We start from the raw sequence: 52,642 nt of genomic DNA on the forward strand, positions 1-52,642 counted from the left end.
CGTTGACCCCGGGAATCCGATTGAGCACGTCCCGCGCCTGGGTGGCGCCCTGGCGTTCGAACTCCTCGCGACGGATCACGTCCCGGGCCCCTGGGTGCTCGAACACATCGCTTTGCTGGGCATCGCCGAGCCAGTCGCCGACCACGCTGGAGGCGCCCAGGTGCAGCGGCTGCGCAGCGGCCTCGGGGCTGGCCGGTTGCAGGCTGAAGGCATTGCTGCCCTCGGCCCGGGCTTGCAGGCCGGTGCCTTGCAGCAGAACGTTCAGGCCTTCCTGCGGGCTGTACTGGCCTTGCAGGCCACGGCTTTGCACGCCACTGGTGACGTGTGAGCCGAAAGAGATCAGCACCCCGGCTTGCCGGCCGAACTGGTTCAGGGCGTTTTCCAGCGAGGTCGGGGCGATTTGATAACTCTGGGCCTGGGCCTCGGCGGCCTGGACCAGGGGCAGGCTGGCCAGGCTCAGGCTGGCCCCCAGCAGCAAGTGGCGCAGGGTACGGGCCAGAGGCGTGAGGCAGGTGGGTTGCTCGGTCATGAAGGTGGGTCCTGAGAAGGGGGAATCAAGGGGGCTTTCCTCCTCTGTCACTTGAACCTGGGGAAACGGCTCATGGGCGGTGGTTTTTTTTCGGTGCCGGGGCGGGCGGCGATTGGTTTGCGGGGGCTTGGGTGCGGCCCGGGTCAAGGGCGCGTCCCCTGCGGAGCCGGTTGCAGCCCGCGGCAGCGGCGACAGAGTGCCGTCAGGCGCGGGCCTGGACGGTGACCCAATAGCGGGTGAAGCGACGTACCTTGACCGGCAGGCTGATCTCCAGCAGGTCGAGAATCCGCTCGCTGTCATCCAGGGGGTAGCTGCCGGAAATCAGCAGGTCCGCCACCTGCGCATCACAGTTGAGCTGGCCGCGGCGGTAGCGCCCCAGTTCGTCGAGAAAGTCCGCCAGGCGCATGTGCGCTGCCACCAGCATGCCTTCGCTCCAGGCGCCGCTGCCGGCATCCAGGGCCCGGGGAGCTTGCCAGCTGTTGCCGGTGAAATTCAGTTGCTGCCCGGCCGCCACCTGGGGCGGGGTTGTGGCGTAGTCCAGGGGCGTCACGCCGACGGTTCCGGAGAACACCGCCAGTTGGGTGTAGTCCTTGAATTGGCGCAGGTTCAGCCGCGCGCCTTGCGGGCTTACCTGCCCTTGTGCGGTCTGCACCCGCAGCGGCCGGGCATCCTGGGCACTGGTGAGCATGATCTCGCCCTCCAGCAGGCGGATCAGCCGTTGCTGGCCATCAAAGCGCACATCCACCGCGCTGCTGGTATTGAGCTGCAACTGGCTGCCGTCGCTCAGTTGCAGTTTGCGCCGCTGCCCCAGGGGGCTGCGGTAATCCGCCAGCAGTGGCGGCAGCGGGTTGTGCTCGCGCAGGCCCCAGGCGGCGGCCGAGCCGGCGCCGAGAATCAGCAGCAGCTTCAGTACCTGGCGCCGGCTGGCAGATTTCGGCGCGTTCAGGGCGGCGTGGGCCAGGGGCGAAGACAGGCCACGCAGGCGCTGGTTGACGCGCTGGATATGCTCCCAGGCCCGCTGATGTTCGCTGTGGGCATCGTGCCATTGCTGCCAGGCCTGTTGCTGGCGCGCGCTCAAGGGCCCGCCCTGCATTTCGATCAGCCAGTGCACAGCCTGTTCGGCCACCTGGTTGCTGAAATCGGGCTGGCCATTGAGGTGTGGGTTCATCGAGGCACTCACAGGGCGAAGTAGCAGCGCATCGCCGCTTTGTTCAGGTGGCGTTTGACCGTGGCGATGGAGATATTCAGCTCCCGGGCGATTTCGCCGTAGGTCAGGCCGTCCAGCTGGCACAGCAGAAAGGCTCGCTTGACCGGCCGCGGCAGGCCGTCGAGCAGGCTGTCCAGATCCATCAGGGTTTGCAGGATGATGGCCCGCTCTTCCTCGGAGGGCGCCACCTGTTCAGGCATCTGCGCCAGGGTTTCCTGATAGGCCCGCTCCAGGTCCTGGCGCCGGTAGTGGTTGAACAGCACGCGCTTGGCGATGGTGGTGAGAAACGCCCGGGGCTCGATCAGGGCCGGTGTTTCCCGGGCGCTGAGTACCCGGATGAAGGTGTCCTGGGCCAGGTCTGCGGCGCTGTGGGGGCAGCCGAGCCGGCGCCGCAACCAGGTGTTCAACCAGCTGTGATGGGCCTGGTAGAGGCCTTCGACGGTAGCGGTGTGGGACAAGCCGGACGCTCCTGCACCGAGATGGCGCATAAGAGAACAAGAATTGTTCGCATTGTAGTGGGGCGACATGGCATTCGGCAATCAGGCCGGACCGACGGGTTTGCATCGGGTTCGTCGCTGCTTTTTGCATATGAGAATATTTATCATTAAACTTGCCCGCCTACTTCCCCCGGCCGCCTGTGTGCTGTGCCGGACCTCCCCTCGCGTCAAGGTCGAAACATGAAAAGCAAGGCTGGCGGTCTTTCCGCTTCCTATCGTCTGGCGGTGGCTTCGCGGGTATTCGCCGCGGTGCTGGGGGGCTATCTGCTGGCGGCGCTGGGCAGTGTCTGCCTGACCTTGCTGCTGCCCCTGCCCAGGGCCGATGCGGTGGTCAGCGGAATGGTGACGTCCTTCCTGTTCTATCTGGTGGCAGTGCTCTGGTGCTTTGCCTGTCGCAGTGCCTGGCAGGCCTGGCTGGGCCTGTTGCTGCCGAGCCTGGTGCTGGCGCTGGTCGCCGGCAGCGCCTACTGGGTGGCCCTGCTATGAAGGAAGGATTTCGCCAGTCCATGGCCTGGCTGCACACCTGGAGCGGGCTGCTGTTCGGCTGGTTGCTGTTTGCGATCTTCCTCACCGGGACCCTGTCCTACTTCAAGGATGAGATCACCCACTGGATGCAGCCGGAGGCGCCGGCCCGGGTCCTGAACGCCGATGCCAGCCTGGGGCTGGCCCAACGCTACCTGGAACGCCATGCCCAGGGCGCGCAACGCTGGTTCATCGGCCTGCCCGATGCTCGCCAGCCGAGCCTGTCGGTGGGCTGGCAGGCGCCCGGCAAACCCGGCGAGCGCGGTGCCTTCACCGAGAAACTGCTGGACCCGGCCACCGGCAGCGAAGTGCATGTGCGCGACACCCGCGGCGGCGAGTTCTTCTACCGCTTCCACTTCCAGCTGCAGATGCCCTATCCCTGGGGCCGATGGCTGTCGACGATGGCAGCCATGGTGATGTTCGTGGCGCTGATCAGCGGCATCATCACCCACAAGAAAATCTTCAAGGACTTCTTCACCTTCCGCCCGCGCAAGGGCCAGCGCACCTGGCTCGACGGGCACAACGCGGTGGGCGTGCTGGTGCTGCCGTTTCACCTGATGATCACCTACAGCAGCCTGGTGATCTTCATGTACATGGTCATGCCGGCGAGCATCCTGGTGGCCTACAAAGGGGATTCCGATGCCTTCTTCGAGGACTTGCGGCCCGCTGCTGCCGCTGCCTCGGCCGCCGGGCAGAGTGCCCCGCTGGCCCCCCTCGAACCCATGCTGAAGCAGGCCCGGGAACGTTGGTCGGGCGGCCATGCGCAGCGCCTGGTAGTCAGTTACCCGGGGGACCTGAATGCCTCGGTGCAGGTGTTTCGCCATGAAGCCGACCGGGTGGCCCGGGATTTCGGCAGCCAAGTGGCGTTCAACGGCGTGACCGGCCAGCCGTTGCAGGCCTCTGCCGAGCAATCCCTGCCGCTGGCCATCGGCGGCAGCTTCTATGGCTTGCACATGGGGCGCTTCGCCGGGCCGGTGTTGCGCTGGCTGTACTTCCTCTGTGGGCTGGCCAGCACCGCGATGATCGGCACCGGGCTGGTGATCTGGCTGGGCAAGCGCCAGCTCAAGCATGCCAAGAGTGCCGCCCAGCCTTTCGAACTGCGCCTGGTGGAAGTGTTGAACATCGCCAGCATGGCCGGGCTGCTGCTGGCGGTGGCGGCGTTCTTCTGGGCCAACCGCCTGTTGCCCGTAGGCTTCGCCGAACGCGCCGACTGGGAGGTCAACAGCTTCTTCTGGGCCTGGGGCCTGAGCCTGTTGCACGCCTGCGTCCGCCCCGGCCGTCGCGCCTGGGTTGAACAACTGGGCCTTGGCGCCTTGCTGTTCGCCGGGGTGCCGGCGCTCAGCGTGCTCACCAGCCCGAGCCTGATGGATGGCTTCATGGTCCGGGGCGACTGGGCCATGGCGAGTTTCGACCTGGCGTGCCTGGGCAGTGGCCTGTTCCTGGCCTGGGCGGCGCGCAAGCTGCATCGCGCGGGGGCCGCCGCCACAGCCACGCCCCGGGTGCCCCGGCAACGCCCGCCGGCTCCTGAAACCGAGGTGAATTGAATGCTCCTGGTGCTGTTGCTCTGTTATGCCGGTTTTACCGGCCTGTGCCTGTCCCTGGACCGGCATCACGGCGAGCTGCTCGGGCACAAGCCTTCGGCCCTGCGCCGCCACGGCCTGCGTCTGGGCGGCTGGATGCTGCTGGGCCTGTCGCTGGCAGCAGCAGTGCAGGGCACCGGCTGGAGCCTGGGGCTGGTGCAGTGGTGCGCGGTGCTGATGTTCAGCGCCTTGCTGCTGGTGCTGCTGTTGCCCTATCGGCCGCGCCTGGTGCTGACGATGGCGGGGGCCAGCCTGCTGGCCAGCCCGGTCGCGGCCCTGGCCCACTTCTGAGCGGACCGACGATGATGAGCACCCTGCCACCGGAGCCTGCCGAGGGGGATCACCCTGATCCGCAGGGCAGCCGTGCGCATTTTCTCCAGGTGTTCCTGTCCCAGCGTTCGCAGATGGAGGCCCTGGTCAGCCGCCGGGTCGGTTGCCGGGCTACCGCCGCCGACCTGGTGCAGGACCTGTTCCTGCGCTTCTGGCGCCGGCCCCTGGTGCAGGTCGAGGAACTCAGCACCTACCTGCTGCGTTGCGCCGGCAATATCGCCATCGACCACCTGCGCAGCGAGGGCGCGCGAGTGCGGGTCAATGAAGGCTGGCTGCCAGAGCAGCAGGACAACCAGGGCAGCGAGCCCCAGGCGGCGCTGGAAGCCGGCAACGACCTGCGGCATGTCGAAGCGGCCCTGCGCAGCCTGCCGCAGCGCACCCGGCAGATCTTCCTGCTCAACCGCATCCACGGGCGCAAGTACGCCGAGATCGCCAAGGCCATGGGCTTGTCCCAAAGCGCCGTGGAAAAACATATGATGCGCGCCCTCGAAGCCTGCAAGGCCAGCCTGCGGGAAGCCCCGGGCACGCGCACGCCAAGGAATGCACCGTGAACCACCGCACGAGTATCTGCCCGACGCCCGCTCAGGAGCAGGCCGCGCTGGCCTGGCTGAGCCTGCTCCACGATCAGCCCAGCAGTGGCGACCAGGCCACCTTCAGCCAGTGGTTGCAGGCCGACCCCGCGCATATCGAGGCCTATGCCCAGGCCCAGGTGGTGTGGGAGCTGAGCGAGCAGCCGGCGCGCACCCTGGCCGATGAAGACGCCTTTGCCCTGCACGGCCTGCTGCGTTCCATGGATGCTGCCAGGGGCCGGGCCCGGCGGCGCTGGTCGGCGGGGCTGGCGCTGGCCGCCAGTGTATTGCTGGCGGTGGCCCTGGGCGCCGGCTGGCAGCCCGGGCGCTGGGTCGATGACCTGGGGGCCGACTACGTTTCCGCGCCGGGCCAGGTGCGCACCCTGATCCTGGCCGACCAGAGCCAGGTGACCCTGGATGCCGACAGCGCCATTGCCGTGGATTTCAGCCGCGGCGAGCGGCATGTGCAGCTGCGTCGCGGCGCCGGTTTCTTCAGCGTCAGCCACACCGGCGAGCCCTTTGTGGTGGACGCGCAAGAGGGGGAGGCGCGGGTGCTGGGCACCCAGTTCGAAGTGCGCCTGCAGCCGGGCGGGGCCCAGGTCACGGTGCTGTCCGGCCGGGTGGGGGTCACGCCGGCCAAGGGCGCGGCGCAGCAGGTGCTCGGCGCCGGGCAGCAAGTGGCCTACGGACATGGCGTTGCGGCCCCGCTGCACGCTGTCGACAGTGAGGCGCAACTGGCCTGGCGCCAGGGCTGGCTGAACTATTACCACGCGCCTCTGGCCGAGGTGGTGGACGACCTGCGGCGCTATTTCCCCGGGCGTATCCTGCTGCTCAACGATGAACTGGCGGCGCGGCGCATCAGTGGCAGTTTCTCCAGCAAGGACCCGCAGGCGGTCCTCGATTCACTGCAGGCGGTGCTCGGCTTCCAGCAGCATCGGGTGCTCGGGAGGTTCATCGTCCTGCGCTGAGAACCGCGTCCCAGAGCTCCCGAACATTCATCGTTATCACTCCGTTCTGTCACCAAACCGTTACATCAGACGGGGATGATCTGCGCATTCCTGAGCACATGGTCAGGATCGGCGAGGGTTGTGATTCAGCTCTCACAAGGGAGGGATAGCTGAAGCGGGAGCAAGACGATGCGCAGCTGGGATGTAGCTAAAAAGAAAAAAGCTCATATCGAGATCATTCCGATGATCGATGTGATGATGTTTCTGCTGGTGTTCTTCGTACTCATCAGCCTCAACGTGATCCCGGCCGTAGGGATCAAGACGCAGTTGCCGGTCGCCAGTACCGCGCAACAGTTGAAGCCGCAAAACAAGGCAGTGATTACCCTGGGCCTGCAAGAGCGCCTGCAACTCGATGGCCAGGACCTGGATGAAAGTGCATTGCTGGCGCAACTCAAAGTGTTGAACGACAGCAGTGAAAAGTTGGTGATCATTATCAACAGCGATCAGGGCGTGGAAGTTAAACGCCTGGTTTCGGTGATGGACTTGCTCAAGGGCAATGGCTTCTCTTCCGTCTCCATCGCTACACGCAAGTCCTGACGCCATGTTCAGTCTCTATAGAACTCGCAAGTTGCTTGCGTGCCTGCTGCCGGCTGGCCTGTTGTTGCTGGTGATCTATACCAGCCAGTTGCAGCAGTTGCAGATCAAGCCGGTGTATGACGAAAGCACCGTGGAAATCGCCCTGGTCGATGCCGCCGAACTGCTGGCGGCGGCCGAGCCACCACCGCCACCGCCTGAGCCGTTGCCCATCGAGCCCGAGCCGCCGCAGGTGGTGCCGGAGGAAGAACCGCTGGTGATCGAGCCGCCGAAACCCAAGCCGGTGGTCAAGCCCAAGCCGCCGGTGCCCAAGCCCATGGTGGCCAAGCCTGCGCCACCCAAGCCGGCCCCGGCCGTGGCCCAGAACGCCCCCACCGCGCCGCAGCCCGCAGTGGCCGCTGCGCCGAAACCGGTGGCCGCACCGGCTCCCGTACCTGCTCCGGCCACCGCGCCCGCGGCGCCCAGCAGTGCAATCAAGGAAAGTCTGTACACCGCCGCTTTGCGCAAGGAACTGGAAAAGCACAAGCAATACCCCAGCGGCCGCGAGGCCTCGCTGCAACGTCCCCAGGGCGATGTGGTGATCTGGCTGGAAGTCGATCGGGCCGGCAACGTGCTCGACAGTGGCATCGAAAACAAGGCGCCGAACATGTTGCTCAATCGCGCGGCGCAAACCAGTTTGCGCCGCGTGGAGAAAGTTTCGCCGTTTCCCTCGGACGCGTTCTCCGGCAAGAACAAGCAACGTTTTACCGCGACCTTTAGTTACAACGTGGAATAAACCCATCACCTATTAACGAAAGTTGTAAGCAAGGGATTGACCCGTGAAGATCAATAAACTTTATGCCCTGCTTCTGGCATCGGGCCTGGGCAGTTTTGCGCCACTGGTTTTGGCCGACGATACCGTGGACGTAGGTTCGGTGAACGTTGCCGGTAAACAGACCCTGGGCAACGGCCACATGATCAAGGAAGAAAGCGCCAAGGGCCGCTCCACCGTGACCAAGGAGGCCATGGATCAGATGGCCCCCACCGCCAACGCCGTGGACAAGCTCAAGTACACCCCGGGGATCAACGTTTCCAGCACCGACGCCTCGGGCCTGAGCGGCACCAACTTCACCATGCGCGGGATGAACTCCGACCAGGTCGGGCTCTCCGCCGACGGTTTCCCGATCAACGACTCGGGGGACTACAGCATCTACCCGAACCTGATGGGCGACCCGGAGAACTTCAGTGAAGTCTTCGTCACCCAGGGTTCGTCCGAAGCCGACGGCCCGCACATCGGTTCCAGCGGTGGCAACATCGGCCTGGTGACCGTGCGCCCGACCAAGGATTTCGGGGTGTTCGTCAAGCAGTCTGTGGGTTCCAACAACCTGCGCAAATCCTTTGCCCGCCTCAACACCGGCGAGCTGGGGGGCTTCAAGACCTGGGTCTCGGCGTCCCATACCGAAGGTGACAAGTGGAAGGGCAAGGGCACCTTGCGGGCCGACAAGATCGAGTGGAACACCCTGTTCGAAGACGGCAACGGCAACTCCACCAACGCCATCGTCAAATACAACCTGCAGGAAAACTACAACTACAACAGCGTCAGCAAGTCCCAGTTCCAGACCCAGGGCCGGCGCCTGGACTACTCGGAAAGCACCGTGTTCAAGAACGGCAGCGTGTCCCAGTCCTACAAGCTCAACCGCAACCCCTTCGAAAGCGTGACCGCCTCGGTGACCCAGCGCTTCCAGCTGCGCGACGACCTGAGCCTGACCTTCAACCCGTACTACGTCTGGTCCAACGGCGGCAGCTTCAGCGGCCAGACCGCCACCACCTTGTCCAGCACCTCCAGCCGGGCCGGCAACTATGACCTGAGCGGGCTGCCCAGCGGCACCTACTACCGGCCTTCGTGGACCGAGACCTGGCGCCCCGGCATGACCACCAAGCTCAAGTGGGACCTCAACGAAGAGCACAGCCTGGACGTCGGCTACTGGTACGAGCGCGCCCGCCAGCGCCAGACCCAGCCCTTCATCGGCATCAAGGGCAACGGCGCTCCGGAAAACGTCTGGGGCGACTACAACGGCTCCGACCAACTGGTGGACCGCAATGGCGCGACGGTCCAGGGCCGCCACCAGTACACCGTGACCCCGGCGCAGAAACTCTGGGTGCAGGACACCTGGCAGGCGACCCCGGACCTGACCCTTACCGGGGCCCTGGCCTACCAGTACGTGGAGCGTGATGGCAACAACCTGGGCAGCCTCACCGACAAGCCGGAAAAACGCGACGCCAAGTACCACGAGTTCCTGCCCAGCTTCAACGCCAAGTACCAGGTGGACCCGAACAACCAGGCGTTCTACAACGTCACCCGCAACATGCGCACGCCGCCCAACTACGTGCTCTACAACAAGGGTGATTCCATCAGCCTGAAACCCGAGCTGAGCTGGAACCAGGAACTGGGCTGGCGCTACAGCGAGGAGAACATGGCCCTGAGCGCGACCCTGTTCTACATCACCTTCAAGGACCGGCAGATCTCCACCACCGACCTCAATGGCGACTACGTCGTGGCCAACGTCGGCGAAGTGAAGAACCGTGGCCTGGAGCTGGAGTGGAGCGGCCTCTTGCCACACAACTTCAACTACTACGCCTCGTACACCTACACCAAGTCCGAGCAGATGGATGACCTGACCAACAAGAACGTGCTGCTGCCGACGTCCGGCAAACAGCTGACCAACGTTCCGGAAAACATGTTCAACCTGAGCCTGGGCTACGACGATTCGCTCTACTACGGCAACGTGGTGGGCAAGTACGTCGGCGCCTTCTACGGCGACCTGACCAACGACGAGAAGATCTCCGGACGCACCGTGTTCGACCTCAATGCCGGTATCCACCTGCCGGTGGACAAGAAGGTGCTGAAGTCCGCGACCCTGCGCTTCTCGATGCTCAACGTGTTCGACAAGGAATACCTGGCGTCGGTACGCACCGTGTCTTTCAACTCGGTAAGGACCAATGGCCTGGCGCCAAGCACCGCCTATTACAACGTGGGTGAAGAACGCACCGCGATGGTCTCCCTGGAAGCTGCGTTCTGATTCGATTCAGGCACAAGAGGAAATGACGATGGACATGAATCTGCTGCACGACATCACCTTCTACACCATGTACGGCGCTGCCGCGATTGCCGCCTTCATCGCGGTGGAGCGGGGCATCTACTTCAGCTTCAGCCTGCGCCAGGCGAAGAAACTGGAGACCGTGCTCAACCCGAAGATGCACAGCGTCGACGATCTGCCCGCCCCGCTGCGCGAGCGCAACAGCCTGCCCCTGGAAATGGTCGCCGAGCTGTTTGCCCACAAGCAGGGGCTGGCCAGCCACAAGGACCTGGAAGACCTCAGCGAGTCGATCTACATCGCCACCCGCAGCAAGCTGATGCATGGCCTGTGGCTGCTGGAAACCGTTGTTACCGCTGCGCCCTTGCTGGGCCTCTTGGGCACCATCCTGGGGATCATCGACACCTTCAAGGCCCTGGCCGAGACCGGCGTCAGCGACCCGGGCGAAGTGTCCAAGGGTATCGGCACCGCGCTGTATGCCACGGCCCTGGGGATCGCCATTGCCCTGGGCAGCATGATCTTCCACAACCACTTCCAGGACCGGGTCGAGCGCATCACCGACCACCTGAAGATCCTGCTGCTGCGCGCCGGCATGGGCACCGCGCTGAAGGCCCCGCCAGCACCCCAGGTGGTCCACGGCAGCCTGCAACCTGCCTGATGACCTGACCTGTAGCCGCTGCCGCGGGCACGGGCTGCGATCGACGGCGAAGCCGGCGCTGTTCCCAGCGCTGTTCTCTGTCTGATCGGCCTGCGCCAGCGGCTTTTTTTCGCTGATCTACCAAGGATTTCTTTCATGTCCCGTCTTCGTCCCATGCCCCGGATGCTGGGGGCACTGACCCTGGCCCTGGTCACCCTGGCCGGTTGCAGCTCGCTGTCTGAACCGCCGCAACCGGTGGCGGTGAACATCGTCGCCATCAACGATCTGCACGGCTACCTGCAAGCCAACCCCTTCAGCTACAAGGACCCCCAGGCCCCGGGCGGCGTGCGCAAGCTTGCGGCCGGCGGCATCGCTACCCTGGGCGGCATGCTTGCCCAACTGCGCCAGCAGGACCCGCAACTGCTGTTCATCGGCGCCGGCGACCTGGTGGGCGGCAGCCCGCCGCTGTCGGCCATGTGGGCCGACGAGCCGACCCTGGACGCCCTGCGCCAGATGGGCATGAAACTCAGCGCCATCGGCAATCACGAACTGGACAACGGCAAGGCCGAGTTCCTGCGCCAGCTCAATGGCGGCTGCCAGTCGTCGCGGCCGGACAAGGCCTGCCAGTTCCGCCCGAACTACCCCGGCAGCGGCTTCCCCTACCTGGCGGCCAACCTGCTGGACAGCGACACCGGCAAGCCGTTGCTGCCGGCCTACCGCATCGAAGAGGTGCGCGGGGTCAAGGTGGCCTTTGTCGGCGCGGTGCTGCGGGACGTGGCCTCGGTGGTCAGCGCCAAGGGCATGCGCGGTTTGCAGGTGGCCGACGAAGCCGAATCCATCAACAAGCTGATCCCCGAACTCAATGCCCAGGGTGTCAACGCCATCGTCGCCGTGGTGCACCAGGGCGGCTCGACCCCGGAGCCGTTCGACAAGCAGGACTGCTCGCAGCTCGGCGGCGATATCGTCGACGTGGCCAAGCGCCTGGACCCGGCGGTGGACGTGCTGATCAGCGCCCACTCGCACCAGGGCTACCTGTGCAAGGTCGGGCCGCTGCTGGTGACCCAGGGCAATTCCTACGGCCACCTGCTGACTCACCTGACCCTGCAAGTGACCCCGGGCCAGCACCGGGTGGCGAGCATCCAGGCCCTCAACCTGCTGGCCGATCCGGCCCGTTATCCACAGGACCCGGCCCTGGCGCAGTTGCAACAGGAGGTCGAGGCCCGTAGCAACCAGGTGCTGCTCAAGCCGGTGGGGGCGATTGCCGCCTCGCCGATTGCCCGGCGTGCCGACGCGGCCGGGGAAATGCCCATCGGTGACCTGATTGCCGACGCGCATCTGGCCGGCGGCCGGGCCAATGGCGCACAGATCGCCTTCATGAACACTGGCGGCATTCGCAGCGACCTGGCCCTGGAGCCCGGGCAGACCCGGGTCAACTACGGGCAACTGGCGACGTTGCAGCCGTTCAACAACAACCTGATCGCTTTCGACCTCACGGGCCGGCAGATCGAACAGGTGCTCAACCAGCAATGGAAGGGCGCGGACGATGCCAACATCCTGCAAGTGTCCCAGGGCTTCACCTATCGCTGGGACCCCAAGCGCCCGCCGGACAGCCGTGTCGTCCCCGGCAGCGTGCGCCTCAACGGCAAGCCGCTGCAGGCCGGCGCGAACTACCGGCTGGTGATGAACGGCTTCCTGGCCGATGGCGGCGACCGCTTCAGCCTGTTCAAGAGCGGCCTGAACCGCAGCGACCTGGGGGTCAGCGACCTGGAGGCGATGCTGCACTACCTCAAGGACATGGACCAGCAGGGCAAGCCCGTGGGTTCCAGCACCAGTGCCGGGCGCATCCAGCGATCCCTGTAACGAGCGCTGTAGCCGCTGCCGAGCCTGCGAGGCTGCGAAAAGGTCCGCAGGACCTTGCTTGACGGTCTCCCGTCAAGCCTCCTGCGGCCTCACGAGCGCCTCGATCGCTTCGTCAGAGTGCGGCCCAGCTCGATTGCAGCCTGCGGCGGCGGCTACAGGGGATGCATCGGGCGGGGGGCGTTTTCGCCGCCCTGAAAATATTTTCAAAAAAATGCTGAGGTCTTTGCCTGCGACATACGTGTAGTGCTTGAAAGTGCGACTAATTCGCATTCACGGTGCTTTTACACACGAGTCTCCAGCATGAAGTCCAGGGCAAATTCGGCGGTAAACGGTTCGGTCAAACGGTGGTTCGGCGCTTCGGCGCTGGTGGTTTCGGGGTTGGCCCTGCTGCCCCTGAGCGTGGCATTGGCGGCCCAGGCCGGCAGCGAGCAGCACAGTGCGCTGTTCAACTTCGCCATCGCGGCCAAGCCGCTACCCCAGGCCCTGAGCGATTTCACCCGGGTCACCGGGATCAGCGTGGTCTACACCGACGAGGCGCCCTACAACCTCAAGGCCCCGGCCGTCACCGGCCAGCTCAGTGCCGAGCAGGCCTTGCAGCGTCTCTTGGGCAATTCCGGTTTCACCTATCGCCGCAGCGACGCCCATACCCTGGTTCTCGAACCCCTGCCCCAAGGTGCCGGGCTGAACCTGGGGACTTCCAGCATCACCACCCAGGGCGTCGACGAAAGCACCAGCTACCAGCCGCCGGCCACCACCTCGGTGGCCCGCTCCCAGGCGCTGAACCAGGAAATCCCGCAGATCATCAACGTGATCCCGGCCCAGGTGCTGCGCGACCAGACCCCGCGCAACCTGGATGACGCCCTGAAGAACGTCAGTGGCATCACCCAGACCAACACCCTGGGCGGCACTCAGGACGCGGTGCTGCTGCGCGGCTTCGGCGACAACCGCAACGGCTCGATCATGCGCGACAGCATGCCGGTGGTGCAGGGCCGTGCCCTGAACGCCACGGCCGAGCGCGTGGAAGTGATCAAGGGCCCGTCGTCCCTGCTCTATGGCATCCAGGACCCGGGCGGGGTGATCAATATCGTCAGCAAGAAACCCGAGTTGCAGCAGTCCACGGCCCTGACCGTGCGCGGTTCGACCTACGGCTCGGGCAAGAACGGCAGCGGCGGCAGCCTGGACACCACCGGGCCGCTGGGGGATTCCGGGCTGGCCTACCGGCTGGTCGTGGACCACGAAGACGAAGACTACTGGCGCAACTTCGGCACCCACCGCGAATCCCTGGTGGCGCCGTCCCTGGCCTGGTACGGCGAGCGCACCAAGGTGCTGCTGGCCTATGAGCATCGCGAATTCCTGACCCCGTTCGACCGCGGCACGGCCATCGACCCCAAGACCAACCACCCGCTGGACATCCCGGCCACCCGGCGCCTGGACGAGCCGTTCAACAACATGGAAGGGCGTTCGGACCTGTATCGTTTCGAGGTCGATCACGAGCTCAGCGACGACTGGAAGGCCCACTTCGGCTACAGCTGGAACCGTGAAACCTACGACGCCAGCCAGGTGCGCCTGACCGCGGTGAACGCCAACGGCACCCTGACCCGGACCATGGACGGCACCAAGAATGCCCTGACCACCGACCGCTATGCCACCGTCAGCCTGGAAGGCAAGGTGCAACTGGGCGGCATGCAGCACGACCTGGTGTTCGGCCTGGACGACGAGTACCGCAAGATCTACCGCGCCGACCTGATCCGCGGCAAGAACACCAGTTTCAACTACCTCAACCCGGTGTACGGCCAGCAAGTGGCGGGGACCAACGTCAGCGCCCCGGACAGCGACCAGACCGACCTGCTGCGCAGTGACTCGCTGTTCTTCCAGGATGCCATCCACCTCACCGACCAGTGGATCCTGGTGGGCGGCGGGCGTTTCCAGGAATACGACCAGTACGCGGGCAAGGGCCGGCCGTTCCACGCCAATACCGACAGCAACGGGCAGAAGTTCGTGCCCCGCGCCGGCCTGGTGTACCGCTACACCGACCAGCTGTCGTTCTACGGCAGCTACACCGAGTCGTTCAAACCCAACTCCAGCATTGCCCAGCTGGCCGGCGGCAGCGTGGTGCTGGACGGCTCCATCGCACCGGAAGAAGCCAAGTCCTGGGAACTGGGGGCCAAGCTCGACATTCCAGGGCGCATCACCGCCAGTGCGGCGTTGTTCGACATCACCAAGCGCAACGTGCTGGTGACCACCGCCACGGCCTCCGAGACTGTCACCAGCGTGGCCGGTGAAGTGCATTCCCAGGGCCTGGAGCTGGACCTGACCGGGCAGCTTACCGACCAGTGGAGTCTGATCGGCAGCTACGCCTACACCGACGCCGAAGTGACCAAGGACACCCAGTACAAGGGCAAGCAACTGCAGAACGTGGCCAAGAACACCGGCTCGCTGTCGGCGGTCTACGACTTCGGCAGCCTGATCGGCGGTGACCGCCTGCGGGTCGGCGCCGGTGCCCGTTATGTCGGTGAGCGCGCTGGGGATGCGCCCAACAGCTTCGACCTGCCGGGCTACACCGTGGCCGATGCCTTCGCCACCTACGACACCAAGGTCGAAGGGCAGAAGGTCAAGTTTCAGCTCAACGTGAAGAACCTGTTCGACAAGACCTACTACACCTCCTCGGTGAGCAAGTACTTCGTGTCCCTGGGGGACGCTCGCCAAGTGTCGCTCTCCAGCACCCTGGAGTTCTGATGAAAGCCCTGGCCCTGAGTGTGCTCCTGGCGTTCTGTGGCATGGCCCAGGCGGCCGCGCCGGCGGATGAGCGCCTGTACCACCGCGAACAGCAAGTGCAGCTGCCGGGTTCCGGCAGCAGTTGGGGCTTCATCGCCCTGGACCCGACGCGGCCCTACCTGTTCCTGGCCCGCCGGGAAAACGGCCTGAGCGTGTTCGATGTGGACAAGCAGCGCCCGGTGCGCACCCTCGAACAGTCCCGGGGCGCCAATGGTGTGGTGTTGGTACCGGAGCTGGACCGCCTGCTGGTGCTCAACACCGACGGCAGCCTGGGGGTGGTGGAGTTATCCACATTCAAGCCGCTCAAGCGCATCACCGTGACCCAGAGCAACCTCAACAGCGCGGTGTACGAACCGCGCACCGGGCAGGTGATCATTGTCAGCGGGCGCCGGGCCGATCGTTCCACCCTGTTCGTCTTCGATCCCAAAGAAGAGCGCATCACCGCCGCCCATGAGCTGGCGGTGAAGAAGATCGACCCGTTGCTGCTCAAGGGCGATGGCAGTTTCTTCCTGCCGATGCGCGATGAGGGCATCGTCGCGCGGTTGTCCTCCAGCAGTTTCAAGGTCCTGGACCGCTGGCAGTATCCCGACTGCCCGCGGCCCAGTGCCCTGGCCCAGGATGAACAACGGGGGCGGTTGTTCGTCGCTTGCCGTGGTGAGCGGCCAGTGCTGCTGGTGCTCGACCGCGACAACGGTGCGCTGAAGGCCAGCCTGCCGATCACCCGGGACGTCAACGCCCTGGCCTACGACCCGCAGGCCCAGCGCTTGCTGATCGCCAGCGGGGTGGACGCCAACCTCAGCGTTGTCGCCCAGCTCGATGCCGACCGCTACCAGCTCCTGGGTAGCGTCAGCACCCAGCCCATGGCCTACAACATGGCGTTCGACCCGCGTACCCGGCGGGTCTACCTGGCGGCAATGGACTTCACCCAACCGGCGGCGAGCCCGGCCGAACCCAAGCCGGACCCGCTGTTTCATGCCAATACCTTCAAGGTCCTCACCCTGGCACCCTAGTCGGCGTCAAGTGCCAGGGCCTGCGCTTGCGCTGCACAGTCAGCGCCGGCGGTCAGGCCCTGGGCCCGAACGGCCAGCAACTCTTGCCGGGCGACGGCGAAATCGGCCTGGAAGGTCGGGTCGGCGTGCAAGCGTGCCACGGTGGTCGCGCCTATTTCACGGCCTTCACGGATATCGCTGTACCAGTGCACGTTGCACACCATGCGGCTTTGCGAGTAGGCCCGGCCGCGGGCCCAGAGCGCATTGCCGTGCTCGGGGGACAGTTCGCTCAGCAACAGCGCCCAGGCCCAGCCGATTGCGCTGTGGCCCGATGGGTAGGAACCATCTGCGGCCAGTTTCGCCTCGTCTTCCGGGGTGCAGCTGGGTTGCTGGCTGTAGACGAAGGGCCGGGTGCGCTGGTAGCGCTTCTTTGCGCTGTAGGTGGCCAGCCCGGCGTCGGCCAGGGTCCGCCGCAGGACTCTGTACAGCGTAGGTGTCAGCTGTTCGCTGATCGGGGCATTCAGGGCACAGGAGAATGTCTGCGCGGCGGCAGGGAACTTCAGGTTGGCATCGCTGACGGCCAACTCCCAGCGTTTGCTGCCCCGCAAGGCCTGGTTTTTCTCGGCCATGCTCTGGTCCAGAGCGAAGGCTGGGGTCCCCACCGCAGGAGGGGGCGGCAACAGCGACAGACTGTCGGGCAGATCCTGCTGTTTCAGATAACCGATCAAGTAACCCGGTCGGAACTCCGGGACGCTTTGCGCTTGCAGGGGCTGTTTCGCCGCGACCGGGTTGAACAGGCTTAAAAACAACAGGCTGGCCAAACTTTTCGATAATAGACGTTGCATGGAGATAGTCCTCTAGGCATTTGATCCGTTACATCGGTTCTGGTGGTCTGCTTACTTGATATTCCAGGTGTAGTTGAACATCAGTCGCGTATCATCAGTGTCGCGAATGAAGTTCTTGGCGTAGTTGGAGCGATAGAGCGCACTGCGCAGGCGTACACTTAAGTTCTTCAGCGGGCCTTGTTGCACGACATAACGCAATTCATTATCCAGCTCCCATGACTTGCCAATTCTTTGGCTGCCGGTTATCTCGGCATGGCTGCCGGATATATAGCGGCTATTGATGGTCAGGCCCGGCAAGCCCAGGTTGGCAAAGTCATAGCCATAACGAAGTGCCCAGGAGCGCTCCTTGGCATTGGCGAAGTCACCCAGTACGGACAAGTTGATCAAGTTGGCATCGGTACCCAGGATGTTGGCATAACCGGTGTCCCCCAACATTCGCTGATAAGTCAGGCCAAGGCTGTGGCCTTTATAGGCATAGCCGAGCAACCCCTGCAGGGCGCGGTTGTCGATCTTGCCGCCTTTGGCATTGCCATAGTCGTTCATCAGGCTCAAGCGCAGATCGCTGCTGAACGTCCCCGCTCCCCAGGGGCTCTTGTTGACCAGGGTGAAGACCTGCTGGCGGTAGATATCCTGCAGCTGGGCGACATGCACGCGAGCCAGCCATTGCTTGTGGAACCGATAGTCGAGGCCCGCCATGTCGAAGTGTTCCGCGGTGGCCCCCAGCTTCTCGAAGCGCCGGTTCAAGGGGCTCAGGGTCAGCGGTGTGTACTGCGTGGCGTTGCGCTGCAGGACCCGGCTCAGACGCCCGGCGGTAAACTCCAGGTCTTCGATTTCATTGGAGGTCAGCAGCCCGCCTTCGAACATCTGCGCAAACAGGCGGCCGTCATTGGGTCTGAGTGTCGGCAGTACCGGCGGTACCAGGGTTCCGAACTTGAACAGGGTCTTGCTGGTCTTGAGCTTGCCGGCCAGGGCCAGTTTCGAATAGTCATCCTCTGCCCGGCCATTGCGTGCCACCTTCAACAGCCCGGTGCCGGTCCGGCCAGGAGCGGAATCCAGCTTGATCCCGAGCATGCCGATGGCGTCGGCACCGACGCCGAGGCGGCCTTCGGTGAACCCCGAATCCAGGCGCAAGAGGAAACCTTGCGCCCATTCTTCACGGGTAGGGGCAGTGCCTTCGCGGTAGTCCCGAGTGAAGTAGTAGTTGCGCAGTTCCAGGCGTGCGCTGCTGTCCTCGAGCAGTTCGGCTTTTACCGGAATGGCCAGTATCGAGGCACACAGCAGGGGCGAGTGTCTGACCCATTGCCGTGGCAAACTTTGTGAAAGCATTTCATCGTCCTCTGTTTTTGTTGTTTTGGAGTAAGGCGATTAACGGCTTAGTTGTTGCTGGTTTGTTCAAGGACCCAATGGTTGAAGGTTGGATTGCCTCAGGGGGGGTGGTGAATGTTGTGTGTCAATTGTTGTGGGCAAGAGTCTGTCGGGTATTTCAGGTAATTGGCTCCTGTAAGGGGGTGGGTATTTATGGAATGCCTGGCACTCAAGGTTCGAAGACTAAGTTGAAACTGGGCTTAAACAATAATCATCAGCTCCATGAATGAAGTGATAAATAAAATATTAAAATAATTACCTGGTTATGTTCTTGAGTGTCATATAAGAACTTGCCGGGCGTGATCTTTCTGAGAGAGATATGTAGGGGGTTTTTAATTGGCTTGTAAGAATTGTCTTATTTAAGTAAGGAACTTTAACCGTTCACTGACTCAGGCGTGTCAGCCTGGGCTTTGGCATAAGATGGAGCATGCAGAGGCGGGTTTTGGGTAACCCTGGCCTCAGCGCAGGAACGCCAGGCGGTAGTCTCCCGGTGTGCCCCCCAGGGCGTGCCGGAAGCGATTGCTGAAGTGGCTGGCACTGGCAAAACCACAGGCCAGTGCAATCTCGCCCAGGGGCTGGGCGGTGGTGCGCAGCAGGTGCCGGGCCCGGCTCAGGCGTCGGGCTAGCAGGTATTGGTGGGGCGGCAGGCCGAAGCTTGCACGGAACATGCGGGCGAAGTGGTATTCGGAGAGGGCGCACAACCCCGCCAGCTGGCCCAGGCTCAGGGGCGCGTCCAACTGGCTGTCGATGTAGTCCACCAGCAGCCGTCGCTGGTGTGCGGCCAGCCCGCCCTTGAGCCGGGCCCCCTGGCGCTGGCCCACTTGATTGAGCAGGGCATGGCTGAGCATCTCGTGGGCCAGGCTGCTGGTCAGCAGGCGCTCGCCGGGTTCGTCCCAGTTCAGGCGGACCAACTGCGCAAAGCGCTGGGTCTGCTCGGGGTCGTCGAGAAAGGTGCTTTCGCGCAGTTGCAGTTCCCGGGGCTCGCGATCCAGCAGGGTGACGCAGCCCAGGGCGAACTGCTCCGGGCTGAAGTACAGATGGGCCAGGCGAATATCACCGTTGATCACCCAGGCCGACTGGTGCTCGGCGGGCAGGATGCACAACTTGCCCGGGCCGCCCTTGCTGCCCGGCTGGTCGCGGCGGAAGGTCCCGGTGCCGCCGGCCAGGTAGCAGGACAGGGTGTGATGGCTGGGGGCCTCGTACTCCTGGGCGTCGTGATGGTTGCTCCACAAGGCTGCGGACAAGCCGTCACCGAGCTCGGCGCTGTGCTCCAGGCGAGCATTGGGCGAGCGGTTCAGGGCTTGGAAGACTTGCAGGGTATCCAGTGCGTGCATGGTGGGGCTTCAACATGGGTGCGGCTGCCGGTGTTCTGCATGCTACTCCGTAGCCCGTGTGCTGCCAGCCCCGGGCGGATAAAAAGCGCAAGTTTGTGCAAGCGCGCAAGGCCGGCGGGGCGTGACACTGCACTCCTGACAAAGGAGTCGCGCCATGAACCTATCGCTGTACCTGTTGACCGTGCTGATCTGGGGCACCACCTGGATCGCCCTGAAACTGCAACTGGGGGTGGTGGCGATTCCGGTGTCCATCGTCTATCGCTTCGCCCTGGCGGCCCTGGTGCTGTTCGTCCTGTTGCTGCTCAGCCGCAAGCTGCAGCCGATGAACCGTCGTGGTCACCTGATCTGCGTGGCCCAGGGCCTGTGCCTGTTCTGCATCAACTTCATGTGCTTTTTGCACGCCAGCCAGTGGATTCCCAGTGGCCTGGTAGCGGTGGTGTTTTCCACCGCGACCCTGTGGAACGCCCTGAATGCGCGGGTGTTCTTCGGCCAGAAGATCGCTCGCAACGTGCTGCTGGGCGGCGGCCTGGGGCTGCTGGGGCTGGGGCTGCTGTTCTGGCCGGAGCTGGTGGGCCACAGTGCCAGCCCGCAAACCCTGCTGGGCCTGGGCTTGGCCCTGCTGGGCACCTTGTGCTTCTCGGCGGGCAACATGCTGTCCAGCCTGCAGCAAAAAGCCGGGCTCAAGCCGTTGACCACCAATGCCTGGGGCATGGCCTACGGCGCGACGATGCTGGCGGTGTATTGCCTGTTCCAGGGCATCGCCTTCGATGTGGAATGGAGCACCCGCTACATCGGCTCACTGCTGTACCTGGTGATTCCGGGCTCGGTCATCGGCTTTACCGCCTACCTGACCCTGGTGGGGCGCATGGGCCCGGAGCGCGCGGCTTACTGCACCGTGCTGTTCCCGGTAGTGGCGTTGAACGTGTCGGCCTTTGTCGAAGGCTACCAATGGACCGCCCCGGCCCTGGCCGGGCTGGTGCTGGTGATGCTGGGCAACGTCCTGGTGTTCCGCAAACCCAAGGCTGTGCCTGCCTCTGTAGCCGCTGCCGAGCTTGCGAGGCTGCGAACGGCGGCGCAGCCGTCGCAAAACCGGGCGACCTGATTCTGCCGGGCTATCGCTGAAGGTCCTGCGGACCTTTTCGCAGCCTCGCAGGCTTGGCAGCGGCTACAGGGGGGATAGGCCGTGGGTGGTCAGCCCTTCCACACCTGCGGGTTGACCAGGTCCTGCGGCCGCTCACCCAGCAGGGCACTGCGCAGGTTGCTCATGGCGCGCGCGGCCATGGCGTCGCGGGTTTCATGGGTGGCCGAGCCAATGTGCGGCAAGGTCACTGCGTTCTTCAGCTGGAACAGCGGCGACTCCGCCAGCGGTTCCTTCTCGTACACATCCAGGCCGGCGCCACGGATCTGGCCCTTCTGCAAGGCTTCGATCAGCGCCGGTTCATCCACCACCGGCCCGCGGGAAATGTTCACCAGGATTGCACTGGGCTTCATCAGCGCCAGTTCGCGGTGGCTGATCAGGTGCTTGGTCTTTTCGCTCAACGGCACCACCAGGCAGACGAAATCCGCCTCCGCCAGCAGTTGCTCCAGGCTGCGAAACTGCGCCCCCAGCTCCTGCTCCAGGGCCGCCTTGCGGCTGTTGCCGCTGTAGAGGATCGGCATGCCGAAGCCCAGGCGCCCACGGCGGGCGATGGCCGCGCCAATGTTGCCCATGCCGACGATGCCCAGGGTCTTGCCGTGCACGTCGCAGCCGAACAGCGCCGGGCCGACGCTGGCCTGCCATTGCCCGGCCTTGGTCCAGGCATCCAGCTCGGCCACTCGGCGGGCGCTGCTCATGAGCAGGGCGAAGGCCAGGTCGGCGGTGCTTTCGGTGAGCACGTCCGGGGTGTTGGTGAGCATCAGCCCGCGTTCGTTGAAGTAGGCCAGGTCGTAGTTGTCGTAGCCCACCGAGATGCTCGACACCACTTCCAGGCGCGCGGCGTTTTCCAACTGCGCACGGCCCAGCTTGCGGCCGACACCGATCAGGCCGTGGGCCTGGGGCAGGGCTTCATTGAATTGCGCGGCGACGTCCCCGTGCTTGGGGTTGGGCACTATGACCTCGAAATCCTGTTGCAGGCGTTCGGTCATCTCGGGGGTGATGCGGCTGAAGGCAAGTACAGTCTTTTTCATCGCGCGAAGGCTCGTCAGGCGGGGAGAATGCCAAGCAAGCTAACATTTTTGCCGCCGCCACCAAAGCACCCCGCCACGAGCCTGCATGTGTAGGAGCTGGCTTGCCAGCGAAGGCGGCATCCAGGTTTGCACAGGACGTGCGGGCTTCTTCGCCGGCAAGCCGGCTCCTACAGGTGGGACGGTGGTCTGGGCGGGGAGCCCCGTGGTCAGGTGGCCAGGCGTGCGCCGGTCAGGCTGCCGCTCAGTTCATAGGCCGCCAGTTCCGTCTGGTGCGCGGTGAGGATCTCCGGCAGAGAGCCGCGCAGGTATTCGACCCAGGTCTTGATCTTGGCGTCCAGGTACTGGCGCGACGGGTAGATGGCGTACAGGTTCAGCTCCTGGGAGCGGTACTTGGGCATCACCCGTACCAGGGTGCCGGTGCGCAAACCCTCTATAGCCGCGTATACCGGCAACACCCCGACCCCCATGCCGCTGATGATCGCAGTCTTCATGGCATCGGCGGAGTTCACCAGGAACGGCGAGCTGTTGATGGTGACCATTTCCTGGCCTTCCGGGCCGTCGAAGGTCCACTTCTCCAGGGGAATCACCGGGCTCACCAGGCGCAGGCAGGCATGGTTCAGCAGATCGCTGGGCTTTTGCGGGCAGCCGTTGGCTTTCACATAGGCCGGCGAGGCGCAGACGATGCTGTAGGTCATCCCCAGGCGCTGGGAGACGAACCCCGAATCCGGCAGCTCTCGGGCCAGGACGATGGACACGTCGTAGCCCTCGTCCAGGAGGTCCGGCACACGGTTGGCCATGGTCAGGTCGAAGGTCACGTCCGGGTGGGTCTTGCGGTAGCGGGCGATGGCGTCGATCACGAAGTGCTGGCCGATGCCGGTCATGGTGTGCACTTTCAACTGCCCGGCGGGGCGGGCGTGGGCGTCGCTGGCCTCGGCCTCGGCTTCTTCGACATAGGCCAGGATCTGCTCGCAGCGCAGCAGGTAGCGCTTGCCGGCCTCGGTCAGGGCGATGCGGCGAGTCGTGCGGTTGAGCAGGCGGGTTTGCAGGTGCGCCTCTAGATTGGAGACGGCGCGCGAGACGTTGGCGGTGGTGGTGTCCAGCTGCACCGCGGCGGCCGTGAAACTACCGGCTTCGGCAACACAACTGAAGGCGCGCATGTTTTGCAAGGTGTCCATGGGGTGCTCTCAAGGGAGATTGCAAATTGTGACACGAAGTTTCTGTTTTTACAGGCGTACAGGGATACGACCAAGGGATTATCGCGTTTACGGTAACAAAGATTCACAGGAATCCCAGCTTATCGCCACAACGACCGCCCCCTAGAATTGCGCCGATCCCTAGGAGCCGGCAGGCCGGCGATCCGCGCAACGCGGTGTAGCAGGCGTATCGCTGCGCCGGCAAGCCAGCTCCTACGAGAGAAATACTCCCCCCCCCGATCTCAGGAATTCGCAGCAGTGCCGCGTCGCATCAGCAGAGGGTTCAAGACCCTCAGTGTTTGGGCTTTATCGTTAGCAATCAGCGGCTGCATCGGAACCGGAGGCATTGCCCCACAGGGCAAGACACTTCCCGCTAATACATTGGCCACGGATGAGGCGATAAAGAGCGCCGCGCAGGACGCCCACTGGCCCAGCGCCCAGTGGTGGCAGGCCTATGGCGACCCGCAACTGGACCGCTGGATCAGCCTTGCGCTGCAAGGCAGCCCGAGCCTGGCCATGGCCGCCGCCCGGGTGCGCCAGGCCAAGGCCCTGGCCGGCATCGCCGAGTCGGCCGAGTCGCTGCAGATCAAGGGTGACGCCACCCTCAAGCGCCACAACTGGCCCACCGATCAGTTCTACGGCCCCGGCGCCCTGTCCAACAGCACCACCTGGGACAACAACGCCGCCCTGGGCTTGAGTTATGCCCTGGACCTCTGGGGCCGGGAAAGCAACAGCACCGAGCGTGCCGTGGACCTGGCCCACATGAGCGTGGCCGAAGCCCGTCAGGCCCAGCTGGAACTGGTGAACAATGTGGTGCGCAGCTATATCCAGCTGTCCCTGCACTTCGCCCAGCGCGATATCGTCGCGGCCACCCTCAAGCAGCAGCAACAGATCCTCGAACTGGCGCAACGGCGCCTGGACGGCGGCATCGGCACCCATTTCGAAGTCAGCCAGGCCGAGGCGCCGTTGCCGGAAACCCATCGCCAACTGGACGCCCTGGACGAAGAAATCGCCCTGACCCGCAACCAATTGGCGGCCCTGGCCGGCAAGGGCCCGGGGGAGGGCGCGCAGTTGCAGCGGCCAAGCCTGTCCCTGGGCGCCGCGCTGAAACTGCCCTCGGTCCTGCCCGCCGAACTGCTGGGGCAGCGCCCGGACGTGGTCGCCAGCCGCTGGCAAGTGGCGGCCCAGGCTCGCGGTATCGATGTGGCTCACGCCGGCTTCTACCCCAACGTCGACCTGGTGGGCAGCATCGGCTTCATGGCCACCGGCGGTGGGGCCCTGGAGTTCCTCACCGGCAAGAAGCTCAACTACAACGTCGGCCCGGCCATCAGCCTGCCGATCTTCGACGGCGGGCGCCTGCGCTCGGAACTGGGTGAAGCCTCGGCCGGCTACGACATGGCCGTGGCCAGGTACAACCAGACCCTGGTGGATGCACTGAAAAGCATCTCCGACCAGTTGATCCGCCGCGAGTCCATGGACAAGCAGCAAGCCTTCGCCGCCGAGTCGGTGGCCGCTGCGCAGAAGACCTACGACATCGCCACCGTGGCCTTCCAGCGCGGCCTGACCGACTACCTGAATGTGCTCAACGCCCAGAGCCTGCTGTTCCATCAGCAGCAGGTGCAGCAGCAGGTGCAGGCCGCACGCCTGACGGTCCAGGCGGACCTGGTCACGGCCCTGGGCGGCGGGCTTGAAGCCGGCCGCGACGTCCCCGCGCAAGACCGCCTTGAGGCACCCAAGACCCCCGCGGCCCTGGCCGTGTTCGACCATTGAAGCAGGCACCCATGACTTCCTTGCCCGCACCTTTGCGCTGGCTGTACTCCCTTGAATGGCGCCGGGGTTTCTTCGACTGGGCGCGCAGCGACGGCGTGACCTGGGTCTATATCTTCAAGGTCCTGGCCGCCGCGTTCCTCACCCTGTGGCTGGCCATGCGCCTGGAGTTGCCGCAACCGCGCACGGCGATGATCACCGTGTTCATCGTCATGCAGCCGCAGAGCGGCCAGGTGTTCGCCAAGAGCTTCTACCGCTTTCTCGGTACCCTGGCGGGCTCGGCGGTGATGGTGGCGCTGATCGCCCTGTTCGCCCAGAACACCGAGCTGTTCCTCGGCTCGCTGGCGATCTGGGTCGGCATCTGCTCGGCCGGCGCGGCGCGCTACCGCAACTTTCGCGCCTACGGTTTCGTCCTCGCCGGCTACACCGCGGCCATGGTCGGCCTGCCGGCCCTGGCCCATCCGGAAGGGGCCTTCATGGCCGCGGTGTGGCGGGTACTGGAGATCTCCCTGGGGATTCTCTGCTCGACCCTGGTCAGCGCCGCGATCCTGCCCCAGACCGCCAGCGCCGCCATGCGCAACGCCTTGTACCAGCGCTTCGGGGTGTTCGCCCTGTTCGTCACCGACGGCCTGCGCGGGCGCAGCCAGCGCGACAGCTTCGAAAGCAGCAACGTGCGCTTTATCGCCGAGGCCGTGGGCCTGGAAGGGCTGCGCAGCGTCACCGTGTTCGAAGACCCGCACATGCGTCGGCGCAACGGCCGCCTGAGCCGCCTGAACAGCGAGTTCATGGGCATCACCACGCGCTTCAACGCCCTGCACCAGTTGCTCGAACGCCTGCGCAGCAGCGGCGCCGATCACGTGGTGGCGGCGATCAAGCCCGGCCTGCAGGACCTGGCGGAACTGCTGGACGGCTTCTCCGGCCGTGCCCTGACCAGCCCCGATGCGGCGCGCCTGGCCACGGCCCTGGCGGCCTACAAGGCCGAGCTGCCGGCGCGGGTGCGCAGCCTGCGCACGGCCTTCCAGGAGAGCGGCCCGAGCGACGCCGAGCAGCTGGATTTCCACACCGCCTACGAACTGCTCTACCGCTTTGTCGACGAGATGCACAGCTACGCCCAGACCCACGCGTCCCTGGCCGACCACAGCCACGAGCGCGAGCGCTGGGACGAGCCCTACACCCCGCAGACCAACTGGCTGGCCTGCGCCGCCTCGGGCATCCGCGCGGCCTTCGTGCTGGTGGTGCTGGGCAGCTACTGGGTGGCCACGGCCTGGCCCAGCGGCGCCACCATGACCCTGATCGCCGCCGCCACCATCGGCCTCTCGGCCGCCACGCCGAACCCCAAGCGCATGGCGTTCCAGATGGCCTGCGGGACTTTCATCGGCGCCCTGGTGGGCTTCGTGGAAATGTTCTTCGTGTTCCCCTGGATCGACGGCTTCCCGCTGCTGTGCCTGATGCTGGCGCCGGTGATCGTGCTCGGTTCGTTCCTTGCGTCCAGGCCCAAGTACGCCGGGGTCGGCCTGGGTTTGCTGATCTTCTTCAGCACCGGTTCGGTGCCGGACAACCTGACCATCTACAACCCCTACACCTTCATCAATGACTACATCGCCATGGTCATGGGCATGCTGGTCTGCGCGGCGGCCGGGGCGATCATCCTGCCGCCCAACAGCCGCTGGCTGTGGCGGCGCCTGGAGCAGGACCTGCGCGGCCAGGTGGTGTACGCCATCAGCGGCAAGCTCAAGGGCCTGGCGTCGAGCTTCGAGAGCCGTACCCGCGACCTGCTGCACCAGGCCTATGGCCTGGCGGTGGGCCAGCCCAAGGTGCAGAGCGAGCTGCTGCGCTGGATGTTCGTGGTGCTGGAAGTCGGCCACGCCATCATCGAGCTGCGCAAGGAGCAGGCGATCCTCCCGGTGCACCCGGCCTATGCCGAATCCCAGCCCTGGCGCCAGGCGATCCGGGTCATGGGCCGCTCCCTGGTGCGGCTGTTCCTGCAGCCCAGCCAGAGCAACCTGGAGCGCGGCCTGATCGCCGTGGACCACGCCATCAGCCGGGTCCAGGCCACCGACGAGCCCTTTGCCCCGCACTTCGACACCTCGGCCCTGCGCCGGGTCAAGAGCTACCTGCACTTCATCCGTACTTCATTGCTCGACCCGCAATCGCCGCTGGCGGCCTATGCCGTGGCCAAGCCAACGGCGCCTGCACCCCAAGGACTTGACCATGCCTCGTGAAATCGCCTTCCACGGCGTTTACATGCCCACCATGACCCTGATGTTCTTCATCGCCGCGGCCCTGGCCTGGGCCCTGGACCGGTTCATTTCCGGCTATGACCTGTATCGCTTCTTCTGGCACCCGGCGCTGCTGCGCCTGAGCCTGTTCTGCTGTCTGTTCGGCGCCATGGCGCTCACTGTCTACCGTTGAGACCCCCGCAATGAAAAAGTTTTTCAGCCTGCTCGCCACCCTGCTCGTGCTGGCCCTGGCCCTGTGGATCGGCCGTACCCTGTGGGAGCACTACATGTACACCCCCTGGACCCGTGACGGCCGGGTGCGCGCGGACATCATCAACGTCGCCGCCGATGTCACCGGCGAAGTGGTGGACGTGCCGGTCAAGGACAACCAGCTGGTGCGCAAGGGCGATCTGCTGATGCAGATCGACCCCGAGCACTACCAGATCGCGGTCAAGCAGGCGCAAGCGCTGGTGGCGTCGAAGAAGGCCACCTGGGAGATGCGCAAGGTCAATGCCCGGCGCCGCGCCGACATGGACAACCTGGTGATCTCCAAGGAAAACCGCGACGACGCCGGCAACATCGCCGACTCGGCCCTGGCCGACTACCAGCACGCCCAGGCCCAGCTGGAAGCGGCGCAACTCAACCTTGCACGCACCCAGGTGCGGGCGGCGGTGGATGGCTACGTCACCAACCTCAACGTGCACCGTGGCGACTACGCACGCATCGGCGAGGCGAAGATGGCGGTGGTCGACATGAACTCGTTCTGGGTCTACGGCTTCTTCGAGGAAACCAAGCTGCCCCACGTGCGCGTCGGGGATAAGGCCGACATGCAACTGATGAGCGGCGAAGTGCTCAAGGGCCATGTGGAAAGCATTTCCCGGGGCATCTACGACCGCGACAACCCGGAAAGCCGCGAACTGATCGCCGACGTCAACCCGACCTTCAACTGGGTGCGCCTGGCCCAGCGCGTACCGGTGCGCATCCACATCGATGAAGTGCCTGAAGGCGTCCTGCTGGCGGCCGGCATCACCTGCACCGTCATCGTCAACCCCGAGCCTTTGTAGGAGCTGGCTTGCCAGCGAAAGCGCCGGCATGGTCGATGCAAGGCTCGCGGGCCTCTTCGCCGGCAAGCCGGCTCCTACAGGGGGCGGTTATTTGTAGCTTTTGTCCATGATCGCCTGGGACTTCTTCGCCGCAGCTTCCAGGCCGTCGTTGACGTTGTTGATGGTGGCCACCAGCTTCGGGTTCTGCAGCACGTCGACACCGGGGTAACGCTGCTGGGCCAGGCGCGAGACGATGATGTACTGGGTCACCGCGTAATGCAGCTTGAACTGGCCGCTGTCCCGGGCCTTGGCGATGGCCGCTTTGACAAAGGCCTGGCGCTCGGCCGTGGTCATTCCCTGGAACAGGTCGGGGAGATCGAAATGGATCTCGGCCGAGAAAATCGCCACTTCTTCATCCCGCGCCTCGTCGTACATCACCTGCTTGCTGGTCACCCGCGCCTTCAGCTCGCCAAAGCGCTGTTCGCCTGCGGCCAGTTGCTCTGGGCTCATCTTGCCTTTCAGGGCATCCAACTGGCTGGTGTCTTCGGTGTTGTCGATAACCTTCAACCAGGCGTAGGCCTTTACCAGGTCGCCGGACTCTTCGGCGGCGTCGGCCAGGCTCTGCTGCGGTTCCGGGTTGCCGTGCAGCGCCGAGCGCTCCAGCCAGCGCAGGGCCAGGTCCCGGTCCTTGGGGATGTCCTTGTCGCCGAACCAGTAGGTGGCGTACATGCCGTACTCGGCGCACCAATCGTTCTGTGACGCCGAGTAGGCGATGTAGTTGAAGGACTCGCGGTCGCGCTCAGCCTTGGGCTTGTCCGTTTCCTGATCGGTGGTGGTGGACAGATAGCAGAAGGCCCGGGTGTAGTGCGGCGCGGCCATGGCGAAGCAGCTCTTGGCGTTCGCGTAGTCCTCGATCTCGTTCAGCTTGTAACCGGCGCCGTACAGCACATCCGCGTCCATGGCCGGGTTGCAGTACTCGTTGGCGCTGACCTTGGGCAAGACGCTGTCCAGCGTCAGCTTGGGCAGGGTGTCATTGAGTTCGGGGCGTTTCGGTTCGGTGTTTTGCGCAGGCGTGGAGGCGCAAGCCGCCAGCAAGACAGCCAATGCCAGTGGCAGCGCGTTGAACAATTTCAATGGATATTCCCTGATCGGCGAATGAAAAAAGACGCGCATGAAATCAGGCAGGGACGGCAAAGGAGGGGAGCGTGAGCAGTTCCGTGCTTGGGTGTCGGCGCCAGCGATTCCATGCTGCTTGAGCGCGGGCGCTCAAGACCGCGGATTCTACTGGGTTTGAGAGGACGCACAACCGAAACCGCAGCAGCTGTCTGGCTGCGGCTGCAAAAGCAGTTGCGCCTGCCGCTCCAGTTATGGCGTGCGCTTGGCCAGGAGGGTTTTGGCCTTGGCCACGCTGTCTTCCACGCTCAGGTCATCGTCCTCCAGCACGGCCTGCAGCGCCGGGTCTTGCCACAGGTCCACGGCCGGCCCGGTGCTTTGCACCAGGCGGGAAATCAAGGCGTAGGCCACCAGCTGGCCGCGGGTGTGGAACTTCGGGTAGCGGTCCTGCATGTCCACCAACTGGGCGACGAAAGCATGCTGTTGCTCAGGCGACATGCCCGCGAACACCTCCGGGTAGTCGTAGTAGATATCCCCTGTGCCCAGGAGGATGACGTTCTGGCGCAGCGCCTGCTCAAGATCCTGTTTGGAGGGGAGCTGGCTGAGCAGCCGGGTGTAGTGCTGCTCGCCTTCGGCCATCTGCTGAGGGCTCATCTTGCGTTTCAGCGCTTCGAGCGCTTGGGCGTCATCGAGGGTTCGGGCCCAGGCGTAGGCCAGCGGGAAATTGTCCTGTTCGCTGCTGCGCAGCATCTCCTGTTGCGAGTCCTCGTCGCCGTGCCGAGCGGCGCGTTCCAGCCAGGCCATGGCCAATGCCTTGTTCGCCGGCTGGTCCAGCTTGCCAAGGTTGTAGATGTCGTACAGGCCCGCTTCCGCGCAGGATTCATTGTGCTGGGCGGCGTAGGCGATGTAGTTGAAGGCTTCGCTTTTGTCATAGTCCTTCTGCCTGGAGCCGACAATCCCGCCCAGGATGCACAGGCTCATGGTGTCGCGGGGGGCGGCCATGATCAGGCAGCCGCGGGCCATTTGTATGGCCTTGCTCGCCAGCAAGGTACGGCTTGCGCCATGCAGCACCGCGTCCTCATTCATCAGGCGGATGCCGAGGCCGACCAGCCGTTCGCTGTCCATCTCCGGCGAGCAGTACGGGTTGGCCTCGACCTTGGGCAGGATCTGTTCCAGGCTCAGCTCCGGCAGGGTGGCATTGAGTTTTTCGTCCGGTGACGAGGCATGGCAGCCCAGCAGCAAGGCGAACAGGGTCAACGTCAGCGCACTACGATATTTCAATGGGGCAGATCCTTGATTGGCGAATGAACAAAGGCGCACTGCGCCACCGCTGTAGGAGCTGGCTTGCCAGCGAAGGTGGTCGCAAGATTTGCACTCGGCTCGCGGGCCTCTTCGCCGGCAAGCCGGCTCCTACGGGAGGCACGCGGTACACCCTGGATGGCTTGCGTGCGTGGGGGTCAGAGCCTGGCGCTCAGGCCGAAGCGCTTCATCAGTCCCTTCTCCAGCAGACCCTTGGGCAGCAGGTTGGCCAGCAGCGGCAGGGCGCGGCTGCCATTGCCCAGCCGTACCAGGCGTGGCGGATTGTCCTGCTGCACCGCCTTGAGCAAGCCGGCGGCGAATTCGCTGGCCGGGGTCGGCTTGTCCTGGGAGGCCTTGGCCCGGGAGCGGATGCCCTCGCGCAGCGGCCACCAGGGCGATTGTTCGTTGAGCAGCTGTTCGGCTTCATGCCCGGCATTCTTGGCGAAGCTCGAAGCAATGGCCCCGGGCTGCACTTCCATGACGCGGATGCCGAACGGCGACAGTTCCATGCGCAGGGCATCGCTCAAGGCGTGCACTGCGGCTTTCGAGGCGCAGTAGGCACCGGCAAACGGCGTCACCAGCACCCCGGACACACTGCCGATGTTCACCACCAGGCCGCGGCTGCGGCGCAGCACCGGGAACATCGCCCGAGTCACCCCGACCACCGAGAACACATTGGTTTCGAACTGGCGTTGCATCGCTTCCACGCCGCCATCGAGCAGCGGGCCCATGGCGCCGTAGCCGGCGTTGTTGATCAGCACATCCAGGCCGCCGTACTGCTGGTTGATCTCCTCGCCCAGGGCGCCCAGGGCCGGGCCGTCATTGACGTCCAGTTGCACGGCCTTGAAACCGGCCGCTTGCAGGGCAGAGACGTCCTCGGCCTTGCGGGCGGTGGCGAGCACGGTGAAACCGGCGCCCTTGAAGGTGTCCGCCAGGGCGCGGCCGATGCCGCTGGAACAACCGGTGATCAACGCTACGGGCATGGCGCGGTCCTTGTGCTGGGTGAGGGAGGGGGTGAATCAGTCGGAGAAACTACCCTGTAAACGCTCGGCGCGAAACTCCAGGGTTTGCGGGCGATAGCCGGGGCGCAGCGGCGGCAGGGGCAAGCAGTCCTGCCAGTTGGCGCCGGCCTGCAACTCGCCGGGGCCACGGTAGCGCGGGGCACTGTACTGGTTGTCGGCGAGGTTGACCGTATCCCCCGGGGCATAGGCGGCGACCCGCCAGCGCAATTCCACCAGGGGCACCTTGTTGCCGTTGTTCAGCTTGACCTGCAATGGACGGTCGGCGGGGCAGTGCTCCGGGGCGTAGCTCAGGCGCAGCTCCAGGCGCGCCAGTTGCTGGGCTTCGCGGTTGTCCAGCCAGACCACCCAGCAGGCCACCAGGGCCAGGCCGAACGCGGCAGCCAGGGACACGGGGAGGGCTTTGGCGGGGTAGCGCAGAAGCAGGATCAGCCAGGTAATGACCAGCAGAACGCCGATGAACATGACGCGAGCCTCGGGGAAAAGGAGGGGACATCCTACCTAAGCGTAGGTGGGGTTGGCGATGGAGGATGGCTGTTGTGACGTTATCCACAGGCCAGGTTTTGATGGGGGCGTTAGGGACAACAGAAGGTCTGTTAAAGCGGATTTATGCCGATAGTGGGCATCATGTGGTCCACTCTGGTGCCCGCCCGAGCAGGTGGCTGGCATGCTCCGGGGTCATCTATCCATTTCTGGAACACCTTTACCGGGACTGGAAAATGCTCAGGTTCTCAGGGCTGCAAACATCGAACGAGGCGAATGCTAGCTGAAGGGGTGGGCTCCGCTTTCGACTGTGAAGCGTGCTGGTGCCAAGGACGAGACGTGCCCGTGGTGGCGATCTATGAGGTGTATAATCTCCGGGCTTTGGCATCAATCATGGGGCGATGATGGACGTATCACTGCAGCAGATCTTGCAAACTGCACAGGTCAGCGATCTGAAGAAGCTGGGAACGTTTCTTGAGGTCAAACGCTTTGTCGAAACTCAGCTTCATTTGAAGTTAGGGGCAAATGGCTGGAGCTCCTTATCTTTGAAGTTAAAGCGCCTGAGTGCCCAGGCAGAAGAGGGGCGTGAATGCGCACGTGCACTCAGTGATGCGTTGCCCTATCCGGTTGTGCGCAATGAAGTTTCAAAAAGAATCGGCTTCAGGATGTGCGCCAGGAATGTTGCAGAACTTAGAGGCGCTTTGTCCCTGTTGTCGAAATGCGCTGCTCGTCCTGCGTTTGATCCTTATGAGCGTTTCGAAAAGAACAAGCTTAAAAACTTTGTCAGCAGTTCAAGACTGGAAGGCATAGACATACCGGTCTTCGACGAAAAAGCCTCGTTGGAAAAAATCCTGGCCAAGCATGGAAGACCGTTGAATGGATAAATACGACGCCTCTCATGATCATTACTGCTACCCCGCCTCCTCGGCGTGCCGCCATCCTGAACATTCCTAAACTCTCTTGGCCTGGACATAAACTGCGACGCCTTCGTCGTTGCTGTGTGTCGAACCCGGACTAGCCTTTGAGCGTCGCAGCACATTCAGCGACCGGGCTTGGTAACTCGTTCTGATACAGGCGCAACAGCGCCGCATTTCACTTGTGCAATGGCAGCTGTGCGTGGGAGGGGGCGTCCCTGCCGGGTTCCTGTATCTCCGGTCGACCAATCCGCGCACGGCTGCCACCCACAACAGGGCTGCGCATCTTCTGACGAAGATGGGTACGGCAGTGATCGATGAGGCGGGTTCTAGATGAAGGAGAGGGGACAGGCGTGCCGATCGTTCCCCCGCGTTTGAAGGGGAACGATTACGGGGCGTTTTAGTTCAGGTACTGACTGCCACGAATCCGCCGTCCCAACACGTCCAGCAGATCACAACCATCGCGCAACAGAATGGCGCTGGCGTGGGCGATCTGTGTCAGATCGGTGGCATCGGCGTGGCGGCTGTCCATGTGCACGATGCTTTCCATCAGTTGAGTCACCGCGAGGATGCGGTAGGCGGCGCTGGCATGCAGTTCGTCCAAAGGCGCGCGGGTGTCGATAAACAGGGTCGGAGTGGAGGATTCGTTGCTGGTTAGCGCGATACGGTCCGTCATGGTGTGTTGCTCCTGAAATAAATAGAGCTGCCACTTGATCGCCGTCAAACGAGTTGGGTGGCAACTGTACGCAGGTTGACGGACCGGTTTCAGGAACCCGGCGCATCCGAAGATGCCCCACGCACAGTCGCCATAAGACATTTTTGCGAGCGCAGAAGAGCGCAAGCAGAGTCGAGGAACTATGCGTCCTGAAAGTGTTACCGAGCCGTCAAACCCGATCACGAATGAGTCGTGACAGGCGCGAGGATAGGGAGCGAGAAGAGGGTGGTCAACCCGAGATGTGTAGCCTTAAACGACCTTTTGTATCCACAGATGGCTGTTGATCTGGCTTGCCGCTTGAAGCTTACGGCTGCCTCTACTGATCGCTGCTTCTTGTAGCCGCTGCCGCAGGCTGCGAACGACCGCGCAGCGGGCGCAGGGGGCTCAAGACCGCTGAAGGTCCTTCGGCCCTTTTCGCAGCCTGCGGCAGCGGCTACAAAAAAAATCCCCCTGTCCAAGCGCCTGCGGATAGGGGACGCAGGCGCCTGGAAGGGGGGTGAAAGGACTCGCTGACCACGGCTTTCTGCTTTTGCTCGCAGCTTGCCGCTTGAAGCCTGTCGCTGTTACTGGGCGATGGTCTTCACCGAGACGCCACGTTCCACCGGGGTGGAGCGGCCGTAGATATCCTCAAACCGCTCAATATCGTCCTCGCCCAAATAACTGCCCGATTGCACTTCGATGATCTCCAGCGGGATCTTGCCCGGGTTGCGCAGGCGGTGCACCGAGGCGATCGGGATGTAGGTGGACTGGTTCTCGGTGAGCAGGAACACGTTCTCGTCACAGGTGACTTCGGCGGTGCCGCTGACCACGATCCAGTGTTCGGCGCGGTGGTGGTGCATCTGCAGGGACAGGCAAGCCCCCGGCTTGACCGAGATGTGCTTGACCTGGAAACGCCCGCCCATGTCCACCGAGTCGTAGGAGCCCCACGGACGGTAGACCTCGCAGTGGTTCTGGGTTTCGCTGCGGCCCTGTTCGTTGAGGGTGTTGACCATCTGTTTCACCCCTTGGACCTTGTCCTTGTGGGCGATCATCATGGCGTCCTTGGTTTCCACAACGACGATGTTTTCAAGGCCGATCACCGATACCAGCTTGCCGTTGCCGTGGATCATGCAGTTGCGGCTGTCCTGGATCACCACATCGCCTTTGCTGACGTTGCCGTTGGCGTCTTTTTCATGCACGTCCCACAGCGACGACCAGCAGCCGACATCGCTCCAGCCAGCGCTCAGGGGCACCACGCAGGCGCGCTGGGTCTTCTCCATCACTGCGTAGTCGATGGAGTTGTCCGGGCAGCAGGCGAAGGTGGCTTCGTCGATGGTCACGGTGTCCGGGTCCTGCTGGCTGCGCTCCAGGGTCAAGAGGCAGGTGTCGTAGATGTCCGGGTCGTGTTTCTTCAGCTCTTCGAGGAAGCGGCTGGCGCGGAACAGGAACATGCCGCTGTTCCAGAAATAGCCGCCGGCCTGGACAAACTCGGTGGCGCGTTTTTCGTCGGGCTTTTCGACGAAGTGCGAGACCCGGCTGACCCCCTCCGGGAGCAGCGCATCGTTGGTGGACTTGATGTAGCCGTAGCCGGTTTCCGGCTTGGTGGCCGGGACCCCGAACAGCACCATTTCGCCACGCTCGGCGGCCACGGTGGCCAGGGCCAGGGCTCGTTGCAGGGCTTTCTGGTCGTCCAGGACGTGGTCGGCGGGCAGTACCAGCATCAGCTCGTCGCGGCCTTCGTTGACCAGCATCATCGCGGTCAGGGCCACGGCCGGGGCGGTGTTGCGGCCGAAGGGCTCCATGAGGATGCGCTGGGATTCGAGCTTACGGGCCGCCAGTTGCTCGTTGACGATAAAGCGGTGGTCCTTGTTGCAGACCACGATGGGGGTATCCATGCCTTCGAACACCAGGCGCTCCAGGGTCTGCTGGAACAAAGTGTGTTCGCCGGTCAGGGCGAGGAACTGCTTGGGGAATTGCTTGCGCGAAAGCGGCCAAAGACGTGAGCCGCTACCACCTGACAAGATCACCGGAATCATGTTGTTACTCCTTCAAACATCGTATGGGTTAGAGCTACTGCGTTCTGTCGTTTCACTCTTGTTTTTGTTGCGTGCCCGGATGCGCTGCCCACCTTCTGTAGGAGCCGGCTTGCCGGCGAAGGGGCCCGTGAGGACGCCTTCGCTGGCAAGCCAGCTCCTACGAGAGGCGGGGAGCAGCCTTCCGGAAATTCATTAGCGGGTGGAAACCGGGCGCTTGACCCAGACCGGCGACAGGTTGCTGCCGTTGCCGGTGACGTAGAGCACCGCTGCTTCGCCGCGCTCCAGGGCCACGGGCTTGAGGTCGCTGACCTTTTTCTCGCCGTCATACAGGGCGAAGCTGACCTTCACCGGGTTGATTTCGCGCTCGCCGCGGCCCTTGGCGGCCACGGCCTTGACCACATCGGTCTTGCCGTCGGCGGTCTTCAGGGTCAGGGCCTGGTCGCTGAGGTTCTGCACCCGCACCAGGGATTTCTGCTTGTTCTTGAACGGCGGTTCTTCGATCAGTTGCGGCTGGCCGCTGGCGTTGTTGACCAGGGTGTAATAGTGATCGGCGGCCAGTTTCACCGGCACGCTCTGGCTGCCCACCTTGGCGGTGTAGTCGCCGCCGGGCATGAAGCTGAAGTCGCTGCTGGCCAGGGGCGCGACGTCATTGACGTTGGTGCTGCCCACCGTGGCGCTGACTTCGCTGTTGCTGGCGTTGTACAGGCGCACGAAGGTCGAGCCCTTGGGCGCGGTGGGGCCGTACAGGGCGGCATCGCCACCGGCGAATACCGGAGCTGATAGCAGGCCCAGGCCCGCGGCCAATACGGCAGCTTTCAGGGATTTGGCAGCGAGACGACGAGGAGTAGTAGTGAAAGTCATGAGTGTTACCTCTTTTCAGTTTTGCGCCCGATCGGGCGTCTCGGATTTGTTGAGTGCAGCTACGTTCTGTTGGCGAGCACCGGCTTGCTTGAGCTCTGCGACCCACTGCGGGTCGGCGTCGCCGATTTCGTTGTTCACAGGCAGATAGCGTTCAGGGAATTCCCAGATCAGCACCTGGGGCGGGTTGTTCTTGAAGTCGTCGCTTTTCAGGTAGCTGAGCATCGGCAGGATCGGGCCGTGGCCGTCTTCGGCGTAGCTCAGCACGTCGCTGTGCAGGGCCTGTTTCAGGGCGCCGACGAAGTTCCAGCTGGGGTTGGCGCTGTAGCTGGTGCCCACCAGGGTCACCGGCACTTCGCGGTCGGCGAACAGCGCGTCGTCGGCGGCCGGCTGTTCATCGCTGGCCCGGGTCACGCGCTTTTGCAGGGGCTCTTCGGCCGGCATCAGGTTTTCGAACAGCGGGTCCAGGGGCAGGAAGCGGCGCAGGTCGCCCTTGTGTTCCACGGTCTCCTGGGTTTCGGTGACGAAGCGTTGTGGCTGACCGCTGAGCGGGGTCTTGGCGGCGATGGCCTGGGCTAACTGGCGGGCGACGACTTCGGCGCCGGCCGGGGTCCAGTGGGTGTCGGTGCGCAGGAACACTTGCTGGCCCTGTTGCTTGGCCTGTTGCAGGGGGCCAAGCAGGTCGGGGGCAAGGATCTTGTCGGCAGCGACCCGGGCGTGGAAGTCCTGGTAGAGGTTGGCGTGGATGCGCGCCGGGCGCACTTCGTCCATGTGTTCCGGGTACAGGCGCACCTTGGCCGGAACGATCGCCATCACCAGTTTCACCCCGTGCTCCTTGAGGGTCTGGCGCACGCCTTCCACCAGGGCGTAATTGCCCTGCAGATTGAGCTCCTCGTTGACCACCGGGTTGAACTCTTCATCGCTGTACAGCCACTGGTCACGGCCCAGCACCACTCCCGGGCGCCCTTCGTTGAACAGCTTGAAGTCCAGGGCGGCCCAGAGGTTGGTGCCCAGGCGCTTGATCGGAAACTGGTCGTCGTAGTGGGTTTCCACCGCCTTGGCCCAGCGCCCGTTGAGCACGGTGGCATCGTTGTTGGTACTGAAACCGAAGAAGCTGCGCGCCGACCACAACCCCAGCACCAGCAGGGTCAGCAGGAACAGGGCGATGTAGAACACACGTAATGAGCGGGTCATGGGCAGATCCCTCAGAACTGGAAGTAAAGGAACGGCGAGAAGCTTTGCGCCGAGAGTTTGAGAATCGAGGCAATGAACAGCAGCAGCACCAGGGCGCGCATGGCGTAGCGCGACCAGTCGGCAGTCCAGTAGGCCGGCTGTACCTGGGCCTCGGTGCCGACGATGTAGCCCGGCTGGTGAATGCTGCCGGGGTTGTCCCCGGGCACCGCCTTGATCAGGCCGGGCTGGGCGCTGGCCGGGCCGTCGGCGGCGGTAGTGACCTCGGGCTTGGCCTTGACCGGCGCCGGGTTGCGGTACAGGTCACGCAGGCCGAAGAAAGCCAGGGTGGCGTAGGCCAGGATCAGGGTCGCCACTTGCAGGCCGGTGAGGCTGGCGCGGTTGAGTTCCGACAGCGACCAGTCGCCAAAGCTGAACATCGCGCCGTACATGCGGCCTGCTACGTGCAGGTTCTCGGCGCGGAAGATCACCCAGCCCATCACCACCAGCAGGAAGGTCAGGGCCCAGCGCACCGGGTTCAGGCTGCGCGGCGTGGTGTTGATGCCCAGGGCCTTTTCGATGGCCAGCCACATGCCGTGCCAGGCGCCCCAGACGATGTAGGTGAAGTTGGCGCCGTGCCACAGGCCGCCCAGGAGCATGGTCAGGAACAGGTTGCGGTAGGTGATCAGGGTGCCTTTGCGGTTGCCGCCCAGGGTGATGTACAGGTAGTCGCGCAGCCAGGTAGAGAGGCTGATGTGCCAGCGCCGCCAGAACTCGGTGATCGACTGGCTGATGTAGGGCTGCTTGAAGTTTTCCATGAAGCGAAAACCCATCATCAAGCCCAGGCCGATGGCCATGTCGCTGTAGCCGGAGAAGTCGAAGTACAGCTGCGCGGTGTAGGCCAGGGCGCCGAGCCAGGCATCGCCCGTGGTGGGGTTGTGCAGGGCGAAGCAATGGTCGGCGACCACCGCCAGGGTGTCGGCGATGAACACTTTTTTGATGAAGCCCTGCATGAAGCGGGTGCAGCCTTCGGAGAACTTGTCCAGGGTGTGGGTGCGGTTGTTGAACTGGTCCGCCAGGTCACGAAAGCGCAGCACGGGGCCGGCGATCAGGTGCGGGAAGATCGCCACGAACGCCGCGAAGTCGATCAGGTTGCGGGTGGCCGGGGTGTCGCCGCGGTAGACGTCGATGATGTAGCTGATGGACTCGAAGATGTAGAACGAGATGCCGATCGGCAGCAGCACGTGGGTCAGGATGAACGGCTCAAGCCCCATGGAGGTCATGATGGCGTTGATGCTGTCGACGCCGAAGTTGGCGTACTTGAAGTAGCCGAGGATGCACAGGTCCACCGCCACCCCCAGCAGCAGCCAGCGCTGGGCGGGTTTGGTCCTGACGCCGGCGGCGCCGACTTTCAGGCCGATCCAGTAGTTCCACAGGGTGACCCCGGCGAACAGCGCCAGGAAGTCCACGCGCCACCAGGCATAGAACACATAGCTGGCGATCAGCAGCAGCAAGTTGCGATAGCGTTGCCCGCTCAAGTAGTACAAGCCGAGAAAGATCGGCAGGAACAGGAACAGGAACACATTGGATGAGAAAACCATCCCGATCTCTCCATGTTTAACCAATAGTCAGAGGCCGGAGCCCCCCCAAACCCCCCCCCGTGAAAAACCGGGGAAGCGGTACTGCGTGCAGCGCGCCCCCTGTAGGAGCTGGCTTGCCGGCGAAGGCGCTCTTGAGGGCCTCTTCGCTGGCAAGCCAGCGCCTACAGGGGGACGTTCCAACGATTCGAATCAGGAGCCCTTTTCATGGGCCGGGTCGTAGACCTTGGTCAGGTCGCCACCCAGGCGGAAAGTCTTGAACGGCTGCATCTTGTGCTTGCGCTCCAATGTCTCCGGGGCGCAGGTGTAGAGGCTGCAGTAGGGTTCCAGCCAGGCGAATTTCGAGTCGACCTTGAGGTCGGTCATGTCCTGCTGCTTGCCGTTCTTCTTTTCGAAGGTGTCCGGGTCCTTGACCCCGGCCAGCACCCGCTCGCCCAGGCGCTTGAGGGCGCTGTTGTTCTCCTGGCGCAGGTCCACGCCGTTGACCTGGGCGAAGCTGGCGATCATTGCCAGCGGCGGCAGGGCGTAGTTGTGGTAGGCCAGGGCCCGCTGCTGGCGCTTGAGTTCGTTGGGCAAGAAGCCGTCGGCATCGACCTGGTTGGCGCCGACCTTGTATTCCTTGACCGCCCAGTCGAACAGGTCGCGGCGGTTGGTGGCCACGGCGGTGGCCATCACCGACCAGGCGGCCCAGTAGGAGTGGTTGTTGGTCTTGTCCAGGGGCAGGTTGTCCCAGTCGCTGACCACCTGGTCGGCCATCTTGCTGAACCAGGCCTCGATCTTCTGTGCCTGTTCCTGGTGGGTGGCCAGGGGGTGGGAGTCGGAGAACTTCAGCCGCAGGTAGGCCGAGGCCATGCTGCCCAGGGCCCATTTGCGCATGGACTTGCCGGTGTGGTTGAAGTCCTTGGACATCAGCGCATCGGCCTGGGCCCAGGCGCTGAGCCAGGCGAGGGTGCAGTCCAGCTGTTCAGGGCGGCCGTCGCGCATGAACTGCATGACCCGCTTGCTGGTACCGCGCTCGATCTTGGTGATGTCCGCGGTGGTGTCGCGAAAGGCCTGTTCGGACTGCACGTTGAGGGTCGCCCGGGCCTTGTCCGAGCCTTCGTACTTGCTGCGAAACTGCAGGGCGCCGGTGTAGGGCGCCGGCATGGCGTCGCAGCCCTCGCTGTTGTCGCCGCTCTTGAACTTGTCCACCGGGGCGTAATAGCCCTGGGGCGGGCGCAGCGGCGCGGCGGCCTGGGCGCTGCCGGTGACGATGGCCAGCCCCAGCAGGCTGGGTATCAACAAGCGTTTCAAGTCTGTGCTTTGCATAGGTAACCTCATTGCCCGATCTGCGCGGTGCGTTGCTCGGCGCTCGGGAATACGTTGCGTTTGCAAATTTTCGCTTCGACCTTCTGCCCTGCGGTGCCCGCTTCCGGGCCCTGGATCTCGACCGCCAGCAGGTTCTGCGAGGCCCAGTCTTCGTCGGTGCGCAGTTCGAAGGCGAAGCGCCCGTCGGTGTCGGACGTTTCCGGTTTTTCGATCTTGATGTCCTCGTGGCGCCCGTTCATGTACCAGAGGGTGGCTTGCAGGGTTTTCACCGAGGTGTCGGCGAAGCGGATGTCGACCTGATGACCGCTGTTGCGCAGGTCCATGTTCTTGCTGTTGACCAGCAATTCGTTCTTGCCGGGCTTGAGGGTGGTGCTGCCGGTCATCTGCGCGTCCTTGCCCTCGCAGCCGTTGTCCAGCAGGGCCATCATCTGCCGGTAGATGGTTTCCTGGTCCAGGCGGTACAGCGGCGAGAATTCCCAGATGAGGATTTTCGGCGGGCTCTTCTGGAACTCGTCGCTGCCCAGGTACTGCAGCATCGAGCCTTCCAGGCCGCCGCCGGGGAAGGCGACGTTGAGGATGTCGGCACCGATGGCCTCTTCCAGGAAACCGGCGAAGTTGTAGTTCTTGCCACTGTGGCTGGTGCCCACGAGGGTGATCTGCGGGTTGCCGGAGTCGCCGAACAGGTCGCCGTCGCCAGCCTCGCCCTTGGGCTCGGTGGTGAACTGGTCCATGTACTGGATGGCGTAGCTGGTGCCGCACAACTGGCCGGCCATGTTGTGCAGGGTGCCGGTCTTGCCCATGCGCCCGGACTTGTGGGTTTCGAATTCACGCCGTGGAATGTCGGCAAAGGCCGGCAACTGCTTGACCTTGTCGGCGACGATCTTCGCCGTGCGCTGGGCGCCATAAGGGGTCCAGTGCTGGTCGCCGCGGAAGTAGAAGTCGTGGGCCGGCAGGGTATCGGGCAGTTGTTCGTTGGTCAGCGGCGAGAGGTCCGGCACCACGTAGCCCATCTGCGCGAAGCGCCCGAGCATGGCCTTGTAGTTGCTCAGCGCCTTGTCATAGTCGAAACGGGCTTTCTCCGCCGGGTTGAGCTTGTTGCGGTTCACCAGGCCGCGGGTCGGCTGATAGACCACCACCAGTTCCACGCCCTTGCTCTTGAAGGCTTCGTGCAACTGCTTGAGGCGGCGGTAGCCTTCGGGAGTGGTGTTGAACTCGGTGCGCAAATCTTCCTGGGTACGGAACAGCCAGTCGCCCTGGGCTTGCACCAGGGTGGTGAAGTTCTGCTGGTAGCGGGTCACGTAGTTCTTTGCGTCGTGGGCGGCCGGGCACAGGTTGCAGCACGGCTCGGCCTTGAAGTTCGGCGCGGCGCTCGTGGCGCTGGTTTCGTCGGCACGGGCGCCGGCGCTGGCGGCGAGAATCCCCGCGGTCAGGGCCGACAGGCCCAGGAGTTTGATCCAGTGTGGGTGCATGAAAGTCATCCTCAATCCCGCAATTCGGTCTGGCGTTCGACGGGGTCGATCAACACGGCTTTCTGCTGGCGCACCAGCAGGTCGAGAATTTCATCCTGGCGGTCGCCCAGGACCCCGGAGAAGCTGATGCCGCTGCTTTTGGTCGGCGCCAGCATGGAGACCCGGTACAGCTCCACGCTCAAGGGGGAGTCGATGGACATCGGCCCGCTGCCGTTGGCGGCCAGCTCGCCGCCGACCACGATCAGCGAGACCTGGGCGTCGAACGGGTCGAGCTTGATGTCGCGGTCGGTGTCGGAAAGGTCCTTGATGTGGCCGTAGACCCCGGTCAGGCCGTTGGCCATGGCGATGTTTTCGTACAGGCGGATGTTCACGCTGTTGCGAATGCGGATGCCGTGGCGGCGGTTGCTGATCACCTTGTTGCCGTAGATCAGGTTGTCGGCACTCTCGTAGAGGGTGATGCCGTCGGTGTGGTTGCGGTAGATCTCGTTGTAGGCGATCAGGTTGTTGACGCTGTTACGGTCGATCACCAGCCCGGAGAGGTGGTTGTCGTAGCTGCGGTTGTTGAAGATGAAGCTGTCGTTCACTTCCCGGGAAATGATGATGCCGTGCTTCTTCTTGGTGCCGTGGACGGTGTTGTCGGCAATGATCAGGCCATGGGAACGGTCGTGGGGGTCGATGCCGTAGACGATGTTGTCCTTGTAGGTGTTGCCCTTGAGCACGAAGTCCCGGGTCTCGTAGCAGTAGAAGCCGTACCACATGTCCGAGAACGTCGAGCCGACGATCCAGCCGGTGGGCTCGGGGCGCTTGAGCACCTTGGCCATGTTCGGCGTGTACTGGGAAATACTCACCCCGTAGGACTTGGAGTTGGCGTAGCCGAAGCTGGCCATCGTGCTGTTGACGATGTAAGTCTCGGTGCCGCCCCAGGCCAGCAGGAACGGGCGGAATTCCTTGGGCGAGCGGAAGGTCGCCGGGCCGTTGTCCTTTTCGCGCCAGCCCGTGACCTTGGTGTCACGCACGAACAGCTGGCCATCGTTGACCAGGAACGAGCCGCTTTCCTGGGACAGGCGCAGCTCCTGGGTCTGTTTGTCGATTTCCAGGATGCCGTGGCGGCCGACGACGATGGGCAGGCGGGCGAGGTAGACCCCGGGCGCGGTTTCGCTGATGTACTGCTTGGGCAGCTTGCCCACCAGTTCCTTGAGGTTGACGTAGCCGTCGTCGATGAAGATCGCCTGGGGTATGCCGTGCTGGCGCACCACCCATTCGGCCATCTTGTTGTCACCGCCGATAAAGTCCTTCAGGGCGTCTTCCTGCATCATCCGGCGCACGCTGATCTTGCCCGGCTTGCTGCGCACGATCTTCGCCGCGGCCGCCTCGGCGGTGTAGCCGGAGAGGTCGGGCAGGGTCGGCTTGGCCAGGGCCAGGGGCTCGGTGGGAGCACTGCTGACGGTGTAGGTCTTGGCCTGTTGCAGCTCCTTGGCGATGATCGGCGCCTTGGCCGTCTCGGCAGTGGCGAAGGCGCTGCTGCTGGCCAGCAGCAGGGCGCCGGCCAGGAGGCTCAGGGAGCCTCTGGACAACGGGCTCTGGAGAGTTTGAGTAGGCATGTCGGGCACTCCTTTAGCGGCTTGCATCAGAAGCGCCAGATCACGTCGATAAAGGCGCGGTGCATGTAGGAGTCGACCTCTTTGCCGTAGGCGTCGCCGGGCTTGAACACGCCACCGCGCAAACGCACCAGGGCCGAAGGTTCATCGATCGACTGGCTCAGGGCCGCGGGCAACAGGCCTTGCTTGAAGTACTTGGTGACCACCAGGTCCATCTCCTGGCCGAGGTCCTTCTTGCCATCCATGAGCGGCAGCGAGGTGCTGCTGAGCAGGGCGCCGGTGGTGTCGTCGTAGTTGTTGTCCACTGCGTTGATGCCGTTGCTGCCCACCGGTTTGTTGCCGTCCACACGCCAGAACTTGTGGTAGACCAGGCTGGCGTCGTAGTCCTCGCGCAGTTGCCAGGAACCGAACAGGGTGGCGCTCTGGGTGTTGTTCATTTCGCCCCGGAAGGCTTCGCCGAAGCGGTGCACCCGGGAGCGAGTACCGGTGTAGTTGGAGCGGTTGCTTTGCAGGCCGTTCTGTTCGTACTCGGCGCTGGCCCGGGCATAGGCCGCGCCCACTTGCCAGTTCGGGTCAAGGCGCAGGCGCACGCCCAGGTCGGTGGCCCAGCCGTTGAGGTTGTCCCCGCGCTTGGCTTGGGTCGGGCGGCTGCCATCGGCGTTCAGCGGGTTGACCGTATCGCGGTCGCCGCGCATGCCGGTGAGACTGGCCCAGTAGTTGACGGTATTGGTGTTGCGCCAGTTAAAGGCGTCGCTGTTGGCTTCCAGGCCGAGCCAGGTCAGGTCGCCGTTTTCCTTCTTGTCCAGCGGGTCGCTGGCCACGCCGGGCTGGGCATAGTCGAGCTTGCCGTCGTCGTGGGTATGGTGGGCGCGGATGCCCACCCACTGGCCGGGCGTCCACTGGTAGGCGGCGTCGGCGTACAGGTGCAGGCGGTCCTTGTCCTTGGGCGCCAGCTCCTTGAGGTCGGTGCGGTATTCACTGAAGCGCTCGGCGGCCCCCAGGTTGGCCCGCAGCAGGGTGGTGTCGAAGGTCCAGTTCAGCGCCTCGATGTTGGTGTCGCGCCATTGCCCGTCATCGTTGCGCAGGCGCTGGCGGCCGAACTTCAACTGCTCGCCGGGGTAGGCGGTGAAGCCGCTGTAGCCGACCCAGAACTCGCGCATGGCCAGGTAGTTCTTCTTGGTCTTGCGGTCATCGTTGCTGGACTGCTGGCTGGCGTCGTCGCCGGACTGTTGCAGGGTGTCGGTTTCGATCACGTCGCTTGCGGTCACTGCCTGGCCCATGGCGTAGGCGCTCCAGTTGCCGCTTTCGCCATAGACCCAGGGCCGCAGGTCGAGGCCGATGCCGTTGACGTCGCCACCGCCCTGGGTGCCCAGGTCGCGATCGTCCTCTGACTGGCCGGTGATCTTCACTTCCAGGCCGAAGTTCTTGGTGTCGGTGATGGCCGCCAGGGTCGGGTTGGACCAGATCATGGCAAAACCCAGGGCCATGCCCAGTTTCGACAGGCACAAGCGCTTGCCTGTGGTGGTGAAGGCGGGGTGTGCCCGTTCGCGCAGCGGCCGCGATTCGCGAGGGCAGGCGTGGCGAGCGCTTCGCGCTTGGTCGCAGCCTGCGGCAGCGGCTACAGGGGTGGTGTTGAATGGGATGGACTTCATAGGGATTCCTCGCCGTCTTCTTCCTGCAGCGCGTGCAGTTGCAGCGTGTTCTGGGTCAGGGCACCGCGCGCCGCCTGCTCCTGTTGCAGCAGGCGCTGGGCTTCGGCGCGCTGGCCGGGGGGCAGTTGTTGATCCAGCTGCTGGGCCAGTTCGTTGGCCTGTGGGGTGTCCTGGGCCTTGGCCAACTGGCTGAAGACGTAGGCGTTGACCGGGTTGGGCGCGGTGCCGCGGCCCTGGGAAAACAGCTGGGCAATGGCGAAGTCGGCGCTGTTCTGGCCGTTGCGGGCAGCCGTCAGCAGGTGGTCCAGGGCTTTTTGCGGGTACACCTGGCCCAGATAGCCACGGCGGTAGATCTGCCCCAGGTAGTAGTCGGCGGCGACTTCGCGGCCCACGGCTTTCTGGAAGTGCGCCTCGGCCACCTTGGCGTCCGCCGGCACCCACTTGCCTTCGTAGTAGAGCTTGCCCAGCAGCAGTTCGGCCCGGGGCTGGTCGGCGGCGCGGCCGTTCTCCAGGTATTCCATCATCTTGTCGACGTCACCCAGCTCGGGGAAGTCGTAGAGCAGTTGCGCCAGGCTGACCCAGGAGGCCGGGTAGCCGGGGGCGACCTGTTCCAGCAGGGCCTGGGCGGTCTTTTCATCCGGCTTGCCAAGACTGGCATCGCCCAGTACCCGGGCCACGCTGTCGACTCGCTGGGCACTGACGCTGCCACGGCTGTAGCCGGCCTGCAGTCGCTTGATCAGCTCGGCCTGCTGTTCTGGCTGGCCGCGTTTCTGGTAGACGGTGGCCAGCTCGACGTAGCAGATGTCGGTGCTGTCGAGGGCGGCCTTGCAGATGCTTTCCACCTGGTCCAGGTGCTGGTCGTAGGTGCCCTGGGTGCGGTACAGCAGGACCTGGGCCAGACCGGCTTCCGGATAGCCGGCGGCGCGCCATTGGCTGATCTGCTGCTGGGCGTCGACGTTGGGGAAGCTGTGGGGGTATTGCAGGTACAGCATCGCCAGGGGGATCAGGGTGTTGCCTTCGCCATTGGCAAAGGCTTTCTTCAGCAGGCCTTCGGCTTCGTGCTGCTCGGCCTCGGTGGAACCGGGCTTGGCCACCAGCAGGCGCCCCAGGCGCGCCTGGGCACGGGGCGAGGTGTCGGCCGCGGCGCGGTAGGTGGCCTCGGCCTGCTTGATCTGCGCCGGGTCGCGGCTTTCCACCTGAATGTCGGCCAGGCCCACTTGCGCTTCGCTGTAGCCCAGGTCTGCCAGTTGGCGGTAGTTCTGCTGGGCCAGGGCGGTGTCGCCGCGCTTCAGGGCCTCGTTGGCCAGGCGCTGGTCCGGCAGGCCGGCGCAACCGGCCAGGGCCAGCGCCGCGACCAAAGGCAACACCGAACCCTGTAGCCGCTGCCGCAGGCTGCGATCGAGCGCGAAGCGCTCGTGCTGGTTGTCGGGGAGCATCGAGTCGGCCGGATGGCGTCCGCTGCGCGGCCGGGCGCAGCCTGCGGCAGCGGCTACAGGGAGCTGGGTAGGCACTCTCATGGTTACAGACCCGCAGCCATGGCTTTGTCGATCAGCCAGTTCATCGACGGGCCGCGGTCGCTGCTGACTTCCACCGGGCGGCCGGCGAAGGCGCTGCTCAGGGGCGCGTCGGGCTTGATCTGTACGCGGATGTCGGAGGACAGGTCGTTGCTGTTGAGGCTGGCGCTGCTGACGATGGTGCCGGTGCGCACTTCATCCTCGCCGGCGATCTGGAAGTTGACCTTGGTGCCCGGGCGCACGTCGCCGAACTGGCGGTAGGAGAACCGCGCCTCGACATTGGCCAGGCTATTGCGCGGCACCAGCTGGAAGATCACGTCGCCCTTGCTGGCGTACTGCCCGTCGGCCACCAGTTGCTGGGCCACGGTGCAGTCGCAGGGGGAGGTCAGGGTGCCGGTCATCTGCTTGCCGAACAGTTCCTCGACCTTGGCCGGTTGCAGCTGGTTTTCGTCCAGGTGGCCCTTGAGCACGTCCAGCATGCTGGTGCTGAAGCTGGCCAGGGGCGCGCCTTTGGCGACGCTGCCATCGGTCTGCACCAGGCTCTGCACGGTGCCGTCGCGCGGCATCGTGACGTTCATCCCCGGAACGTTGACCAGGCCGGCCTCGGCGTGGCTGACGAAGTACATGCCGTACACCGACTTGAGGATGAAACCGAAGGCGGCAAGGCCGACGATGAAGATCCCGGCGCTGAAGGTCACCGCCCGCAGGCGCCCCAGCGGAGTCATGCCGCTGCCGCTGTCCTTGTTCTTGCGCGCCTTGGTGAAGTTGTCGCGCTGCAGGGTGGCGAGCACGTCGCCCATGCTGACGATGTCGCCGGCCAGGTGCGAGGTGATCAGGTGGCGCAGGGTGGAGATGTCCTGGGGTTCGAGGTTCTGGAACTGGCAACCGACCCGGCCGCTCTGGCGATCGAAGGAGCGGACCTGCAACTCGACGTCCATGGCCAGGCCGAGGTTGTCGATGACAAATTGCAGGCGGCCCTTGTGCACTTCGCCCACGGTCAGCATCTGCTGCCCGGCGTTGAAGCTCAGGCCGCCGGCGGAGAGGTCGTGGACCCGCACTTCAAGAGGCTTGGCCTCGGTTCCGAAGAAGCGCAGCTTGGCCGGGATCTTGACCCGGGCGTGCTGGCGTTGGGCTTCGGATTCATGCACTACATTGACGTTCACGGCGGTGTTCATAGAGTCGATTTCCTAGTTAATTCAGGCAAGGCGGTTCAGACCATCAGCAGCAGGACAGCGACGAACACGCTGCCGGCCGAGAAGGTCATGGTCCGAGACGACCAGGTGTTGAACCAACGTTGAAAACTGGCCAGGTCGCGGGTCAGCTTGGTGTCCTGGCGGGTCCAGGATTGCTGGTCGAGGCGGAAGAACACGTAGATCTTCACCAGCGCGCCGACGATCTGGTTGTAATAGAGAATCAAGGGGTAGGCCGGGCCGATGCGGTGCCCCGAGCAGGACAGCAGCAGGGTCAGGATCAGGCGGGTAATGCCGATCCACAGCAGGTAGGCCAGGATGAAGGCAGTGCCGTACTTGAAGCTGGCGATGATCGCCACGGTCAGGCCCAGCAGCGAGGTCCACATCGATACGCGCTGGTCGAACAGCACCACGCTGGTGAACAGCCCCAGGCGTTTCATGCCCAGGCCGAGGGCCCGGGAGTTTTGCCGCAGGTTGTTGCCGTACCAGCGGAACATCAGCTTGCGGCTGGCCTTGATGAAGCTCTTCTCCGGCGGGTGCTCCACGGTGTTGATTGCCGCGTCAGGCACGTAGAAGGTGTCGTAGCCCAGGCGCATCAGGCTGAACCAGCTGGACTTGTCGTCGCCGGTAAGGAACTTGAAGCGGCCCAGGCGCCAGTGCTGCAGGGAGTCGCTTTCCACGTCGGCGATGAAGTCCGGGTCGGTGACCACGGTGGCGCGAAACACCGACATGCGCCCGGTCATGGTCAGCACGCGCTTGGACAGGGCCATGGAGCACATGTTGATGTGGCGCTGGGCGAAGCGCAGCTTGTGCCATTCGCTCATGATGTAGCCGCCGCGCACTTCGCAGAATTCGTTGGTGGTCAGGCCGCCGACATTGCCGAACAGCTGGAACCAGGGCACGGTCTTGCGTACCACGCCTTCGCCGAGCACGGTGTCACCGTCGATCACCGCTACCACGGCGCGGCTGTCCGGCAGGTGGCGGGAGATGGCACGAAAGCCGAAGGCCAGGCCATCACGCTTGCCGGTGCCGGGGATGCGCACGAAGTCCAGCTTGACCCGCTCCGGCGGGTTCATCCGCGCCCACAGGCTTTTCACCAGCAGCTCGTCGGACATTTCCACGATCGAGCAGACCACGGTAGTGGGGAAGCCGCAGTCGATGGCTTCACGGATGACCGAGCCGTAGACCTGGGCGGTGGTCAGCGCGTCGATCCGGAAGCTGGTGACCATCAGGTACACATGGGACGGGTCCGCCGCGCTGCCGAGCTTGCGCACCTTGCGCCGCAGGTGCGGGTAGACCACGTAGAGAAACAGCATGCCGCGCACGAAGTGCGTGGCACCCATCGAGTAGCGCCAGATGCCCACGGCGCCAATCAGGAAAATGAAGTCCTTGGACTGTGAGTCGAAGGTCGAGGCGGGCAGCAACAAGGCCATGCCCATCAGCAAACTCAAGTAGAACAGCCAACCGGCGGCCTGAAGCAGGCCGTGCTTTAGCCTGTGCATAATCTGCGTCCATCAAGGTCTCGGGCGAGCCTGTGGGGTGGCCCGAGGGGGGTTAAGGCAGGCATGGAGATCTGGGAGGGCCAGATCGCTGGCCAGCCAGCTCCTACGGGGATGGGGTAGGAGCCGGCTGGCTGGCGAACCCTTACCAGCAGATCCCTTCGGTACGGCCTTTGCTGCAGGTAGCCTTGGACATGAAGCCCACCAGGTCGATGACCTGCTTGCCGTGGGGCACGTCTTCGGCCAGGGCGCGGAACTTCTCGTCGCGGTTGCCGAGAATGATCACGTCGGAGTTGCCGATTACCGCGTCGAAGTCCGAGTTGAGCAGGGACGAAACGTGGGGGATCTTCGACTCGATGTAGTCCTTGTTGGCGCCGTGAACCCGGGCGTACTCGACGTTGCTGTCGTAGATGCTCAGGTCGAAGCCCTTGCCGATGAGCATTTCCGCCAGTTCCACCAGCGGGCTCTCGCGCAGATCGTCGGTGCCGGCCTTGAAGCTCAGGCCCAGCAGGGCGACCTTGCGCTTGTCATGGCTGGAAACGATGTCGAAGGCGTTCTGCACCTGGGATTCGTTGCTGCGCATCAGCGAGTTGAGCAGGGGCGCCTCAATGTCCAGGGAGCCGGCGCGGTAGGTCAGGGCGCGCACGTCCTTGGGCAGGCACGAGCCGCCGAAGGCGAAGCCCGGGCGCATGTAGTACTGGGACAGGTTGAGGGTCTTGTCCTGGCAGACCACGTCCATCACTTCACGGCCGTCCACGCCCACCGCCTTGGCGATGTTGCCGATCTCGTTGGCAAAGGTGACCTTGGTGGCGTGCCAGACGTTGCAGGTGTACTTGATCATCTCGGCGACTTCGATGTCCTTGCGGATGATCGGTGCATCGAGCTCTTCGTACAGCGCTTGCAGCACATCACCGGAGGCCTGGTCGAACTGGCCGATCACGGTCATGGGCGGGAAGTCGTAGTCCTTGATCGCGGTGCTTTCACGCAGGAACTCGGGGTTCACCGCGACGCCGAAATCCACCCCGGCCTTCTTGCCCGAGCAGTCTTCGAGGATCGGGATCACCACGTTCTTCACGGTGCCCGGCAGCACGGTGCTGCGCACCACGATGGTGTGGCGGGTGGCCTTGTCGCGCAGGACGAAACCGATCTCGCGGCACACCGATTCGATGTAGTCCAGTTCCAGGTCGCCGTTCTTCTTGCTCGGGGTACCGACGCAGATCATCGACAGGTCGGTATCGCGAATGGCCTCGGCGAAGTTGGTGGTGCCACGCAGACGAGCGGTCTGGATTCCTTGCGCCAGAAGTTCGCCCAGGCCCGGTTCGACGATCGGCGACTTGCCGGCGTTGATCAGGTCGATCTTGTCTTTGGAGATATCTACGCCAACCACTTCATGGCCCCGTGCGGACAGGCAACCGGCACATACTGCACCGACGTAACCCAAACCAAATATGCTGATGCGCATCGCATTTACCTCTGTGTTATTCACGCCATTAGATGGCCGGAGTTAATGTTTGCCAGCTGTTGTTGTGCACTCGGAAGTCCAGCGAAGTACGCTGTAGTGCCGTGTGCAGGCAGACTAAGTTCCGAGTGACTAAATAAATGCACTCAAGTTGTGCGCAACCGATCCATGTTGTTTTGACTTGCCCTTGAATGTTGCCGGCGGCTCCTGCTGCAGGTCCCTCGAGAAAAACCATCCGCGTTCCTGTGGATGGCTGGATGCCACGTAGTACGGGCTCTCCATTTGTTTTCGGGGGCCTTGAAGGCCAGCTGTTCCTTGGCTCGTTAGGGGATAGTTGAGGTGCCTTATCTCCGTTTGTTTACCCTTTAGTTCAAGTTTGTGACTCGTTGGTCAAATCAATGTTGCAACTTGATTAGTTCATCGTGAGTCCGTGTAAGTCATCTCCTACAACCTCGTTGAGAATCGTTACCGGTGGTATGAGCGGTGTCTGAAGGCATAGTTCCTGCCCGCTCATCCTGTTTTTCGAAATTTCTTGAAATATTGAGAAAGATGGCACTGCTCTCAAACTGATAGCACTAACGGTTTGAGCCTTTAGTTATGGGGAGTTGAAGGGGGGGGATATTTTTGTGCCACTACCGAATAAAAAAAGTGGTGCCACTACTGAAAAAAATCAGCGCTGTCGAGTGAAATAAAAGTTAGGCAAAACGCTGAAAGTTCTATGGCGCCAGAAAATTGGCTTATTAAAGGCGGGGAATGTGCGGATGATCACATTCTGGCGCGCTCGCCGGTTGGAAACGAGCGCGGCAGGGGAACGCTTTATTCCGGTGCGTGGTCGCGCAGGAATACCAGGTTGTCGGCCTTGGACTGCTCCGCGCTGAAGCGGTAGCCCTGGACGTCGAATTGCTTGAGCTGAGCGGGGTCGTTGATGCGCTCCTGGATGACGAAGCGGCTCATCAGGCCACGGGCTTTCTTGGCATAGAAACTGATGATCTTGTACTGGCCGTTCTTCAGGTCCTTGAACTCGGTATTGATGATCCGCGCGTTCAGGGCCGTGCGCTTTACCGCCGAGAAGTACTCGTTGGAAGCCAGGTTCAGCAGCAGGTCGTCACCTTGCTCGGCCAGGGCCTCGTTCAGCCATTCGCTGATACGGGTGCCCCAGAAGGCATACAGATCCTTGCCCCGGGCGTTGGCCAGCTTGGTGCCCATTTCCAGGCGATAGGGCTGCATCAGGTCCAGAGGGCGCAGCAGGCCGTACAGGCCGGAAAGCATGCGCAGGTGTTGCTGGGCGTAGTCGAAATCCGCCTCGCTGAGGGTTTCGGCGTTGAGCCCGGTATAGACGTCGCCCTTGAACGCCAGCAGCGCCTGCTTGGCGTTGTCTGGGGTGAAGGCCGGGGTCCAGCTACCGAAGCGCGCGGCGTTGAGCCCGCCGATCTTGTCGGATACGTGCATCAGCTCGCTGATCTGCGCCGGGGTCAGTTCCCGCAGTTGCTGGATCAGTTCCTGGGAGTGGTCGAGGTATTGCGGCTGGGTGAAGCGCTGGGTAACCGGCGGTGTTTCGTAATCGAGGGTCTTGGCGGGTGAAATCACCATCAGCATGGGGTCGTCTCCTTTTGGCGTCGGGGGATTCTAGGGGCTCGGGCGCCCGGACTCCACCTATGATGGCGATAGTCATGACCGCTGATCGCGGTTCGCCGGCAAGCCGGCTCCCGCACGAGCCTGTAGGAGCC

Annotated in this window: 44 protein-coding genes (1 of these 44 cut by a window edge); 18 read left to right on the top strand and 26 right to left on the bottom strand. The window is 63.9% G+C overall.

Features of this window, described 5'->3' with window-relative positions:
• From fecA to AC1RMG_RS08005, 3 genes are all read right to left on the bottom strand, one after another.
• Positions 1 to 529: the 5' end (the start) of a TonB-dependent Fe(3+) dicitrate receptor FecA gene (gene fecA, locus AC1RMG_RS07995; RefSeq protein WP_493168894.1), read on the bottom strand. It extends 1,832 nt beyond the left edge of the window; the window shows 529 of its 2,361 coding nt (coding positions 1–529); its start codon is at positions 527 to 529; its stop codon lies beyond the left edge, outside the window.
• Positions 530 to 731: 202 nt separating this feature from the next.
• Positions 732 to 1,697: a FecR domain-containing protein gene (locus AC1RMG_RS08000; protein ID WP_401018802.1), complete on the bottom strand. Its 966-nt coding sequence runs from the start codon at positions 1,695 to 1,697 to the stop codon at positions 732 to 734.
• An 8-nt stretch (positions 1,698 to 1,705) separates the two neighbouring features.
• Positions 1,706 to 2,194, bottom strand: a complete 489-nt coding sequence (locus tag AC1RMG_RS08005; protein ID WP_019093370.1) for a sigma-70 family RNA polymerase sigma factor — start codon at positions 2,192 to 2,194, stop codon at positions 1,706 to 1,708.
• A gap of 219 nt (positions 2,195 to 2,413) precedes the next feature.
• Between AC1RMG_RS08005 and AC1RMG_RS08010 the strand changes: the two genes are divergently transcribed.
• The 12 genes from AC1RMG_RS08010 to AC1RMG_RS08065 all read left to right on the top strand — a co-directional run bounded on the left by AC1RMG_RS08010 (position 2,414) and on the right by AC1RMG_RS08065 (position 16,131).
• Positions 2,414 to 2,719, top strand: a complete 306-nt coding sequence (locus tag AC1RMG_RS08010; RefSeq protein ID WP_011059339.1) for a DUF3649 domain-containing protein — start codon at positions 2,414 to 2,416, stop codon at positions 2,717 to 2,719.
• The gene (locus AC1RMG_RS08015; RefSeq protein WP_493168897.1) at positions 2,716 to 4,299 is read left to right on the top strand and encodes a PepSY-associated TM helix domain-containing protein; all 1,584 of its coding nucleotides are present in this window, start codon (positions 2,716 to 2,718) and stop codon (positions 4,297 to 4,299) included. The genes AC1RMG_RS08010 and AC1RMG_RS08015 overlap by 4 nt, the downstream gene beginning before the upstream one ends.
• Positions 4,300 to 4,626 (top strand): DUF3325 domain-containing protein, encoded by a 327-nt coding sequence (locus AC1RMG_RS08020; RefSeq protein WP_047283981.1) that lies wholly within the window; start codon positions 4,300 to 4,302, stop codon positions 4,624 to 4,626.
• An 11-nt stretch (positions 4,627 to 4,637) separates the two neighbouring features.
• Positions 4,638 to 5,216: an RNA polymerase sigma factor gene (locus tag AC1RMG_RS08025; RefSeq protein ID WP_011059342.1), complete on the top strand. Its 579-nt coding sequence runs from the start codon at positions 4,638 to 4,640 to the stop codon at positions 5,214 to 5,216.
• Positions 5,213 to 6,202: a FecR family protein gene (locus tag AC1RMG_RS08030; protein WP_015634214.1), complete on the top strand. Its 990-nt coding sequence runs from the start codon at positions 5,213 to 5,215 to the stop codon at positions 6,200 to 6,202. Before AC1RMG_RS08025 ends, AC1RMG_RS08030 begins: the two co-directional genes overlap by 4 nt.
• A gap of 168 nt (positions 6,203 to 6,370) precedes the next feature.
• Positions 6,371 to 6,778 (top strand): ExbD/TolR family protein, encoded by a 408-nt coding sequence (locus AC1RMG_RS08035; protein WP_011059344.1) that lies wholly within the window; start codon positions 6,371 to 6,373, stop codon positions 6,776 to 6,778.
• Between the two features lie 4 nt (positions 6,779 to 6,782).
• The gene (locus AC1RMG_RS08040; RefSeq protein WP_011059345.1) at positions 6,783 to 7,550 is read left to right on the top strand and encodes an energy transducer TonB family protein; all 768 of its coding nucleotides are present in this window, start codon (positions 6,783 to 6,785) and stop codon (positions 7,548 to 7,550) included.
• Positions 7,551 to 7,593: 43 nt separating this feature from the next.
• A complete protein-coding gene (locus AC1RMG_RS08045; RefSeq protein ID WP_015634216.1) occupies positions 7,594 to 9,834 on the top strand; it encodes a TonB-dependent receptor family protein in 2,241 nt (746 codons plus the stop codon).
• A gap of 28 nt (positions 9,835 to 9,862) precedes the next feature.
• Positions 9,863 to 10,507 (top strand): MotA/TolQ/ExbB proton channel family protein, encoded by a 645-nt coding sequence (locus AC1RMG_RS08050; protein ID WP_011059347.1) that lies wholly within the window; start codon positions 9,863 to 9,865, stop codon positions 10,505 to 10,507.
• A gap of 135 nt (positions 10,508 to 10,642) precedes the next feature.
• A complete protein-coding gene (locus AC1RMG_RS08055) occupies positions 10,643 to 12,346 on the top strand; it encodes a bifunctional metallophosphatase/5'-nucleotidase (RefSeq protein ID WP_011059348.1) in 1,704 nt (567 codons plus the stop codon).
• A 300-nt stretch (positions 12,347 to 12,646) separates the two neighbouring features.
• Entirely contained in the window at positions 12,647 to 15,082 is a 2,436-nt protein-coding gene (locus AC1RMG_RS08060) for a TonB-dependent siderophore receptor (protein ID WP_015634217.1), read from the top strand.
• Positions 15,082 to 16,131: a hypothetical protein gene (locus AC1RMG_RS08065; protein ID WP_053149088.1), complete on the top strand. Its 1,050-nt coding sequence runs from the start codon at positions 15,082 to 15,084 to the stop codon at positions 16,129 to 16,131. The genes AC1RMG_RS08060 and AC1RMG_RS08065 overlap by 1 nt, the downstream gene beginning before the upstream one ends.
• On the opposite strand, the gene AC1RMG_RS08070 is transcribed toward AC1RMG_RS08065, so the two are convergent.
• The 3 genes from AC1RMG_RS08070 to AC1RMG_RS08080 all read right to left on the bottom strand — a co-directional run bounded on the left by AC1RMG_RS08070 (position 16,128) and on the right by AC1RMG_RS08080 (position 19,654).
• Complete coding sequence (locus tag AC1RMG_RS08070; protein WP_125062802.1) at positions 16,128 to 16,955, bottom strand: acid phosphatase; 828 nt, start codon at positions 16,953 to 16,955, stop codon at positions 16,128 to 16,130. The genes AC1RMG_RS08065 and AC1RMG_RS08070 overlap by 4 nt on opposite strands.
• 51 nt (positions 16,956 to 17,006) lie before the next feature.
• Positions 17,007 to 18,281, bottom strand: a complete 1,275-nt coding sequence (locus AC1RMG_RS08075; RefSeq protein ID WP_493168900.1) for an OprD family porin — start codon at positions 18,279 to 18,281, stop codon at positions 17,007 to 17,009.
• A gap of 497 nt (positions 18,282 to 18,778) precedes the next feature.
• Positions 18,779 to 19,654, bottom strand: a complete 876-nt coding sequence (locus AC1RMG_RS08080; RefSeq protein ID WP_011059353.1) for an AraC family transcriptional regulator — start codon at positions 19,652 to 19,654, stop codon at positions 18,779 to 18,781.
• Positions 19,655 to 19,808: 154 nt separating this feature from the next.
• Here AC1RMG_RS08080 and AC1RMG_RS08085 point away from each other — a divergent pair, with 154 nt between their 5' ends.
• Positions 19,809 to 20,756, top strand: a complete 948-nt coding sequence (locus tag AC1RMG_RS08085) for a DMT family transporter (protein ID WP_072443052.1) — start codon at positions 19,809 to 19,811, stop codon at positions 20,754 to 20,756.
• An 89-nt stretch (positions 20,757 to 20,845) separates the two neighbouring features.
• On the opposite strand, the gene AC1RMG_RS08090 is transcribed toward AC1RMG_RS08085, so the two are convergent.
• Complete coding sequence (locus tag AC1RMG_RS08090) at positions 20,846 to 21,820, bottom strand: 2-hydroxyacid dehydrogenase (RefSeq protein WP_015634222.1); 975 nt, start codon at positions 21,818 to 21,820, stop codon at positions 20,846 to 20,848.
• Positions 21,821 to 22,026: 206 nt separating this feature from the next.
• Positions 22,027 to 22,995, bottom strand: a complete 969-nt coding sequence (locus AC1RMG_RS08095; protein ID WP_011059356.1) for a LysR family transcriptional regulator — start codon at positions 22,993 to 22,995, stop codon at positions 22,027 to 22,029.
• Between the two features lie 276 nt (positions 22,996 to 23,271).
• Here AC1RMG_RS08095 and AC1RMG_RS08100 point away from each other — a divergent pair, with 276 nt between their 5' ends.
• From AC1RMG_RS08100 to AC1RMG_RS08115, 4 genes are read left to right on the top strand one after another with little or no spacing between them, the layout of a single operon-like run.
• Positions 23,272 to 24,783 (top strand): efflux transporter outer membrane subunit, encoded by a 1,512-nt coding sequence (locus AC1RMG_RS08100; protein WP_493168903.1) that lies wholly within the window; start codon positions 23,272 to 23,274, stop codon positions 24,781 to 24,783.
• Between the two features lie 11 nt (positions 24,784 to 24,794).
• A complete protein-coding gene (locus tag AC1RMG_RS08105) occupies positions 24,795 to 27,002 on the top strand; it encodes an FUSC family protein (RefSeq protein WP_019094736.1) in 2,208 nt (735 codons plus the stop codon).
• The gene (locus AC1RMG_RS08110) at positions 26,992 to 27,192 is read left to right on the top strand and encodes a DUF1656 domain-containing protein (RefSeq protein ID WP_007930063.1); all 201 of its coding nucleotides are present in this window, start codon (positions 26,992 to 26,994) and stop codon (positions 27,190 to 27,192) included. The genes AC1RMG_RS08105 and AC1RMG_RS08110 overlap by 11 nt, the downstream gene beginning before the upstream one ends.
• Before the next feature lie 10 nt (positions 27,193 to 27,202).
• A complete protein-coding gene (locus tag AC1RMG_RS08115; protein WP_011059359.1) occupies positions 27,203 to 28,063 on the top strand; it encodes an efflux RND transporter periplasmic adaptor subunit in 861 nt (286 codons plus the stop codon).
• A gap of 87 nt (positions 28,064 to 28,150) precedes the next feature.
• On the opposite strand, the gene AC1RMG_RS08120 is transcribed toward AC1RMG_RS08115, so the two are convergent.
• From AC1RMG_RS08120 to AC1RMG_RS08135, 4 genes are all read right to left on the bottom strand, one after another.
• Complete coding sequence (locus AC1RMG_RS08120; protein WP_259652357.1) at positions 28,151 to 29,176, bottom strand: SEL1-like repeat protein; 1,026 nt, start codon at positions 29,174 to 29,176, stop codon at positions 28,151 to 28,153.
• Positions 29,177 to 29,407: 231 nt separating this feature from the next.
• A complete protein-coding gene (locus AC1RMG_RS08125; RefSeq protein WP_493168905.1) occupies positions 29,408 to 30,436 on the bottom strand; it encodes a sel1 repeat family protein in 1,029 nt (342 codons plus the stop codon).
• 176 nt (positions 30,437 to 30,612) lie between these two features.
• Positions 30,613 to 31,437 (bottom strand): SDR family oxidoreductase, encoded by an 825-nt coding sequence (locus AC1RMG_RS08130; RefSeq protein ID WP_015634228.1) that lies wholly within the window; start codon positions 31,435 to 31,437, stop codon positions 30,613 to 30,615.
• A 36-nt stretch (positions 31,438 to 31,473) separates the two neighbouring features.
• Entirely contained in the window at positions 31,474 to 31,938 is a 465-nt protein-coding gene (locus AC1RMG_RS08135; protein WP_015634229.1) for a hypothetical protein, read from the bottom strand.
• 422 nt (positions 31,939 to 32,360) lie between these two features.
• Between AC1RMG_RS08135 and AC1RMG_RS08140 the strand changes: the two genes are divergently transcribed.
• Positions 32,361 to 32,840 (top strand): YhfG family protein, encoded by a 480-nt coding sequence (locus AC1RMG_RS08140; protein ID WP_174395334.1) that lies wholly within the window; start codon positions 32,361 to 32,363, stop codon positions 32,838 to 32,840.
• Between the two features lie 430 nt (positions 32,841 to 33,270).
• On the opposite strand, the gene AC1RMG_RS08145 is transcribed toward AC1RMG_RS08140, so the two are convergent.
• The 14 genes from AC1RMG_RS08145 to yaaA all read right to left on the bottom strand — a co-directional run bounded on the left by AC1RMG_RS08145 (position 33,271) and on the right by yaaA (position 52,511).
• Positions 33,271 to 33,546 carry a hypothetical protein gene (locus AC1RMG_RS08145; protein ID WP_015634231.1) on the bottom strand — a complete coding sequence of 92 codons (276 nt, stop codon included), beginning with the start codon at positions 33,544 to 33,546 and terminating at the stop codon, positions 33,271 to 33,273.
• 602 nt (positions 33,547 to 34,148) lie between these two features.
• Entirely contained in the window at positions 34,149 to 35,600 is a 1,452-nt protein-coding gene (locus AC1RMG_RS08150) for a mannose-1-phosphate guanylyltransferase/mannose-6-phosphate isomerase (RefSeq protein WP_493168908.1), read from the bottom strand.
• Positions 35,601 to 35,792: 192 nt separating this feature from the next.
• Complete coding sequence (locus AC1RMG_RS08155; protein ID WP_011059367.1) at positions 35,793 to 36,461, bottom strand: alginate O-acetyltransferase AlgF; 669 nt, start codon at positions 36,459 to 36,461, stop codon at positions 35,793 to 35,795.
• Positions 36,462 to 36,476: 15 nt separating this feature from the next.
• On the bottom strand, positions 36,477 to 37,652 hold the full coding sequence (locus tag AC1RMG_RS08160; RefSeq protein WP_493168910.1) for an alginate O-acetyltransferase: 1,176 nt from the start codon (positions 37,650 to 37,652) through the stop codon (positions 36,477 to 36,479).
• Positions 37,653 to 37,663: 11 nt separating this feature from the next.
• Positions 37,664 to 39,229, bottom strand: coding sequence for an MBOAT family O-acyltransferase (locus AC1RMG_RS08165; RefSeq protein WP_053149125.1), 1,566 nt, complete (start codon positions 39,227 to 39,229; stop codon positions 37,664 to 37,666).
• 189 nt (positions 39,230 to 39,418) lie between these two features.
• On the bottom strand, positions 39,419 to 40,534 hold the full coding sequence (locus tag AC1RMG_RS08170; RefSeq protein WP_019094744.1) for a mannuronate-specific alginate lyase: 1,116 nt from the start codon (positions 40,532 to 40,534) through the stop codon (positions 39,419 to 39,421).
• Positions 40,535 to 40,542: 8 nt separating this feature from the next.
• Positions 40,543 to 42,003, bottom strand: a complete 1,461-nt coding sequence (locus AC1RMG_RS08175) for an alginate O-acetyltransferase (RefSeq protein WP_011059371.1) — start codon at positions 42,001 to 42,003, stop codon at positions 40,543 to 40,545.
• A gap of 11 nt (positions 42,004 to 42,014) precedes the next feature.
• On the bottom strand, positions 42,015 to 43,604 hold the full coding sequence (algG, locus tag AC1RMG_RS08180; protein WP_169892757.1) for a mannuronan 5-epimerase AlgG: 1,590 nt from the start codon (positions 43,602 to 43,604) through the stop codon (positions 42,015 to 42,017).
• Positions 43,605 to 43,630: 26 nt separating this feature from the next.
• Positions 43,631 to 45,088, bottom strand: coding sequence for an alginate export family protein (locus tag AC1RMG_RS08185; RefSeq protein WP_036996876.1), 1,458 nt, complete (start codon positions 45,086 to 45,088; stop codon positions 43,631 to 43,633).
• A gap of 161 nt (positions 45,089 to 45,249) precedes the next feature.
• Positions 45,250 to 46,689, bottom strand: a complete 1,440-nt coding sequence (gene algK, locus AC1RMG_RS08190; RefSeq protein WP_123397677.1) for an alginate biosynthesis TPR repeat lipoprotein AlgK — start codon at positions 46,687 to 46,689, stop codon at positions 45,250 to 45,252.
• Between the two features lie 83 nt (positions 46,690 to 46,772).
• Positions 46,773 to 47,942: an alginate biosynthesis protein Alg44 gene (locus AC1RMG_RS08195; protein WP_011059375.1), complete on the bottom strand. Its 1,170-nt coding sequence runs from the start codon at positions 47,940 to 47,942 to the stop codon at positions 46,773 to 46,775.
• Positions 47,943 to 47,977: 35 nt separating this feature from the next.
• Positions 47,978 to 49,459 (bottom strand): mannuronan synthase, encoded by a 1,482-nt coding sequence (gene alg8 / locus AC1RMG_RS08200; RefSeq protein ID WP_072451220.1) that lies wholly within the window; start codon positions 49,457 to 49,459, stop codon positions 47,978 to 47,980.
• A 142-nt stretch (positions 49,460 to 49,601) separates the two neighbouring features.
• Complete coding sequence (locus AC1RMG_RS08205) at positions 49,602 to 50,918, bottom strand: nucleotide sugar dehydrogenase (RefSeq protein WP_011059377.1); 1,317 nt, start codon at positions 50,916 to 50,918, stop codon at positions 49,602 to 49,604.
• 813 nt (positions 50,919 to 51,731) lie between these two features.
• Complete coding sequence (yaaA, locus tag AC1RMG_RS08210; RefSeq protein WP_011059378.1) at positions 51,732 to 52,511, bottom strand: peroxide stress protein YaaA; 780 nt, start codon at positions 52,509 to 52,511, stop codon at positions 51,732 to 51,734.
• Positions 52,512 to 52,642: the final 131 nt, after the last annotated feature.

Source organism: Pseudomonas sp. GW822-FHT04H02 (assembly GCF_058800645.1).

Coding starts and splice junctions, on each gene's coding strand:
- AC1RMG_RS08000 (WP_401018802.1), bottom strand. CDS start 1,697: ATGAACCCACACCTCAATGGCCAGCCCGATTTCAGCAACCAGGTGGCC.
- AC1RMG_RS08010 (WP_011059339.1), top strand. CDS start 2,414: ATGAAAAGCAAGGCTGGCGGTCTTTCCGCTTCCTATCGTCTGGCGGTG.
- AC1RMG_RS08015 (WP_493168897.1), top strand. CDS start 2,716: ATGAAGGAAGGATTTCGCCAGTCCATGGCCTGGCTGCACACCTGGAGC.
- AC1RMG_RS08020 (WP_047283981.1), top strand. CDS start 4,300: ATGCTCCTGGTGCTGTTGCTCTGTTATGCCGGTTTTACCGGCCTGTGC.
- AC1RMG_RS08025 (WP_011059342.1), top strand. CDS start 4,638: ATGATGAGCACCCTGCCACCGGAGCCTGCCGAGGGGGATCACCCTGAT.
- AC1RMG_RS08035 (WP_011059344.1), top strand. CDS start 6,371: ATGCGCAGCTGGGATGTAGCTAAAAAGAAAAAAGCTCATATCGAGATC.
- AC1RMG_RS08040 (WP_011059345.1), top strand. CDS start 6,783: ATGTTCAGTCTCTATAGAACTCGCAAGTTGCTTGCGTGCCTGCTGCCG.
- AC1RMG_RS08050 (WP_011059347.1), top strand. CDS start 9,863: ATGGACATGAATCTGCTGCACGACATCACCTTCTACACCATGTACGGC.
- AC1RMG_RS08055 (WP_011059348.1), top strand. CDS start 10,643: ATGTCCCGTCTTCGTCCCATGCCCCGGATGCTGGGGGCACTGACCCTG.
- AC1RMG_RS08060 (WP_015634217.1), top strand. CDS start 12,647: ATGAAGTCCAGGGCAAATTCGGCGGTAAACGGTTCGGTCAAACGGTGG.
- AC1RMG_RS08065 (WP_053149088.1), top strand. CDS start 15,082: ATGAAAGCCCTGGCCCTGAGTGTGCTCCTGGCGTTCTGTGGCATGGCC.
- AC1RMG_RS08070 (WP_125062802.1), bottom strand. CDS start 16,955: ATGCAACGTCTATTATCGAAAAGTTTGGCCAGCCTGTTGTTTTTAAGC.
- AC1RMG_RS08075 (WP_493168900.1), bottom strand. CDS start 18,281: ATGCTTTCACAAAGTTTGCCACGGCAATGGGTCAGACACTCGCCCCTG.
- AC1RMG_RS08080 (WP_011059353.1), bottom strand. CDS start 19,654: ATGCACGCACTGGATACCCTGCAAGTCTTCCAAGCCCTGAACCGCTCG.
- AC1RMG_RS08085 (WP_072443052.1), top strand. CDS start 19,809: ATGAACCTATCGCTGTACCTGTTGACCGTGCTGATCTGGGGCACCACC.
- AC1RMG_RS08090 (WP_015634222.1), bottom strand. CDS start 21,820: ATGAAAAAGACTGTACTTGCCTTCAGCCGCATCACCCCCGAGATGACC.
- AC1RMG_RS08095 (WP_011059356.1), bottom strand. CDS start 22,995: ATGGACACCTTGCAAAACATGCGCGCCTTCAGTTGTGTTGCCGAAGCC.
- AC1RMG_RS08105 (WP_019094736.1), top strand. CDS start 24,795: ATGACTTCCTTGCCCGCACCTTTGCGCTGGCTGTACTCCCTTGAATGG.
- AC1RMG_RS08110 (WP_007930063.1), top strand. CDS start 26,992: ATGCCTCGTGAAATCGCCTTCCACGGCGTTTACATGCCCACCATGACC.
- AC1RMG_RS08115 (WP_011059359.1), top strand. CDS start 27,203: ATGAAAAAGTTTTTCAGCCTGCTCGCCACCCTGCTCGTGCTGGCCCTG.
- AC1RMG_RS08130 (WP_015634228.1), bottom strand. CDS start 31,437: ATGCCCGTAGCGTTGATCACCGGTTGTTCCAGCGGCATCGGCCGCGCC.
- AC1RMG_RS08135 (WP_015634229.1), bottom strand. CDS start 31,938: ATGTTCATCGGCGTTCTGCTGGTCATTACCTGGCTGATCCTGCTTCTG.
- AC1RMG_RS08140 (WP_174395334.1), top strand. CDS start 32,361: ATGGACGTATCACTGCAGCAGATCTTGCAAACTGCACAGGTCAGCGAT.
- AC1RMG_RS08145 (WP_015634231.1), bottom strand. CDS start 33,546: ATGACGGACCGTATCGCGCTAACCAGCAACGAATCCTCCACTCCGACC.
- AC1RMG_RS08150 (WP_493168908.1), bottom strand. CDS start 35,600: ATGATTCCGGTGATCTTGTCAGGTGGTAGCGGCTCACGTCTTTGGCCG.
- AC1RMG_RS08155 (WP_011059367.1), bottom strand. CDS start 36,461: ATGACTTTCACTACTACTCCTCGTCGTCTCGCTGCCAAATCCCTGAAA.
- AC1RMG_RS08160 (WP_493168910.1), bottom strand. CDS start 37,652: ATGACCCGCTCATTACGTGTGTTCTACATCGCCCTGTTCCTGCTGACC.
- AC1RMG_RS08165 (WP_053149125.1), bottom strand. CDS start 39,229: ATGGTTTTCTCATCCAATGTGTTCCTGTTCCTGTTCCTGCCGATCTTT.
- AC1RMG_RS08170 (WP_019094744.1), bottom strand. CDS start 40,534: ATGCAAAGCACAGACTTGAAACGCTTGTTGATACCCAGCCTGCTGGGG.
- AC1RMG_RS08175 (WP_011059371.1), bottom strand. CDS start 42,003: ATGCACCCACACTGGATCAAACTCCTGGGCCTGTCGGCCCTGACCGCG.
- algG (WP_169892757.1), bottom strand. CDS start 43,604: ATGCCTACTCAAACTCTCCAGAGCCCGTTGTCCAGAGGCTCCCTGAGC.
- AC1RMG_RS08185 (WP_036996876.1), bottom strand. CDS start 45,088: ATGGCCCTGGGTTTTGCCATGATCTGGTCCAACCCGACCCTGGCGGCC.
- algK (WP_123397677.1), bottom strand. CDS start 46,689: ATGCTCCCCGACAACCAGCACGAGCGCTTCGCGCTCGATCGCAGCCTG.
- AC1RMG_RS08195 (WP_011059375.1), bottom strand. CDS start 47,942: ATGAACACCGCCGTGAACGTCAATGTAGTGCATGAATCCGAAGCCCAA.
- alg8 (WP_072451220.1), bottom strand. CDS start 49,459: ATGCACAGGCTAAAGCACGGCCTGCTTCAGGCCGCCGGTTGGCTGTTC.
- AC1RMG_RS08205 (WP_011059377.1), bottom strand. CDS start 50,918: ATGCGCATCAGCATATTTGGTTTGGGTTACGTCGGTGCAGTATGTGCC.
- yaaA (WP_011059378.1), bottom strand. CDS start 52,511: ATGCTGATGGTGATTTCACCCGCCAAGACCCTCGATTACGAAACACCG.